This is a genomic window from Amycolatopsis acidicola (genome assembly GCF_007713735.2).
In the GTDB taxonomy this organism is placed as follows: domain Bacteria; phylum Actinomycetota; class Actinomycetes; order Mycobacteriales; family Pseudonocardiaceae; genus Amycolatopsis_E; species Amycolatopsis_E acidicola.
In genome coordinates, this window is record NZ_VMNW02000065.1 from 1 (window position 1) to 51,784 (window position 51,784).

Genomic DNA, 51,784 nt, shown 5'->3' on the forward strand with positions numbered 1-51,784 from the left:
TTCATCAGGAGGAGATCCCACAGCCAGGGACCGCCTCAGGTTCCCCTACCCGCACCGCCACGCAAACCACTCCCAAAACAGTTTCTACAGGTACTGGCCGGTGTTGGTGGCCGTGTCGATCACCCGGCCGGAGTCCTGGTTCTTGCCGGTGACGAGCGTGCGGATGTAGACGATCCGCTCGCCCTTCTTGCCGGAGATCCGGGCCCAGTCGTCCGGGTTGGTGGTGTTGGGCAGGTCCTCGTTCTCCGCGAACTCGTCGACGATCGCGTCCAGCAGGTGCTGCACACGCAGGCCGGGCTGCTTGGTCTCCAGCACCGACTTGATCGCCGACTTCTTGGCCCGGTCCACGATGTTCTGGATCATCGCGCCCGAGTTGAAGTCACGGAAGTAGAGGATCTCCTTGTCCCCGTTGGCGTAGGTGACCTCCAGGAACCGGTTTTCGTCGGACTCCTCGTACATCCGCTCGACGGTGTGCTGGATCATCGCGTCGATCGTCGCCTTGGTGTCCCCGCCGAACTCGGCGAGGTCGTCGGCGTGGATCGGCAGCCCGTCGGTGAGGTACTTGGAGAAGATGTCCTTCGCGCCCTCCGCGTCCGGCCGCTCGATCTTGATCTTCACGTCGAGCCTGCCGGGCCGCAGGATCGCCGGGTCGATCATGTCCTCGCGGTTGGATGCGCCGATCACGATGACGTTCTCCAGGCCCTCGACGCCGTCGATCTCGGCCAGCAGCTGCGGCACGATCGTGGTCTCCACGTCGGAGGACACGCCAGAGCCGCGGGTGCGGAAGATCGACTCCATCTCGTCGAAGAAGACGATCACGGGGGTGCCGCCGGAGGCCTTTTCCCGCGCCCGCTGGAAGATCAGCCGGATCGACCGCTCGGTCTCGCCGACGAACTTGTTCAGCAGCTCCGGGCCCTTGATGTTGAGGAAGTACGACTTCGCGTCGGCCGCGCCGCCGTCACCCCTGGCCTCGGCGACCTTCTTGGCCAGCGAGTTGGCCACCGCCTTGGCGATCAGGGTCTTGCCGCAACCGGGAGGACCGTAGAGCAGGACGCCCTTGGGCGGCCGGAGCTCGTACTCGCGGTAGAGGTCGGCGTGCAGGAACGGCAGCTCCACGGCGTCGCGGATCTGCTCGATCTGCCGGAACAGGCCGCCGATGTCCTCGTAGCGGACGTCCGGCACCTCCTCCAGGACCAGGTCCTCGACCTCGGCCTTCGGCACGCGCTCGTAGGCGTAGCCCGCCTTCGAGTCGACCAAAATCGAGTCGCCCGGTTTGAGCGACTGCGCGGCCAGCGGGTCCGACAGCCAGACCACGCGCTCCTCGTCGGCATGGCCGACCACGAGCGCCCGTGAGCTGCCGCCCTCGGTCTCGGGCGCGAGCACCTCGCGGAGCGCGCACACCTCACCAGTACGCTCGAAGTCGCCGCCCTCCACGACGGTCAGCGCCTCGTTGAGCCGCAGCGCCTGCCCCCGCTGCAGCGTCTCGATCTCCACCGCCGGGGAAACGGAAACGCGCATCTTGCGCCCGGCCGTGAACACGTCGACGGTGTTGTCCTCGTACGCCGCGACGAACACGCCGTAGCCGCTGGGCGGCTGCGCGAGCCGGTCGACCTCTTCGCGGAGGGCGAGCAGCTGCCCGCGGGCCTCGCGCAGGGTTTCGACCAGTTTGCTGTTCCGCTCGGTGAGCTGGGCGACCCGTTCCGAGGCTTCGGCGAGTCGTTGTTCCAGCACCCGGTTCTGGCGGGGGGAATCGGTCAGCTTCCTCCGCAGCAGTGCGACTTCCTCCTCGAGGAAACGCAGCTGCCGCGCCTGTTCGTCCGGCGTCGTTCCAGCTCCAGTCGTCTCTGAAGGGTCGGCTTCTTCATGCCGACCTCCGGGAAGGTCGTGTTGCATGTCGGCACCTCCTCGGAGTGCTTTTCATCCACGGTACCGGCGATCACCGACATGAAAAGCCCTATCCGCATCACAGGATCGGCGCGTCGCGCGGAATGCACGAACGGCCGGGATGCACAAGAGCCCGTCAAGGTGCCCGGCGAGAGGGCGGGGATACTACTCTCGGTAGCAGTCAGGCGACGTTCCGCAGGCGGCGGAACGGTGATCGATTCACCCATGTCACGGCCACCCAACCAAGGCTTTACAGAACCTTCATGAAAGGATTTCCCTGGCGGAAAGCCGTTCAAACCAAGGGAATCCGGCCTCGCGGCGTGTCGCGCGGCGCGGATCGTGAACCCGGCGCGGCCGCCGGGCGCGGACGGCACCACTACTCCGGTCGGTGTACCGCCGGTCCCTCCGGTAACGGCGACGCTACGATCCTCGCGTAACGAGAACTCGGCCTGGGTTTGAATTCAGCCTCGCAGTGAACCGGATCGCCCTCCGGCGCGTCGAAGGCTCCGCGTTCACTCCGACACGACGAAGGGGCACCCGCTCATGACTCAGCCGCCGGCCGGTCCGTTCAATCAGCCAGGTCCGTACGGCCAGCCCGCCCAGCCCGGCCCGTACGGCCCGCCCTCGGGTGGTTTCCCCGCGGGCGGGCCGCAGCCGCAGCCTGGTTTCCCCGGCGCGCCCCAGCCGCAGTTCGGGCAGCAGCCCCAGTTCGGCCAGGCGCCGCAGTTCGGGCAGCCGCAGCAGGCGCCGCAGGACCCGTGGGGCCAGGCCCCCGGCGCGTTCCAGTCCTTCCCCGGCGGCGCGCCAGCCGGGCCGCCCAAGAAAAAGAAGACCGGGCTGATCATCGGGATCGTGGCCGCGGTCGTGGTCGTCGTGGGCGGCGGCGTCACCGCGCTGCTGCTGCTCACCGGCGGCGACGACACCAGCTCGCCCAAGGGCACCGCGCAGGCTGCGGTCGACACGCTCAACAACCGCGACGCCAAGGGATACGCGGCGCTGGTGTGCACCGCGCCGAAGCAGTCCGACGTGGACGAACTCGCGAAAACGTGGCAAGCGGCGACGGAGCTGCACGCCGCGGTGTCCGGTGATGCGAAGATCACCGGGACGACAGCGGAGGTGCCGGTCACCGTCACGTTCAACGGGCAGACGAAGACCAATGACATCCCGTTGAAGCAGCAAGGCGACAAATGGTGCATCGACGAGGACTGACGAGCACCCGGATCAGCAGCCCAGCACGAGGGGGTAACCACCGATGACTTATCCGCCGCAGCCGCCAGGCCAGCCGGACCCGTGGGGCCAGGGTGGCCAGGGTCAGGGCGGTCCGGGGCAACCCGGGCCGTACGGTCCCGGCCAGCCCGGGCAGCCGGGCCCCTACGGCCAGCAGCCCGGAGGCGGGTACCCGCCGAGCGGGCCGCAGCCGCAGCCCGGCTACGGCGGGCCCACCCAGCAGTTCGGCGCGCCCGGCGGCGGCTACCCGGGTTTCCCCGGCGGCCCCGGCGGTGAGCCGCCGAAGAAGCGCACCGGGCTGATCATCGGCGTGATCGTCGCGGTGGTCATCCTCGTCGGCGGTGGCGTGACCGCGCTGATCCTGCTGACCGGCAAGGACGACAACAACCAGGCTTCGCCGCCGCCCGCCCCGGCCAGCAGCAGCAGCAAGGCGCCGAGCAGCAGCAAGAAGTCCAGCAGCCCGACGAGCTCCAAGAGCGCCAGCTCGGGCACGCCCGCCGTCGGCGGCAAGGACACCCCGGAGGCCACCGCGCAGGCGGTGGCGGACGCGTACGGCAAGGCCGACCAGCAGGCACTGCAGGACACGGTGTGCCTGAGCACCGGCCAGACCGCGCCGCAGATCCCGGCCGGCATCACCGTGACGATCACCGGTTCGGCGCAGCAGGTCGACGAAGAGACCGCGCTCGTCCCGGCCACGGCGAAGGGCCCCGGCGGCACCAAGGACTTCGAGATCGGCCTCAAGAACGAGGGCGGCGTCTGGTGCTACGCGGGTGACAAGACCAGCTGACCCTGGCGCGTACAGGAAGCCCCGGCCCGCGAGAGCCGGGGCTTTCTGCTTTCAGGAAGCGCTTACCGGAAAGCGCTAACCGCGGGTGGGCCGCCGCTGCGGGCGCGGCGGCGTGACGCCGTCGGCGAGGCGGCGGGTGGTGAGCAGGAACGCGGTGTGCGCGATCATCCGGTGCTCCGGGCGTACCGCGAGCCCGACGACGTGCCACGGCCGCACCAGGCTCTCCCACGCCTCGGGCTCGGTCCAGCACTTCTGCTCGCGCAGCGCCTCGGTGACCTTCGACAGCTGCGTCACGGTCGCCACGTAGATCACCAGCACGCCGCCGGGCACGAGGTTCTCGTAGACCGTCTCCAGCATGTCCCACGGTGCCAGCATGTCCAGCACCACGCGGTCCACCTCGCCGGTGTGCGTGGCGAGGTCGGCCACGTGCAGGTCCCAGTTCGGCGGGCGCTCCCCGAAGAACTTCTCGACGTTCTTCACCGCGTGCTCGGCGTGGTCGTCGCGCACCTCGTAGGACGTGACGGTGCCCTCCGGGCCGACCGCCCGCAGCAGCGAGCACGTCAGCGCCCCGGATCCGGCGCCGGCCTCCAGCACGCGCGCGCCGGGGAAGATGTCGCCCCACATCACGATCTGCGCCGCGTCCTTGGGGTAGATCACCTGCGCGCCGCGCGGCATGGACAGCACGTAGTCCGGCAGCAGCGGCCGCAGGGCCAGGTACGAGGTGCCGCCCCCGGACGAGATCACCGAGCCCTCGGGCTTCCCGATCAGTTCGTCGTGCTTCAGCGCGCCGCGGTGGGTGTGGTACTCCTCCCCTTCGGCGAGCACCAGCGTGTAGTGCCGCCCCTTCGGGTCGGTCAACTGCACCCGGTCGCCGGGAACGAACGGCCCGCTAGCCGACACTGAACCTCCATCATCGTGACTCCAAGCAGCGTCCGATCCTGTCAGATCACGCCTGGAGCGGTTCAGTGGGGACGGCGGCCGAGCGCGGCGCGCAGGTCTTCCCTGCGGAGCACGCCCGCGGGCCTGCCCTCGTCGTCGACCACCAGGAACTGCCAGGCCGGGGTCTCGCGGACCCGTTCGGCGACGTCCTCTCCGGACTCCGAAGACAGCAGCACCGTCTCCGCACGGATCGGCTCCGCCGCCAGTTCCGCGGGCGCCTGCGGCGAGGACGCGGCCAGGCGCTGCGCCTCCGTCTCGTCGAGCAAACCCGCGGCGACGCCGTCGGCCCGCACCAGCACGACGCCACGCCCGGCCGAGGCCGCCAGCGCATCGGACACCGGACTCTCCGCCGGGAGCTGCAGCACCGGGCGGACGATGTCGGCGATCTCCAGGCCGTCGGGCCAGCTGCGGTTGGTTTCCGCCGCCAGCTCGCCGCCCGCGCCCATCGCGACGAACCACGCCGTGACGACGCAGACCCCGAGCCGCAGCCAGCGGTCCTCACTGCCGGAGACCATCCCGAAGATCGCCCACAGCAGCAGCCCGGCGGCGACGAGCCCGCCGCCGAACACGGCGGCCTTGGTGCCGCGCGCCCTCGTGCCGGTGAGCGCCCACACCCCGGCGCGCAGCATCCGCCCGCCGTCGAGCGGGAGCCCCGGCAGCAGGTTGAACACGCCGACCGCGAGGTTGGCCACCGCGCATTCGGCGACCAGCAGCCACACCGCCCCGCCGCCCGGCACAGCGAGAAGCAGCAGTGCGCACAACGCGGCCAGCAGCACCGACACGATCGGCCCTGCCGCCGCGACGAGACCTTCCTGGCGCGGCTCGCGGGGCGTTCTGGCCACTTCGGACAGTCCACCCAGGAGGAACAGCCGCAGCCGCCGCACCGGGATGCCCAGCCGCAGCGCGACCACGCAGTGACCGAGCTCGTGCGCCAGCACGGAAAGCCCGAGCAGGATCGCGAACGTGGCCGACAGCGTCCACGCCGTGCCCGCTCCCGCGTCCGGCAGCAGCCTGCCCACCAGCGGCTCGTACAGCACGACGACCACCAGCGAGCCGATCCACCACGACGGCGCCAGCAGCACCGGCACGTCCTGGACGCGGAACAGCAGCAGCCCGCCGTCGGCGGCGGTGAAGAACCGCCTCGGCTGGCGCTGGCTGGTCGCGGACATGGACAAAGAGTAGAACGCCGGATGTGGGGCTTCCGTGACGGACGCGCTCACGCGTGGTGATCGTCTCCCGCGTGCCCCGGCCGGAACTGTCGGTGTGCTGCCCTAGTGTGCTGGGCATGGCACAGACCGCCACCGAACCGCAGACCGGTGACTCCCCCGCGGAGCCCGCCGGCGAGCGGCCCGTGCGCCGGCCGGCGCTGTCCCCGTCCCGAGCGAGCGATTTCAAGCAATGTCCCCTGCTCTACCGCTTCCGCGCGGTGGACAGGCTGCCCGAGCCCCCGACCAAGGCCCAGCTGCGCGGCACGCTGGTCCATTCGGTACTGGAGCGGCTGTTCGCGCTCCCCCAGCCCGAGCGGCAGCCGGAGCGCGCCAAGGAGCTGGTGGAGCCCGCGTGGTCGGAGCTGTCCGCGGAACGTCCGGAGTGGACGGAGCTGTTCGCGGGCGAGGACCAGGCGAAGGTCGCCGACTGGCTCGGCAGCGCGGAAAAGCTGCTGGACAGCTACTTCTCCTTGGAAGACCCGCGCCGGCTCGAGCCGGAGGCCTGCGAGCTGCACGTGGAGACCGAGCTGGACTCCGGGGTCCGGCTGCGCGGCTACGTCGACCGGCTCGACGTGGCCCCGACCGGGGAGATCCGGGTGGTCGACTACAAGACCGGCGCCGCGCCGCGCGAAATCGGCGAGGCGAAGGCGATGTTCCAGATGAAGTTCTACGCGGTCGTGCTGTGGCGGCTGCGGGGCGTGGTGCCCCGCCAGCTGAAACTCATGTACCTCACCGACGGGCAGTCCCTGGCCTACACGCCGGACGAGCCGGAGCTGCGCCGTTTCGAGCGCACGCTGGAGGCGATCTGGCAGGCCATCCTCAAGGCAGGCAAGACGGGGGACTTCCGGCCCAACCCGAGCAAGCTGTGCGGGTGGTGCTCGCACCAGGCCCGCTGCCCGTCGTTCGGCGGCACGCCGCCCGAGTACCCCGGCTGGCCGGAACCGGACCCAGGAGAGGAGAGCCCGCTCGACAGGGCGGACTGACATGGCTGAAAACGCTTTCTACCTGCCCCGCGGCGAGGGCCGCTACCTGCCGACGGCGCACACCGCCGGCCCGTGGACCCCGGACGCGCAGCATTTCGGGCCGCCTTCCTCGCTGCTCGTACGCGCGCTCGAAGGGCTGCCACGCGCCTGGGACGGCGATATCGCGCGGGTCACCGTCGAGATCCTCGGCCCGGCCCCGCTCTCGGAGTTGTCCGTACGGGCGCGGGTCGAGCGTGCCGGGCGTTCGGTCGAGCAGCTCGTGGCCGAGCTCGCCGCCGGGGAGCGCACCGTGGCGCGCGCGTCGGCGTGGCGCGTGATCGCGACGGACACCACGGAGGTGGCCAATCTCGATCCGGAGGAATGGCCGCCGCCGGAGCACTGCCCGCCCTCGGAGTGGCCCGCCGACTGGCACGGCGGCTACCTCGACGCGATGGAATGGCGCACCGTCGCGGGCGATGTCCTCACGCCGGGCCCGGCCGCGGTATGGGCGAAGCAGCGGGTCCAGCTGGTCGACGGCGAGGAGCCGAGCCCGCTGCAGCGGCTGTTCGCGGTGGCCGACTCGGGCAACGGGATCTCGAACATGCTCGACGCGCGGAGCTGGTGGTTCATCAACAGCGAGCTGACGGTGCACCTGCAGCGCGCGCCCGCCGGCGAGTGGGTCGGGCTCGACGCCGTCACCACGATCGGGCCCCGCGGCGTGGGCACCGCGGAGAGCACGCTTCGTGATCTCGGCGGCCCGGTGGCCTCGGGGGCGCAGGCCCTGATGGTGCGAACCCGCTGACACGCGCCCCGGCCTCCCCCGGCTCGGTCCCGAGATCCATTACTGTGCAGTTCGTTACCGATCCGACCACAGCCACGGCGGAAACGGAGTGCTATCAGTGAGTCGGCTGCGGACCGTATCCGCCTGCTTTCGGCCGGATCAGTAACCTGGCCCGCAACGACGATCCTGGGAGCTCTCGAGTGCAGATCACCTCGGTGGTCAACCAGAAAGGCGGCGTGGGCAAGACCGCGCTGTCCGTGGGCGCCGCCGCGGCCCTCGCCGAACGCGGGCGCCGGGTGCTGCTCATCGACCTGGACCCGCAGGGCCACGCGACGACCGAAATGCTCGGTCTGCCCGAGGCCACGGCGCAGGCGCCGAGCCTGGCCAAGGCGCTGACCAAGGTGTGGAAGGGCCCGGTCGAGGACCTGGTCGTCCCGCATCCGCGCAGCAACATCGGGCCGGGCGGGGCGTTCGACGTCATCCCCACCTCGCCCGGGATGTTCGACCTCATCCGCAGGCTGGACGCGTTCCGGGTGCCGGGCTGGCAGCTGGCCAGGGTGATCCAGTTCGCCAACTACGACCACGTGCTGATCGACTGCCCGCCCGCGCTGGACGTGCTGACGAACAACGCGCTCGCGGCGACGCACGGGATCCTCGTGCCGGTCCAGCCGGATCGCACCAGCATCCGCGCGCTGCGCCTGCTCAACGACCAGATCGTGTACGTGCAGCAGGCCGTGAACCGGGAGCCGATCCCCTATTTCGGCGTGGTGCCCGGGCTGTACCGGCGGCCGATGTCCACCTACGCGGCCGCGGCGCTGACCGAACTGGAGGGCTTCGGCTATCCGCTGCTCTCGCACGTGCCGCTCGGCGTGGTGATGAACGAGGCCGCCGCGCACGGCGTCCCGGTCACCACCTTCGCCCCGGAAACCACGCAGGCGGTGGCGTTCCGGCAGATCGCGGAGGTGCTCGACCACCACTTCGTGACGCGCCCCAACCCGTCCCCGGTTCCCATCGCGGACGAGTTCGTGTTCGAGGACTTCATCAAGGAAGTCTCGAAAACCCGCAGCACCAACGACAACGGCGCCCGCAAGAAGCTCTACGACCTGCTGCCCAAGAAGCCGCAGGGCTGACGCGCCCGGTCACAGTTCCAGCGACGGGGTGCCCAGCACGGTGGCGAGCGCCAGGCGCTCGGCGTCCTCGGTGCCGGGTTCGGCGGTGTAGACGGTGATGCGCAGGTCGTCGAGCGCGGCGAACAGCGTGTCGCAGTCCAGGGTGATCATGCCGGCGGCCGGGTGGGCGATGGTCTTGCGCCGGGAGGGGTCGGTCAGCGGCAGCGGGCTTTCCGCCTCCCAGAGCCCGGCGAGCCGCGGGCCGCGCGAGGCGAGTTCGGCGATCAACCGCCGCAGGGCACGGTCGGCCGGGTAGCGCGAAGCTGTCAGGCGCAGGTCCGCCACGAGCCGGGCCTCGTGCTCGGCCTGCTCCTGCTCGGTGTGCACGACGCGCGACGGCAGGCGGGCGACGTTGCGCCACACGGCGTTGCGGTCGAGCCCGCGCCAGGTGGTCGTCTCCCCCATGAGCGCGTCTTAGGGCGCGTTGGCCAATGTCTGGCGCAAGCTGCTGAACGTGCCGGAAGCCCGGTGGGCCGACCCCATCGAACTCGCCCGCCCGGCCACCGGCCGCGGCGCGCCCAAGGCTTTCCAGGCGATCACCCGCGCCTTGGGCCGGATCCCCGGAGTCTCGACGCCGCGATGTTCGGGACCGCTGGCGGGCGGCGTTGACCGGGTAAGCGGGTGAGGGCCCGCCGCGGGGGACGCGGCGGGCCCGGCGCCGTCAAAGTCGGCAGGAGCGGATGTCGGAGGCCAGGATCGCCTTGGCGCCGGCGTCGGCCAGCTCGTCCATGATCCGGTTGACCTCCTTGCGCGGCACCATCGCGCGCACCGCCACCCAGTCCTCGTCGGCCAGCGGGGCCACCGTCGGCGACTCCAGGCCGGGCGTGATCGCGATCGCGCGCTCCAGCAGCTCACGCGGGCAGTCGTAGTCGAGCATCATGTACTGCTGCGCGAACACGACACCGCGCAGGCGAGCGGTGAGCTGGGACTGCCGCTTCGAGGCCTCGATGCCGCCGCGCTGCACGAGCACCGCTTCGGACACGCAGATCGGGTCCCCGAACGGCACCAGGTTGTGCTGGCGCAGTGAGCGCCCCGTCTCCACCACGTCGGCGATCGCGTCGGCGACGCCGAGCTGCACGGAGATCTCCACCGCGCCGTCCAGCCGGATCACCCGCGCCTCCACCCCGTGCTTGCGCAGGTCCTCGCGCACGAGATTCGGGAAGGACGTGGCCACCCGGCGGCCGGCGAGATCGGCGGGCTTCCAGTCGGCGCCTGCGGGCCCGGCGTAGCGGAACGTGGACGCGCCGAACCCGAGCGCGAGTGTCTCCTCCACGTCGGCGCCGGAGTCGATCGCCAGGTCCCGGCCGGTGATGCCGAGGTCGAGCTCGCCGTTGCCGACGTAGATCGGGATGTCCTTGGGGCGCAGGAAGAAGAACTCGACCTCGTTGGCGTGGTCGAGCACGGTCAGGTCGCGGTCATGTCGGCGGCGGTAGCCCGCTTCGCCGAGCATCTCCGACGCCGGCTCCGCCAGCGCGCCCTTGTTCGGCACCGCAACCCGCAGCATGCCCTTCAACTCCCTAGAGATAACGATAGACGTCCGAGGTGGTGAGCCCGCGGCCGAGCATCAGCACCTGGACCCGGTACAACAGCTGTGAGATCTCCTCGGCCAGCCGCTCGTCCGATTCGTGCTCGGCGGCGATCCACACCTCGCCCGCCTCCTCGAGCACCTTCTTTCCCTGCGCGTGCACGCCGTCGTCCAGCGCGGTGACGGTGCCCGACCCGGCGGGACGGGTCCGCGCGCGCTCGGTCAGCTCGGCGAACAGCTCATCGAAGGTCTTCACGGTCTGTAGATCCTTCCATCCGCGCGGGCAAAGGTTGACACCGGGGCCGAACTCCACTTGCCTTGAATTGCCACGCACGAAACCGACGAGAATGGAAAGAAGTGAGATGGCCAGCCACGATTTCCCCGCCGGAAAACTCCCCGAAACCTCGCTGGAGATCAGGCTTCCCCAGCGTTCCGACCAGGTCGACCAGGACGCCGAACATTGCTCCGTTCTGGTGAACGGGGTGTGGCAGGACATCCGTTTTCACGACTACGCGCGCATTTACCGCATTCCGGGGCTGTACGAGCAACTGTTCCATGACGTCCTCGACTGCCAGTCACCCGACGTGATCGGGAAGGTGCTCAAGGAGGAGCTGCAGACCGGTGGTTACGAGCCGGAAAGCCTGCGGGTGCTCGATCTCGGCGCGGGCAACGGGCTCGTCGGCGAGCAACTGCGGCGGGTCGGCCCGGCGCACCTCGTCGGCGTGGACATCATCCCCGAGGCGCGCGAAGCCGCGCTGCGGGACCGCCCCGACGTCTACGACGCCTACCACGTGGCGGACTTGACGAACCTCCCGGCGGATCTGCTCGGTGAGCTGACCCGTGCCCGCTTCAACACGCTGTGCTGCGTCGCCGCGCTGGGCTACGCCGACATCCCGCCCGCCGCCTTCAGCGCCGCGTTCAACCTGATCTCCGACCGCGGCTGGATCGCCTTCAACATCAAGGATCGTTTCCTTTCGGACGAGGACACCTCCGGCTTCGCCACCTTCATCCGGCGGCTGCGGGACGAAGGAGTGCTCGAATTGCTGAGCTCCTCCCGTTATCGGCATCGCCGGAATGTCAACGGCGAACCGCTTTACTACGTGGCGCTGGTCGGCCGGAAACACCGCGACATCCCGGCGGAATTCCTCGATTAATCCACCCGCGAATTCGCTCACGCGCGCCCGGACGCGAAGAGCGCGCGCAGCGCGGGTGCGTCGAGGCCGGTCAGTGACGTGCGGAACACCCGCCGCTCACCGGCCTCGACGGGCACGTCGTTCGGCACCACCAGCACTACGCATCCGGCGGCGACGGCGGATGCGGTGCCCGGCTGGGAGTCCTCCACCGCCACGCAGCGGGCCGGGTCCGCGCCGAGCAGCCGCGCCGCGCGCAGGTACGGCTCGGGGTGGGGCTTGTTGTGCCCGTCCACCTCGTCCCCGCACACCGTGATGTCGAAGAACTCCCGCCCGATGGTGTTCAGCGCGAGCTCGGTCAGGGCGCGCTCGGTGGACGTGACCAGGGCGGAGGGAAGGCCGGCCGCGCGGACGGCGGCCAGCGCTTCGCGGGCGCCGGGACGCCACGGGAGCGCGTCGTCGAACAGGTCCGCTGTCCGGTCGCGGATCCACGCACCGGTCTCCGCGACGCGTCCGGGCGTCACGGCATAGCCGGTGACTTCGAGCAGGTAACGGGCAGTGGCATCCATGTTGGAACCGACGAGGGTGAGGCGCTGCTCCTCGCTGAGCGTGCCGCCGAGCCAGTCCGCCGCCTCGTAGAGCGCGACGTCCCAGAGCTTCTCCGAGTCGACCAGGGTGCCGTCCATGTCCCACAGCACGGCTGCCGGGGTGTCCTCAATGGACGGTCCAGTCAAGTTCTCCTCCTGAGTTTTATAAGCGGCGGAGCCGCTTGCGGTGGGCCGTGCGCTGGCACCGCCGCGGGTTCTGAGGTGGTTCCTGGCGAGGACAGCGCCGAAGTGGTGAATTGGCATTCATGATGAGGCGATCCCACAGCCAGGGGCCGCCTCAGGTTCCGCTACCCGCACCGCCTCGCAAACCACTTATCAAAGACTCCTACGTGTTGAAGTACTTCGCCTCGGGGTGGTGGCAGACGATGGCGTCGGTGGACTGTTCGGGGTGGAGCTGGAACTCCTCCGAGAGCTTCACGCCGATCCGCTCCGGTTCGAGCAGGTCGATGATCTTCGTGCGGTCCTCGAGGTTCGGGCAGGCGCCGTAGCCGAGCGAGAACCGCGCGCCCCGGTAGCCGAGCTTGAAGTACTCCTCGATCGCCGCCGGGTCCTCGTCCGCCACCGCCGCGCCGGAGCTGAAGTGCAGCTCCATCCGGATGCGGCGGTGCCAGTACTCGGCCAGCGCTTCGGTGAGCTGCACGCCGAGCCCGTGCACTTCGAGATAGTCGCGGTAGGCGTCGGCGGCGAACAGCTCGTTGGCGTAGTCGGCGATCGGCTGCCCCATCGTGACCAGGGTCAGCGGCAGCACGTCGACCTCGCCGGACTCGCGCGGGCGGTAGAAGTCGGCCAGGCACAGGTGCCTGTCGCGCTTCTGGCGCGGGAAGGTGAACCGGCAGCGCTCGGGCGCGTCCGGCTTCGGCTCGGTGAGCACCACGAGGTCGTCCCCCTCGGCGACGGCGGGGAAGTAGCCGTACACGAGCGCGGCGTGGGCCAGGATTCCGTCCGTGGCCAGCTTTTCCAGCCAGTACCGCAGCCGCGGCCTGCCTTCGGTCTCGACGAGTTCGTCGTACGACGGCCCTTGTCCGCCCTTCGCCCCGCGCAGTCCCCACTGGCCGAGGAAGGTGGCGCGCTCGTCGAGATAGCCGGAGTAGTCGGCCACCGCGATGCCCTTGACCACCCGGGTTCCCCAGAACGGCGGCGTGGGCAGCGGCACATCGGTGGCCACGTCCGAGCGCGCCGGCAGCTCGACCGGCTCAGCGGCGGCCTTGCGGGCTTCGGCGATACGCAGGGACCGTTCGCGCCGGGCCTTGCGCTCGGCCTTCTTCGCCTCGGCTTCGGGATCCACGGCCGGGGCTTCGCCGCGCCGGACGGCCATGATCGTGTCCATCAGGCGCAGGCCCTCGAAGGCGTCGCGGGCGTAGTGGACGTCGCCGTGGTAAATCTCCGTCAGGTCGTTTTCCACATACGAACGCGTGAGCGCCGCGCCGCCGAGCAGCACCGGCCACCGCTCCGCGACCCCGCGGGAGTTCATCTCCTCGAGGTTGTCCTTCATGATCACCGTGGACTTGACCAGCAGCCCGGACATCCCGATGGCGTCCGCCCGTTGCTCCCGCGCGGCCTCGAGGATCGTGGTGATCGGCTGCTTGATGCCGAGGTTCACCACCTCGTACCCGTTGTTGGACAGGATGATGTCCACCAGGTTCTTGCCGATGTCGTGCACGTCGCCCTTGACCGTGGCGAGCACGATCCGGCCCTTGCCGCCGGAGTCGTCCTTCTCCATGTGCGGTTCGAGGTGCGCCACCGCCGCCTTCATCACCTCGGCGGACTGCAGCACGAACGGCAGCTGCATCTGCCCGGAGCCGAACAGCTCGCCGACGGTCTTCATCCCGGACAGCAGGGTGTCGTTGATGATCTCCAGCGGCGGCTTCTCCCCCATCGCCTCGTCGAGGTCGGCCTCCAGGCCGGTACGCTCGCCGTCGACGATCCGCCGCTCCAGCCGTTCGAACAGCGGCAGCGCGGCCAGCTCCTGGGCCCGCGACTCCCGCGAGGACGCCGCCGAGACGCCCTCGAACAGTTCCATCAGCTTCTGCAGCGGGTCGTAGCCCTCGCGGCGCCGGTCGTAGACCAGATCGAGGGCGACTTCCCTTTGCTCGTCCGGAATCCGCGCCATCGGCAGGATCTTCGAGGCGTGCACGATCGCGGTGGACAGCCCGGCCTCGACGCATTCGTGCAGGAACACGGAGTTCAGCACCTGGCGGGCGGCGGCGTTGAGCCCGAACGACACGTTCGACACGCCCAGGGTGGTCTGGACCTCCGGGTAGCGGCGCCGGAGCTCGCGGATCGCCTCGATGGTCTCGATCGCGTCCCGGCGGACCTCCTCCTGGCCGGTGGAAATCGGGAAGGTCAGGCAGTCCACGATGATGTCGGAGACGCGCATCCCCCAGTTCGTGGTCAGGTCCTCGATCAGCCGGGTGGCGACGCGGACCTTCCACTCCGCGGTGCGGGCCTGGCCTTCTTCGTCGATGCACAGCGCGACGACGGCGGCGCCGTGCTCGCGGACGAGGCGCATCACCTTCTGGAACCGCGAATCCGGGCCCGCGCCGTCCTCGTAGTTGACCGAGTTGATCGCGCACCGGCCGCCGAGCCGTTCCAGCCCGGCCTGGATCACCGCGGGCTCGGTGGAGTCGAGCATGATCGGCAGGGTCGACGCGGTCGCCAGCCTGCTCGCCAGCTCCGTCATGTCGGCGGCGCCGTCGCGGCCCACGTAGTCCACGCACAGGTCGAGCAGGTGGGCGCCGTCGCGGGTCTGCTCGCGGGCGATCTCCACGCAGTCCTCGTACCGGCCTTCGAGCATCGCCTCGCGGAACTTCTTGGAGCCGTTGGCGTTGGTCCGCTCGCCGATCATCAGCACGGACGCGTCCTGCTCGAACGGAACCGCTTGGTACAGCGAGGAAACCCCGGGCTCGGGCCGCGGGCGGCGTTCGGCGCGCTCTGCTCCGCGGACGGCTTCGGCCACCTGCCGGATGTGCTCGCCGGTGGTGCCGCAGCAGCCGCCGACGAGGCCGACGCCGAACTCCCGCACGAACCCCGACAGCGCCTCGGCCAGCGCCTCCGGGCTCAGCGGGTACACCGCTCCGTCCGGGCCCAGCTCCGGCAGGCCCGCGTTGGGCATCACCGACAGCGGGACGCGCGCGGACTTCGACAGCGTGCGCAGGTGCTCGCTCATCTCGGCGGGCCCGGTCGCGCAGTTCAGCCCGATGACGTCGATGCCCAGCGGCTCCAGCGCGGCCAGCGCCGCGGCGACCTCGGTGCCCAGCAGCATCGTGCCGGTGGTCTCCACGGTGATCGACGCGATCACCGGGACCAGGCGGCCCTCGGCCGCCATCGCGCGGTGCGCGGCGACGATCGAAGCCTTGGTCTGCAGGATGTCCTGGGTGGTCTCGACGAGCACCGCGTCGACGCCGCCGGCCAGCAGCCCGCGCACTTGCTCGTAGTAGGCGTCGCGCAGTTTCGCGTACGGAGCGTGGCCGAGCGTCGGCAGCTTCGTGCCGGGGCCGACCGAGCCCAGCACGAAGCGCTCGCCGAACTCGTCGGCCGTTTCGCGGGCCAGCCGCGCGCCGGCTTCGGCCAGTTCGAAGATCCGGTCCGCGATGTCGTATTCGGCCAGGTTGGCGAAGTTCGCCCCGAACGTGTTCGTCTCGACCGCGTCGGCCCCGGCCTCCAGGTAGCCGCGGTGGATGCCGCGCACGACGTCCGGGCGAGTGACATTGAGAATCTCGTTGCAGCCGTCGAGCCCGGCGAAGTCGTCCAAGGTCAGGTCGTGGGCCTGCAGCGCCGTGCCCATCGCGCCGTCGGCCACGACGACGCGGGCGGCCAGGGCGTCCAGCAGTGGCGACGAGAGGCGTTCCGGCATGTCGTCCAGGCTACGGTCTCGGGGGAGGCCGGTGGGTCGTAGGCTGGTGCGGTGAGTGACCCAGCCGACGCGATCCAGCGACCCAAGCACGCCGACGAAGACGCCGACCAGCCGACACGCCCGGTGCTGGTCTGTGCCTTCGAAGGCTGGAACGACGCCGGGGACGCGGCCAGTACGGCGCTCGAGCACCTCCAGCTGAGCTGGGACGCCAAGCCACTGGCGGAACTGAGCCCCGACGACTACTACGACTTCCAGGTCAGCAGGCCCACCGTGCGGATGGTGGACGGCGTGACCCGGCGGGTCGAGTGGCCGACGACCACGCTGTCCATCTGCCGCCCGCCCGGGTACGACCGCGACGTCGTGCTGGTGCAGGGCCCGGAGCCGAACATGCGCTGGCGCGCGTTCTGCCAGGAGCTGCTCGAGCACATCGAGCAGTTCGACGTCGCCACCGTGGTCACGCTCGGCGCCCTGCTGGCCGACACCGCGCACACCCGTCCCGTCCCGGTCACCGGCACGGCGTACGACGCCGAGGCGGCCGAGCAGTTCGGCCTCGAGCGCAGCCGGTACCAGGGCCCGACCGGGATCGTCGGGATCTTCCAGGACTTCTGCGTGCAGGCCGGGATCCCAGCGATCTCCATCTGGGCCGCGGTGCCGCACTACGTGTCGCACCCGCCGTCGCCGAAGGCCACGCTCGCGCTCCTCCACAAACTGGAGGACGTGCTCGACGTCGAGGTGCCCCTCGGCGCGCTGCCCGAGCAGGCCGAGGAATGGCAGCGCACGGTCACCGAGATGGCCGAGGAGGACGAGGAGATCGCCGACTACGTGCGCACCCTCGAAGAGCGCGGGGACGCCGAAGTGGAGATGTCGGTCGACGAGTCCAGCGGGGACAAGATCGCCGCCGAGTTCGAGCGGTACCTGCGGCGCCGTCGCCCGGGCCAGGAAGGGCCGGGTTCCGCCGCCAAATGATCTCGCGGGCCGCGCTGTATCTGGGCGGCCTGCTCGGGCCCTTCGGGGCCGGCGTGGTCTCGTCGATGCTGCCCGAGCTCGGCGCGAGCTTCGGCGTTTCGGAGTCCACGGCGGCCACCTCGCTGACCGCGTACCTGCTGCCGTTCGCCCTGACCATGCTGGTGTCCGGGACGCTCGGCGAGCGGTGGGGCCCGGCGCGCACCATCCGCTTCGCCTACGCCGGGTACGTGCTGGTGGCGCTGCTCGCCGTCGTCGCGCCGTGGTTCTGGTTGTTCCAGCTCAGCCGCGGTATGCAGGGTGTATGCAATGCGTTCACGACCCCGCTGCTGATGACGAAGCTCGCGGCGATCACGCCGAAGGAGCGGCTGGGCCGCGCGCTGGGCACCTACGGCGCGATGCAGTCGATCGGGCAGACTTCGGCGCCGCTCGTCGGCGGGCTGGCCGCGGAGGGTTCGTGGCAGTGGGCGTTCGCCGGGATCGCCGCGGTCGCCGCCGTGCTGACGGCGAGCCCGCTGCCTGCTGACGAAGCGCGGCAGGATCGGGTGCGGCTGCGCGACGCGTGGCGGCCGGCCGTGCTGTGGACCGGGTCGATGATCTTCCTGGCGTGGGCGGCGCTGGCCGGTTTGCCGTTCCTGGTGGCGTTCCGGCTGGACGACCTGTTCGGGCTGAGCCCCGGGATGCGGGGCCTGGCGCTGACGGCGTTCGGTGCGCCGGGTTCGTCGCCGCGCGCCTCGCCGGCGGAGTGGCCGACAGGTTCGGCTCGCGCCTGGCGATCGGGGCCGGGCTGGCCGCCGGAGCGTGCGCGATCGCCGCGATCGGGCTGTTCGCCACGCTGCCGGTGGTGGTCGGTGCGTGGGCGGTGGCCGGGGTGTGCGGCCAGCTCGTACTGGTGGGGGTGAACGCGCTGGTGCTCGCCGACGGCGGTGGCGGCGCGATCTCGGTGGTCACGGCGCTCCGGTTCCTCGGGATGTCCGCCTCGCCGACGGCTTTCACCGGCTTGTACCGGCACGATCCGGTGCTCGGGTTCGTGGTGCCCGCCGCCGTGCTGGCCGCGACCGTGCCGCTGGCGGCGGTGCGGTCAAAGAATCTTCCGTAGCGGCACCGGCCCGCGGGCGCGCTTGCGCCATTCGCGCGGGTAGCCGAGCGAGACCTCCTCGAAGCGCACCCCGTCGGCGTGTGTCGTGCGCGGGATGTGCAGATGCCCGAAGACCGCCACCTCGGCGCGGTAGCGCACGTGCCAGTCCGCTGTCTTCGTTGTGCCGCACCACATCGCGAACTCCGGCCAGTACAGCGGCGCGGTCGGATGGCGGTGCAGCGGCCAGTGCGACATCAGGATCGTGCCGTGGTCTTCGGGGATCCGGGCCAGTCGCTGCTCGGTGTACTCGATCCGCTGGGCGCACCAGTCCTGGCGGGAGGGGTACGGGTCTGGTTGCAGGAAGTACTCATCCGTGCAGACGACACCCGCTTCGCGCGCCTGGTCGAGGGCTTCTTCGAGGGACACGTTCTCGGCCTGCGGGGTGCGCCAGCTGTAGTCGTAGAGCAGGAACATCGGCGCGATCGTGAGCGGGCGGGCGGCGTGCTCCCACACCGGGTACTCGTCCTCCGGGGTCAGCACGTCCAGCTCGCGGCAGCGCTCGACGAGGTGCAGGTAGCGCTGCTCGCCGCGCGGGTCGTTCTCCTCGCGGCCGGTGCTCCACAGCTCGTGGTTGCCGGGCACCCACACCACGCGGGCGAAGCGTTCGCGCAGGGTGGCCAGCGTTTCCACCACCTTCGCGATCTTCTCGGCGACGTCGCCCGCGACGAGCAGCCAGTCGTCCGGGGAGCCTGGCCGGACCTCGTCGAGGAGCGGCGCGTTGCCCTGGTGGGTCACGTGGAGGTCACTGGTGGCGTAGAGGCTGGGCACCTCTCAACCGTAACCATCCGCCTCCGCAGCCCGAGCAAGGCGACCGTTCCGGCAGTCACATGGAGCGCCGCCTGCACGTCGAGGAGCATGGCGACGCCGTGCCCGGCGAGCGCCCCGGCGGCCAGCATCCCGGCCGCCTGACAGGCCGCCATCCCCGCGCCCAACGCCGCCGACACTCCCCCGGCTCGCGGGGATTCCCGCTGTATCACCGAAAACAGCCCGGATGCCAGCACGACCGCGGGCGCGCCCACCACAACGAACAGTCCGATGTAGACACCGAACGCCGTGGTGACGTAGGCCGAGTTCCAGATCAGCGCCGACGTCAGGCCCAGCGCCACCGACCCCCAGCCGAGCAGCCGGGCCGGCGCCACGTTCCGGGCGACGGTGGCCACGGCGAAGCCCGCCGCGAACCCGCCGACAGCCTGGACTCCCCGCAGCAGGCCGACTCCGGCGTCCCCTCCCCCGAGCGGCCCGGTCACGAAGACGACGAACAGCACCAGGAACATCCCTTGCGCCACCGAAATCAGCGCGGCGACGCCCGCCGTCACGCGAAGCCGCGGGCTGCGCGCCACGTCAGCGATCCCGTCGAGCCAGCGCACGGGACCTCCGGACGGGGCGGCCGCGTCGAACCGCGGCAGCAGCAGCGCGGCGGCGGTGAGCAGGAACGCGAGGTAGATCCCGACGACCCAGCCGAGACCGGCGAAGCCCAGCACCACCCCGCCCAGCGAACTGCCGCCGAGCCGGGCCACGCTGCTGTTCATGCCCATCAACCCGTTGGCCGCGGTCACGCGCTCCGGGCCGACGAGCGCGGGCACCAGCGCGTTGCGGGCGGGCTCGAACACCGACGCCAGCGCCGACTGCGCGGCCATGAGGAGGTAGATCGCGGCGCCGCCTGCCCACAGCACGGGGACCGAGACCAGCGCCTGGGCGACGCACACCAGGCACAGCACCAGGCGGCGGTCGTAGCGGTCGGCGACCAGCCCGGCGAGCGGGCTCGCGAGGACCATCGGCAGCACCCCGGCGACCATCGTGAGCGCGGTCGACCCGACCGAGCCGGTCGCCTGGTATATGAACACCGGGAGCGCGACCTGGAGCATCCATTCGGCACTTTCGGCGAACAGCCCCGCCACCCACAACCTGGCGAGACCCGGCTCCCGCAACGGGGAGCTCATCAGCTCGGGCTCCCGTCCGCGTCGATCCGGGGGAAGGCCCGCCAATCCGCATGCACGACCCTCGCGTCCGCGGGGGCGTTCTCGCGGATGTTGCCGACGTACGGCCGGACGAGGGCGTCGATCGCGGAGTTCAGCTCCTCCAGTTCGGCCGGGGTGAGGCGCAGGGCGTAGGTGTTCATGCCGACGGCACCGCGCCATTCCGGTTCGAGGGTGTCGGCGCTGTCGAGGAACCGCTGCGCGAGGGTTTCGGCTTCACGCAGCCAGGTTCCGGCGAGCGCGAGGCGTTCGGAGCTGCCGTCGAGCTCCCCGAAGTCGAGCCCCACGGGATTCGCCCGCCACGGCCGCTCCCGCCCGTCCGTGCCCTCCACTCGCTCGACCAGCCCCCACTGCGCGAGCTGCCGCAGGTGCCAGCTGCAGTTCGACGCCGTCGAATCCACCGCCGCGGCGCATTCGCTGGCGGTCCGCGGGCCGACGGACATCAGGTACCCCAGCAGGGCCGAACGCAGCGGATGGGCGAGCGCCCGCATCAGCTCCGCGTCCCGGACCCGCCTGCGCGGCGGCAGCTCGGCCATGACTCCCCCCAACTCTGAAAGAAGTCTTTCGAAAGACTTCTTTCAGAGTTGCGCCCGGCTCACCGGCTGTCAAGACCTTCGCGAATCACACCGCCGCGGGAAGCGCTTTCTCGCGCCGGACCCACGGCAGGTACCCCACCACCAACGCGATCGCGCAGCCCGCGGCCGTGTCGGCGAGCCGGTAGCCGATCGTCTCCCACGTCGTGGCCTGACCGAAGTCCAGCAGCAGCACCACGAGCGGCGTCATACACAGTGCATACAACGTGTATGACCGGTCACGGAGGAACGGTCGCAAGCCCGCGAGCGCCCCCACCGTGCCCACCAGCCACCACGACGACGGGACCCACCACACGGTCAGCGAGCCGACGAGCACACCCGCCGCCGTGCCCAGCGCGCGCTCCCCCGCCCGGCGCAACGCGCCGTCCAACTGCCGGCGCGCCACGATCGCGACGGTGACGGCGATCCAGTAGCCCTTCGGCTGATGCCACAACTGGCCGAGCGCCCCCGCGACCGCGAGGCACAGTGTCAGCCGCGCCGAGTACTGCCAGGTTTTCCAGCGCCGCAAGGACTTCCACCACAGCCGGAACCGCGGCACCGGCAGCGGCTCGGTGCTCGCGACGAGCACCAGTGTCACGACCACAGCCCACGCCGTCCATCGACAGTCCCGTCGTGATGACCAGAAAAGTAAGCGAACGCGTAGCGATTTCGAGCGACGCCCGGCTGAACCCGGTCAGCCCCGAGACCACCGCCGCCGCCGTGACCACACCGGCAACCGAGCGCACCGGAAAGCAGGTCTCCGGTCAGCGGCACCCCCCAGCGCGGCGCGAGTATTTTAGTACGCACACCTTAGTAATAGCAGGATGCGCGCCACCCCAGAAGGTGGCCGACTCCGAGTTCTACAGTTCGATACCCAGCAGAGCGTCGACGGCCGTGCGGACGAGCCCCGGCGCGTCGGCGTCGGTTCCGTTGCCGCGCAAGGCTTCCTCGGCCCAGCCGTCGATCGCGGCGAGTGCCCTCGGGGTGTCCAGGTCGTCGGCGAGGTGATCACGCAGCCGCCCGATGACGTCCTCCGCGGGCGGCGCCGTGGTCAGCGCGACGGCTTCCCGCCAGCGGGCCAGGCGGTGCTCCGCCGCCGTCAGCAGGTCCTGCGTCCACGCGCGGTCTTCGCGGTAGTGCCCCGCGAACAGCGCGAGCCGGATCGCGCCGGCGTCCACGCCGTCGGCCCGCAGCCGCGACACGAACACCAGGTTCCCCCGCGACTTCGACATCTTCTCGCCGTCGAGGCCGATCATCCCGGCGTGCACGTAGTGCCGCGCGAAGGGATGCGAGTCGGCGAGCGCCTCGGCGTGCGCCGCGCTGTACTCGTGGTGCGGGAAGATCAGGTCCGAGCCGCCGCCCTGCACGTCGAAGCCCAGGCCGAGCCGGTTCACCGCGATCGCGCTGCACTCGATGTGCCAGCCGGGGCGGCCCGCGCCCAGCTCCGACTCCCAGGACGGCTCACCGGGCCGTGCCATCCGCCACAACAGTGCGTCCAGCGGGTCGCGCTTGCCCGCGCGGTCCGGGTCGCCGCCGCGCTCGGCGAAGAACTTCGCCATGGTGTCCGCGTCGTAGTTCGACTCGTAGCCGAACCGGCCGGTGGCCGCGCGGTCGAAGTAGATGTCCGGGTACTCCGCGTCGTCCGCACGGTACGCGGCGCCGGAGGCCAGCAGCTTCGCGATCACCTCGACGATCTCCGGGACCGCCTCCACGGCCCCGACGAACTCACGCGGCGGGACCACCCGCAGCGCCTCCATGTCCTCGCGGAACAGCGCCGTCTCGCGCAGCCCCAGCACGATCCAGTCGTCCTGGTCCCGCTGCGCGCGCTCCAGCAGCGGCTCGTCGATGTCGGTGACGTTCTGCACGTAGTGCACGTCGTGCCCGTTGTCGCGCCAGAGCCGGTTCACCAGGTCGAAGGCGAGGTACGTGGCGGCGTGCCCGAGGTGCGTGGCGTCGTACGGGGTGATGCCGCAGACGTACATCCGCGCCGTCTCACCTGGTGCCGTGGGGCGCACCTGCCCGGCCGAGGTGTCGTACAACCGGAGCGGACGCGGGGTTCCCGGGACTCGGGGCAGGGTGACGGATGACCAGGTCTGCATGACCCAACCCTAAGTCCCGCTTCGCCCCGCCCTCCCGGCCGGTGGGAATCCGCAGCTCAACCGCTGATCGTCAGCGCCTTCAGCTGAGCCTGCGTGCCGTAGAAGGTGTCCTGGTTGCCCGGCAGCCGCCCGGTGACCCCGGACTGCCAGAACGTCGCGTTCCAGCCGCCGGGCACCTCGCCCATGCTGGTGTTGAAGCGGGCCAGCCAGAGCACGTGGTCGCCAGAGAACGCCGTGCTGTTCCCGGTGCACCGCTTCCACCACAGCGTGGTGGTGTAGATGATCGGCGTGTGCCCGGTGCGAGCCTTGAGCGTGGTGCTGAAGTCGCGGATCCAGTTGACCATGTCCTGCGGCGAGAGGTTGTAGCACGGCGGCGCGCCCTGGGTGTCCTCCATGTCCAGTGCCGGCGGCAGCGTCATGCCGTCGGAGAACCAGCGCCCGTCGTGGTCGTGCAGGTACGCCGCCTGCGCGGCGCCGGTCGACTTGTCCGGGCGGGCGTAGTGGTAGGAACCGCGGATCATCCCGGCGGCCTTGACCGCGCGGAACTGGGCGAGGTAGTTCGGGTTCGCGTAGCCGACGCCGGCGGTGTCCTTGACGAACGCGAATGTGGCGCCCGCCGCCTTCGCCGCGTTCAGGTCGGGCACTCCCTGGGACTCGCTGATGTCGAACCCGGCCAGGCTCGCCGCCTCGGTGGCCCCGGCGACCGCGGGCATCACCGCTGCTCCGACGGCCAGGGCGACGACGACGGCTACGCGCTGCACAATCCGAATCACGCTCGGAACGCTAAATCAGCCTCGCCGGGACAGCCGCCCGACGTGCGTGTTACCGACCGATCGGGTGATCATTTTCCGAGCGAAGCCGACCAGGTGGCCTCGAGCCCGGCGATCAGCTCCTCCGAAGTCGGGGCACCTTCGGGGTCGAGCAGCCACTGCACGGAAAGCCCGTCGCAGATCGCGATCACGAAGCTGGCCACGGCCTGGCAGCGCCGGTCTTCGGGCGCGATGCCGCCGTCGAGGGACTCCGCGACGAGGGTCGCCACCTTCTGCCGGCAGCGGCGGTACTGCTCGGCGAACTGCTCCCGCAACGAGACCGTGCGCTCCGCCTGCGCGAGAGCCTCCACATAGGACAGCAGGAGGTTCCGGGTGGTGGGCAGGTTGTCGAGCATCGCCGCCCACGCACGGCGGCCGCGTTCGATCGGCGTTGCTCTCGGGTCGGCCATCGCGATCCGGGCCAGGGTGTCGGTCCACTCCTCGAACACCTCGCCGATCGCGGCGTTGAGCAGCCCGGCCTTGGACCCGAAGTGGTAGCCGATGGAATGCAGGTTCGTGCCCGAGGCCGCGACGAGATCCCGCGCCGTGATGTGCGCGTACCCCTTGTCCTCCAGCAGGCGGCGCGCGGCGGCGAGCAGCTCTTCCCGATGACCCACCCGGTGAGGCTAGCAACTGGACAGTGGACTTATACGCGCGTATAACTCGTCTTCAGTTGCCAATCCGACCACAGCCACGGCGGAATCGAGGCCAGGTGGGCCACCGCAGGTTTGTGTCCGCCTTCTTCTGGCCGGATTGCCAACAGGACGCGTCCACCTCACGGCCGAGGAGGCTCCGGGATGACGACCGCCGACGCGCTGCCCCGCGCGAGCACCACCGCCCCGCTGCCGCCGGGCCCACGGCTGCCCGGGCCGGTGCAAAGCCTGCTGTTCGGCAATTTCCGGCAGACGCTCATGCCGCTGCTGCGGCGGCGCTACGGCGACGTGATCAAGCTGTACCTCTACCCCGAGCGGAACGTGGTGCAGCTGGCGAACCTCGAGCACATCAAGACGGTGTTCAGCGGGCCCGTCACCACTTTCCACGCCGGCGAGGGCAACGTGGTGCTCAAGCCGATCATGGGCGAGCACTCGGTGCTGCTCACCGACGAGGACGTGCACCTGCGCGCCCGGAAGCTGCTCATGCCCGCCTTCCACGGCTCGGCGCTGCGCGGCTACCGCGACATGATCACCGAACTGGCCGAGCGCGAGGTCGCCCGCTGGCCCGCCGGGCGGGTGTTCAGCTCGCACGCCCGGATGCAGGCGCTGACGCTGGAGATCATCCTGCGCGTCGTGTTCGGCGTCGCCGAGGGGCCGCGGCTGGACGAGCTGCGCCGCCTGCTGACCAGCGCCGTCGACATCGGGGTGTTCGACATCCTGGGCTGGCACAACGAAAAGCTGCGCCAGTACGGGCCGTGGAAGCGCGCGGCGCGCACGCAGGAACGCATCGACGTGCTGATCTACGCCGAGATCGCCGAACGGCGGGCGGCGCCGGATCTCGGCGAACGCACCGACGTGCTGTCCCGGCTGCTCACGGTGCCCGCCGAGGACGACCACCTCACCGACGCCGAACTGCGCGACCAGCTCGTCACCCTGCTGCTGGCCGGGCACGAGACCACGGCGACCACGCTCGCCTGGTGCTTCCACGAGCTGGCCCGCGACCCGGCACACCACGCCGCCGCGCTGGCGGCCGCCGACGACGGCGACGAGAAGTACCTGGAGGCCATCGCGAAGGAGGCCATGCGCCTGCATCCGGTGATCTCCGAGGTGGCGCGGCGGCTGACCGAAGACATCGAACTGGGCGGGTACCGCATCCCGGCCGGCTACACGGTGATGCCGTCGATCGGCATGGTGCACGGGGATCCCGCGCACCATGCCGCGCCCCAGGTCTTCCGGCCGGAACGGTTCCTGGAGGACGGCGGCCCGGCGACCGGCACGTGGTTCCCCTTCGGCGGCGGGGCGCGGCGCTGCCTGGGCGCGGGATTTTCCTTACTGGAAGCCACGATCGTGCTGCAGGCGGTGCTCTCGCGCTACCACCTCGCGCCCGAACGCCGCCGCCCGGAACGCGCACGGCCCCGGCACATCACGATGGTGCCCGGCCGGGGCGCGCGTATCTCCGTGCGCCCGCGCTAGGGCTGTTTTCACACCCTATGGAGCGAGCATCGCTTCGAGGATGCGTTGCAGCTCAACGCGATCCCGCGGGGTGACCCTCGCCAGCCTGCGGTCGTACTCCGCCGCGAGGGCCGCGAGCGCCCGATCGCGTGCTTGCGCGCCCTCCGCGGTCAGCACGAGCCGATGACGCCGCAAATCCGCCTCGTCGATCTCACGGCGGATAAAGCCCTTGGCGACGAGGTTGCGGACGTAGACCGTCACGCTCGCCTTGGGCAGCAGCAGCGCGGTCGCGATCTCCGCCGGGTACGGCGATGCCTCCACCTCGGCCAGGACGAAGAACTCCTTCGTCTCCAGCCCGAGCTCGGCCAGCTCCCGCGCGCAGGCATCCAGCACGACGCCCAGCAGCCGCTGGTTCAGCCTCCACAGCCGCGCCCCGTCGACTGACACCCGAGCCTCCGTCCGAGGTGGTACCGTTTCGTATTAGTTCCGAACTGTACCAGTTGCCGTTCCGCACCGGCCCCCTAGGACCTCACGAAGGAAGCCACGCATGCTTCAGCACCTCACGATCCCGCGCGGTCCCCTCGAACTCGCCGCCGATCTCCACCTGCCTGACGACGCCGACGCACCGTTGCGCGCGGTGGTGGTCTCCACTCCGGGCAGCAGCGTGAAGGAGCAGATCGGCGCCAACTACGCCTCCCGTCTCGCGGCCCGCGGCATCGCGGCGCTCGTCTTCGATCCCGCCCATCAGGGCCAGAGCGGGGGCGAGCCCCGCGACCTCGAAGACCCCTACCGCCGAGGCGAGGACATCTCCTACGCCATCGACCTGCTCACCACGATCCCCGGCATCGACCCGCGGCGCATCGGCGTCCTCGGCATCTGCGCCGGCGGGGGTTACGCCGTGCACACCGCCCGCACGGACCACCGCATCAAGGCGGTCGGCACGGTCGTCCCCGGCGACATGGGCACCTCGTTCCGCGGCTTCCAGCCCGACGGCCCGGTCGCGGCACTCGACGCCCTCGCGGACGCCCGTATCGAAGAGGCCCGCTCCGGCGTGATGACGAGGGTGAACTGGCTGCCCGACACCCTCGAAGACGCCAAAGCGGCGGGCCTGACCGACATCGACACCACTCAGGCCATCACTTACTACCGCACCGAGCGCGGCGGTAACGCACACTCGACGAACCGGCGCCTCTCGCGCAGCGACTCCCTCCTGCTGGGCTACGACGCGTTCCACTTGGCCGATCAGCTCATGACCCAGCCACTGCAGGTCATCCTCGCCGGACGCCTCGGCAACACCGGCTCCTACGACGCCGGCATGCGGCTGTGGAAGCTGGCCCCCAACCCCGTCGACCTCATGGTGATCGACGGCGCCGGCCACTACGAGATGTACGACGAACCCGAATACGTCGACGCCGCCGTCGAACGACTCACGGACTTCTATACGAACAACCTGTGACCGCCGCGGTCACGGCACTAGCGGCGCCTCGTCCGGAGGTAGTCACCGACGACGGCCGCGCCGAGGCCGTCGAGGTCGGGGGCGATCACCCGGCCGCCGGAGCGCCGCGCGATCTGGTCCACGAACAGTTCCAGGCGCGGGTCGTCCCCGAGCCGGAACACCGTGACCGACGCGCCCAGCTTCGCCAGTCTGTCCACTTCGGACATCGTCTTGTAGAGCGTCCTGGGCTGGGGCGGGTAGTCGAAGACAGCCTCGCCGTCCGGCTCCAGGTGCGCGGTCGGCTCACCGTCGGTCACCATCAGCACCACGGGCTGCGCGTCCGGATGCCGCCGCAGGTGCCTGCCCGCGAGCAGCAGCGCGTGGTGGGCGTTCGTGCCCTGCTCCCACACGCCTTCCAGGCCGACCAGTTCCTCCAGCTCCACCGTCGCCGCGTGCCGCCCGAACGAGATCAGCTGCAGCGCGTCGTTGCGGAACCGGGTCGAGATCAGCTGGTGCAGTGCCAAAGCGGTGCGCTTCATCGGCAGCCAGCGACCCTCCTGCACCATCGACCAGGACGTGTCCACCAGCAGCGCCACGGCCGCGCGCGACCGGTGCTCGGTCTCCACGACCTCCACATCGGACACATCGAGCCGCACCCGGCCGCCGCCCGTGGAAGCCGTCCGCAGCACCGCGTTGCGCACCGTGCGGGACACCTCCCACGGCTGCATGTCCCCGAACTGCCACGGCCGGCTCGAACCCGTCGGCTCCCCGGCCGCGCCGGCCGACTCCTGCTCGCGCTCGCCCGTCTTGCCGCGCAAGGAGTTCACCACGTCGGCGAGCACCGTCTCGCCCAACCGCCGCAAAGCCTTGGGCGACAAGCGAAGCGAGCCATCCGGCGCGCGCTCGAACAGGCCCTGCCTGCGCAGTTCGCGCTCCAGCTCGGACAACCGGCGCGCGTCCACCCCGGCATCCGGGCCGAGCTGACGCTCCAGCGCGTCCATGTCGATGTCTTCCAGGCGGGCGCCCGGATAGGACTGGGCGAGCTGCTCGGCCAGCGCGTCGAGCTCGCCGAGATCCTGCATCGCCTGCGCGCCTTCGCCGAGCCCGAGCGGGTTCTTGCCACGGAACCGGCCGGACGACGTCCAGTCCTCCCCCGGCCGCAGCGACTTCAGCTGAGCATCCAAATTGGACAGTTGCTGCGCTATCCGCGGGTCACCGAACGCCTGCTGCGCGAGCCCGGCCAGCTCTGCCCGCTGCTCGTCGGTCATCGAGTTCATCATCCGCTGCGCGGCGGCCGCGCGGGCGGCGAGCGCGTCGATCAGCTCTTCGACGTTCCGCGGGTTCTCGGGGAAGAACTCCCCGTGCCGCCGCATGAACTCCTCGAACCGCTCGTCGATGTCGTCGAAGCCCCGCGCGTGCGCGTCGAGGAGCGCGTTGAGGTCCGAGAGCATCTGGTTGATGCGCTCGACGTCCTCCGGGCTCGTGTTCTGCAGGGCCTGCTTCATGCCCTCGAACCGCGACTCCAGCATCTCGCGGCCGAGCAGGTCCTGGATCTTCTCGTAGTTCTCGCGGCCTTGCTCGGACCGCCACTGGTAGTCCGCCAGCTCCTGCACCTGCGCCGCGGTGCCCGGCGGCAGCGCGTCGAGCTCCGCCTCCTGCAGGCGCGCGTCGTCGGACGGGTCCGGGAAGAGCGCCCGCCGCTCGGCGTCCAGCGCCTCGTTCAACAGCCGCTGGACCTCTTGCAGCGTGCCGTCGAGGTTGTTGCGGCGCTGGATTTCCGAACGGCGCTGCCACACGCGGCGGGTCAGCTCGTCCAGGCCCGACGTGTCGCGGGTGCCGCGCCGGAGCAGCTCCTCCAGCGCCGAGCGCGGCGAGGAACCGCCCATGACGTCCTCGCCGATCTCGTCGAGCGCGTCACGCAGGTCGATCGGCGGCGCCAGCGGATCCGGCCCGTCGTGCCAGGGGCCGTACGAGTAGCCCTCGGGGACGGCAGTCACGGCCCGTACACCGTTGTCGCGTCGTCGGAATCCTTGGCCAGCTGCCGGGCCAGGTACAGCGACTCCAGCGCCAGCTCGACCGCCGCGGCGATCCGGCCCGGCGGGTCCTCCGAGGACACCCCGGCACGGACCGCGACCTCGTGCAGCACCGGCAACTCCGGCAGTGCGGAGAGCACGTCGGAACCGGGCACCTTCTCGCCCGTGGCGACGAGATGCCCATCCGCGACGGCCTCGACCAGCGGGCGCAGGTTCAGCCCGCCGAAGCGGTCCCGCGCCGTCTCGGCCACCGCGCGGCGCAGCAGGTGCACCAGGTGCTCGTGCTCGCGGCCTTCCTCGCCGGGCTCGAACTCGATCTTGCCGCGCAGTACGGCGGGCACCGCGTCGAGGTCGACCGGGCGCGCCACCGCGGGCTCTTCGCCGGTGAGCGCCGAACGGCGCAGCGCGGCCGCCGCGACCGTCTCCGCCGCCGCCACCGCGAACCGGGCCGAAACGCCCGAACGCTGGTCGATCACGGTGGACTCGCGCAGGTTCCGGACGAACCGGGCCAGCACCTCCAGCAGCGGCTCGCCGACCTCGGCGACGAGGTGCGCCTCCTGGCGGACGACGTCGACCTCGGCGGCCACGTCGAGCGGGTAGTGGGTGCGGATCTCCGCGCCGAAGCGGTCCTTGAGCGGGGTGATGATCCGGCCGCGGTTCGTGTAGTCCTCGGGGTTCGCGGTGGCGACCATGAGCACGTCCAGCGGCAGCCGCAGGGTGTACCCGCGGACCTGGATGTCGCGCTCCTCCATCACGTTCAGCAGCGCGACCTGGATGCGCTCGGCCAGGTCGGGCAGCTCGTTGATAGCGACGATGCCGCGATGCGCCCGCGGCACGAGCCCGAAGTGGATGGTCTCCGGGTCACCGAGGCTGCGGCCCTCGGCCACCTTCACCGGGTCGACGTCGCCGATCAGGTCACCGACGCTCGTGTCCGGCGTGGCGAGCTTCTCGGTGTAGCGCTCACTGCGGTGTTTCCAGGTGACCGGCAGCTCATCGCCGAGCTCGGCCGCGCGCCGGATGGAGGCGGGGGTGATCGGCTCCAGCGGGTGCTCGAACAGCTCGCTGCCCTCGATGACCGGGGTCCACTCGTCGAGCAGCCCGGCCAGCGTGCGCAGCAGCCTCGTCTTGCCCTGGCCGCGCTCGCCGAGCAGCACCACGTCGTGCCCCGCCAGCAGGGCGCGCTCGAACTGCGGCAGCACCGTGCGCGAGAACCCGACGATGCCCGGCCACGGGTCCCGGCCGGACCGCAGCGCGGCGAGCAGGTTGTCGTGGATTTCGGCTTTGATCCCGCGCGGCTGGTAGCCCGCCGCGCGCAGCTCCCCCGCGGTGCGGGGAAGGTGTTCGGGTACGGGGTTCACCCTTACGACGCTACTGATCCGCGAGCCGATCGTCGACGTGGAGTAGCTCCAGGTTGACCCGGCGTTGGTACGCCGTCCGGAGGACTGCCGTACGCTGGATCGCCGTGTGCTGTCCCAGTGCGACCCTGACGGTGTGGACCTCGGCCTGGCTTTCCGGTGCCGCGGCGCCGGACGACGTGCTCGATGCCCTGCTGGCGTGGGGTGAGGCCCATGAAGTCGTCACCGGCGACGCGGAGTCCGCGGTGGCGCTGGACCTCCCGCTGGCCGGTGACTTCCCCGCGACCCCGGTGCAGCTGCTGGCTTCGCTACGGGCGAACGGAGTCGGCGCGGCCCAGCTGCTGCTGCCCGTGCCGGGCGACGTGCGCGGGCTCGGCGGCGGTGGCCCGTTCGCCGAGGCGGCGTTGAAGGCGGGCGAGGCGATGCTGCTACCGGACGCGGGGTTCGGCCTTGTGCCGCAACCGATCGCGGAGGGCCTCGTCCGGTGGACTGTGTACAAAGTGGACACTTCGGCGACGCCGGAGTACGTCGGCCTGGCCGACGCTGAGCACGGCCTGACGGATGCGATCCGCGATTCCGCGGGAGCGCTGAAGGCATTGGACGTGGCGAAGGACCGGCCCGGGGTGCGGGCGGAACTTTCGGCCTGGCTGCGGGCGCGGCCGCGCGCGGACTGGCCCGCCGGGATGCCGGGGCGCGCGCTGCGGGTGTTGCAGCGGGCGGAGGAGATCGGCGCGATCCTGGCGCTGGCGGCGAGCGACGAACCAGGTGGCGCGGTGTCCGCTTCGGCGGCCCTGCTGCGCGCGGATGCCTTGCGGCCACTGGGAAACGCGGTGCGGGTCGCCCGGTACGCCGCGGTGAACGAGGCGGTGCGGATCTTCAGCGACCAGGCGGAACGGCCTCAGTAGCCCGGAGCGGTGCGCTCGCCGCCCGGGGCGGGCGAGTTGGCGGCTCGGGTGGGCAAGTTTGCCGCCCGGGGCGGCGAGCTGGCCGCTCGGGGCGGCATGTTGGCCCCTCCCGCAGGTTGGCCTCTCCGGCAGGCGAGTTTGCCGCTCGGGGCGGCGAGTTTGCCGCTCGGGCGGGCGAGTTTGCCGCTCGGGCGGGCGAGTTTGCCGCTCGGGCGGGCGAGTTGGCCGCTCGGGGCGGCAAGTTTGCCGCTCGGGCGGGCGAGTTTGCCGCCCGGGGCGGCGAGTTGGCCCCTCCCGCAGGTTGGCCTCTCCGGAAGGCGAGTTGGCCGTCCGGGGCGGCGAGTTTGTCGCTCGCGCGCGAGTTCGCGGCTCCCGCAGGCGGCCAACTCGCCGCCCTGGACGGCAAACCCGCGCGCGGGAGGGGCCAACATGCCCGCGGCGGCGGCCAACTCGCCTCGGGCATGTTCGCCTTCCCCGCACGCAAGTTCGCCCCCAACCCGCCAAGTTGGCCGCTCGCGCAGGCAGGTTCGCTACCGTGCCGGGCGCCGGGCGGGCTCGCAGCAACCCGGCGCGCAGACGGCGCCGTTCACGGTGCAGCCGGCCGCCGGGAACTCCGACAGCTTCCGCGCCGGCGCGCCGGACACGTGCTCCCGCACCAACTCCACCACCAGCTCGGCGAATCGCGGGTCGCTGTTCGGGGTCGCGGCGCGGGCGAAGCCCATGCCCAGTTCCGCCGCGCGCTCGGCCGCTTCGTTGTCCAGGTCCCAGATCACCTCGAGATGATCCGACACGAACCCCACCGGGCACACCACCACGGCGCGCTCCCCGCGTTCGTGCAGGACATCGATGTGGTCGACGATGTCCGGCTCCAGCCAAGGAATCCGAGGCGGCCCGGACCGGGACTGCCACACCACGTCGTACTCCGGAACACCCGCCTCGAGCGCGACGAGCCGGGCGGCTTCGGCGATCTGGCGCGAATACCGGTACCCGCCCTCGGAAGGCGGCCCCGCGGCGGCATCGGCGCTCACCGGCACCGAGTGCGCCGTGAACACCGTGCGCGCGCCCTCAAGACCGCTGTGCGCCGCGCGCACCGCGTCGGCGAAGGAAGACACGAACAGCGGGTGGTCGAAGAACTGCCGCAGCTTCACCAGTTCCGGCGCGTTCTCCCCCACCGCCGCGCGGGCGCGCTCGATGTCCTCGTCGTACTGACGGCACGCGGAATACCCGCCATACGCGCTCGTCGGGAACACCAGCGCGCGCCGCACACCGTCCGCGGCCATGCGGGCCACCGTGTCCTCGACCATCGGCCGCCAGTTGCGGTTGCCGAAGTACACCGGCAACTCCAGGCCCTGGGCCGCCAGCTCCTTCTCCACCGCGCCGATCGCCTCGCGGTTGAGCCGGTTGATCGGCGACACGCCCCCGAAGTGCTGGTAGTGCTCGGCGACCTCGGCCAGCCGCTCGGGCGGCACCCCGCGCCCGCGCGTCACGTTCTCCAGGAACGGCATGACCTCGTCCGGCCCCTCGGGCCCGCCGAAGGACAACCACAGCACCGCGTCGTAACTCACGGTCCTCATCTTGCCGTTATGGCCGCCGCCACGCCCGGCCGGGGACACCCCGGGAAAAACACCGCCGTCACGCCGCCGGAACGGCGTGACGGCGGCCGGGCTCACAGGCCGAGCGCGTGCACCCCGCCGTCGACCCAGATCATCGAGCCCGTGGTCGCGGGCAGCCAATCGGACAGCACCGCGCAGATCGATTTCGCCACCGCCGTGGGATCTTCGGCGGCCCAGCCGAGCGGGGCGCGGTCGCCCCAGCCGCCTTCCAGCTCCCCGAACCCGGGGATGGACTTGGCGGCCATCGTCTTCACCGGCCCCGCGGAGACCAGGTTGACCCGGATGCCCTCCGGGCCGAGCTCCCGCGCCAGGTACCGGTTGACCGACTCCAGCGCCGCCTTCGCCACGCCCATCCAGTTGTACGCGGGCCACGCGACGCGGGCGTCGAAGTCCAGGCCGACGATCGACGAGCCGCGCGAGAGCAGCGGCAGGCACGCCACCGCCAGCGACTTGAACGAATACGCCGACACCTGCACCGCCACCGACACGTCCTCCTTCGGCGCGTCCAGGAAGGGCGCGCCGAGGCAGGACTGCGGGGCGAACGCGATCGCGTGCAGCACGCCGTCGAGCCCGTCCACGTGCTCGCGGACCCGGTCGGCCAGCGTGTCCAGGTGCTCCTGGTTCTGCACGTCCAGTTCGATCACCGGGGCGGGCTCGGGCAGCCGCTTGGCGATCCGCTCCACCAGCGACAGCCGGCCGAACCCGGTGAGCACCACCTTCGCGCCCTGTTCCTGCGCGGCCCTTGCCGCGTGGAACGCGATCGACGCGTCGGTGATCACGCCGGTGATCAGCAGCCGCTTACCTTCGAGCAGTCCGGGCAAAACGAGTCCTTTCGCCAAGGGTTCAACGGGAAAACTAGTGGCCCATGCCGAGGCCGCCGTCGACGGGCAGCACCGCGCCGTTGACGTAGCCCGCCTGGTCCGACGCCAGGAAGCCGACCGCCGCGGCGATGTCGGCGGGGTCGCCGTAGCGGCCGGCCGGGATCTGGGCGAGGGTGGCCGCTCGCTGGTCCTCGGTCAGCGCGTTGGTCATGTCGGTGACCACGAACCCCGGCGCGACCACGTTGGCCGTGATGTTGCGCGAACCGAGCTCGCGCGCGAGCGAGCGGGCGAAGCCGACGAGCCCGGCCTTGCTGGCCGCGTAGTTGGTCTGCCCCGCGCTGCCGGAGAGCCCGACCACCGAGGAGATGAAGACGAACCGGCCCCATTTGGCGCGCAGCATCCCGCGCGAGGCGCGCTTGGCGACGCGGTAGGCGCCGGTCAGGTTCGCGTCCACGACCTTGGCGAACTGCTCCTCGCTCATCCGCATCAGCAGCGTGTCGTCGTTCATGCCCGCGTTGGACACCAGCACCTCGACCGGCCCCTGGTGCTCCTCGACCTGCTTGAACGCGGCGTCGATGGCCTCGGAGTCGGTGACGTCGGCCTGGACGCCGAACAGCCCCTCGGGCGCCCCGGAGCCCCGGTGCGTGACGGCCACGCTGTGCCCCTGCTCGGCCAGGCCCCGCGCGATCGCCAGCCCGATGCCGCGATTGCCTCCGGTGACCAGTACGGACCGTCCCACGTGCCTGCTCCTCCTGCTCGTCCAGCATGGCTTTCGCGCTGAGGTTAACCGCTGGCCGGAGCCTTGTCCGCACCCGCCACCGCTACCCGGCGGTAGGGCCGGTGACCTCCCGGGAGCCGGATCACACCCCCGGCGCGCCGCTGGTGATCGACACTCCGCGCTATCGTCACGCTGATGGCCAAGACGATCGCGCGGCTGCCCATCCGGGTCCGCTACCACGAATGCGACCAGCAGGGCATCGTGTTCAACGCCCACTACCTCGCCTACTTCGACATGGCCTCGCTGGAGTTTTTCCGGGAAGTCTTCGGCTCGTACGAGAACCTGCGCGCCCGCGGCGTGGACACCGTGGTGGCCGAATCGAACCTGACCTACCGCGCGCCCAACCGCTACGACGACGACATCGTGGTGGAGGTCGGGGTGGAGCACCTCGGGCGGACGTCGCTGATCCTGGTGTTCACGATCGTGCGCGACGGTGAGGTCGTCACCGCCGGCACGAACCGCTACGTCTTCGTGGACGCCGAAAGCCTGGCCAAGGCCGCTCCCCCGGACGACGTGCGGGAGAAGCTGGCCGCGCTGCTCTAGGCCTCCTGCACGCCGGGTTTTCCGTCCTCCACGACGAAACTCGCGCGCGTGCCGACCGGCGCGCCGGTCGTGGTCACGTAGGGCACCACGCGGAAGTCGCTGCGCCAGCGCTGCCGGTCGACGTTCACCCGGACGTACCCGCGCTGGCTGTTGAAGAACTTCAGGTGCGGGTTGGCGGCGAGGAAGGTCTTACCGCCGTCGGTCATGTCCGCGCCGTCGCCGCCGCTGGTGATCGACGTGCCGACGAACTCGCTGCCGACCGTCGCCGAATCCGGGTCGCCGTAGTCGCGTTTGAGGTCCCAGGCGTAGTTCTGGTGCCGGTCGCCGGTGATCACCACGAGGTTGCGCACGCCGCGATCCTGCGCGGCGGCGAGCACGCGGTCGCGGTCGGCGACGTAGCCGTCCCACGGGTCGAGGAACACGTTCACGGCGGGCCCGGCGTCCTGGTCGGTCTGCCCCATCGGTGCCTGGTTCGCGAGGACCTGCCAGCGTGACCGCGAGGCGGAGAAGCCGTTGATCAGCCAGTCCCGCTGCTCGGCGCCGAGGATGGTGCGGCCGGGGTCGAACCGCTCCGTGCAGGTGGCCGAAGAGCCGTCGCCGCAGGGCTGGTCGTCGCGGAACTGACGGGTGTCGAGGACGGTGAAGTCGGCGAGCGTGCCGTAGGGCAGGCGGCGGTGCAGGCCCCAGTCCGGGCCGGACGGGATCTGCGCGTGCCGGTAGGGCAGGTGCTCGTAGTTGGCCTGGAACGCCTGCGCGCGGCGCTGCCGGAAGATCACCGGGTCCTGGTCGGGCTCGGTGTCCTCCTTGGAGTGATCGCCCGCCCAGTTGTCCTCGACCTCGTGGTCGTCGATGGTGTGGATCCACGGGAAGCGCGCGTGTGCCTGCTGCAGCGGGGTTTCGGCCTTGTAGAGCGCGTACTGCAGGCGGTAGCGGGCCAGGTCCATCGCCTCGGTGGTGAACTTCGGGTCGACCGTCACGCCGCGTTTGTTGGTGCCCACGCCGGATTCGTAGATGTAGTCGCCGAGGTGCACGACGAGGTCGAGGTCCTCCTCGGCCAGGTGCTCGTACGCGGTGAAGTAGCCGTCCTGCCAGGCCTGGCAGGAGGCGAAGGCGAAGTTGAGTTCGCGCGGCGAGGACCACGGCAGCGGGGCGGTGCGGGTACGGCCGACCGGCGAAAGCTCGCCACCGGCGCGGAACCGCTAGAAGTACTCGCGGTCGGGCAGCAGCCCGGAGATCTCGGGGTGCACCGAATGCGCCAGCTCCGGCGTGGCGACCACGCTGTCCCGGCGCACGACCGAGCGGAATCCCTCGTCCAGCGCGACTTCGTACTCCACGCGGACCGGCGTGGCGGGCATGCCGCCCTTGCCGTCGGCGGCGAACACCTCGGGCGCCAGCCGGGTCCACAGCACCACGCCGTCGTGCAGCGGATCGCCGGACGCGACGCCCAGGGTGAACGGGTACGTGCCCTTGACCGGGCTCGCGAACGCGCTCGCCGAGTTCCAGGCCCCGGTGCCGAGCAGGACCGCAGCGGCGCCCGCGCTCCCGAATCCGAGGAAGCGGCGGCGGGACAGGCCGTTCGGGGGCGCGACCATGCGAGAACCTCCTGTGGTGGGATGGTGTTCCCGGATGCTGTGCGCCCGAAGTGTCCACGGCCCGACTTAAGATCCACTTCCAGGTGAAGGGAAGAAGAGCAGCAGGATGTTCCGCGTTCTGTTCTACCGCCCCGAGATCCCGCCCAACACGGGCAACGCGATCCGGCTGTCCGCCAACACCGGGGTGGAGCTGCACCTGGTCGAGCCGCTGGGTTTCGCCTTCGAGGACAAGCATTTGCGCCGCGCCGGGCTCGATTACCACGACCTCGCGCACGTGCGGGTGCACCCCGATCTGGCCTCGGCGTGGGAGGCGTTGCTGCCCGCGAACGTGTACGCGTTCACCGCGCACGCGAAGCGCTGGTACACCGATGTCGCCTACCAGTCCGGTGATGTGCTGATGTTCGGCCCCGAGTCGGTCGGCCTGCCCCCGGAGGTGCTGGCGGCGCCGGAGATCACCGACAGCGTCAAGCTGCCGATGCGGCCGGGGTCGCGATCACTGAACCTCGCCAACACCACGTCCATCGCGATCTACGAGGCGTGGCGCCAGCACGGGTTCGCGTTCAGCGGCTGAGCTCGGCCGCGCGGGCGAGCCAGTCCGCGACCTCTTCGTCCACGTCCTCGGGCGCCTGCAAGGGAATCCGGGCCGTGAGCGCGTCGTCGCGCAGCACCTGCGGCGACTCGAGCCTGCCCGTGGTCTCGATCCCGTCGAGCCGCAGGCCGAGATCGACGCGGGTTTTGGTGGTGGCCTTGACGACGGCGAACTTGCGGCGCGGCGTGGACAGCGTGACGTAGGTCTTGCGGGCGCCGACCTCGACCTCGTCGAGCGCCGCGGCGAGCGCGACCACCTTGTCGTAAACCGGGCGCAGCGCGGGCCTGTCGGCGTACTGACCGTCGACGAGCGCGCTCGCGTCCGCGGTCAGGAAATCCGGGTACCCGAAGCGTTCCATCACCAGCAGCATCTGCGCGTACCCGGTGACGCCCTGGCCCGCGAGCCACTCACGCAGCTCGGCCTCAGTGCCGATGCCCGTCCCCGCGACGCGGCGATTCCACTCGTCGACGCCTTCGCCGGTGCGCCGCTCGAGCAGCTCCGCGGACCAGCTCCGCATCCGTTCCCACGCCGTGACCTCGACCATCGGCCCAGGCTAGAGCCTGCTCAGGGCAGGCGCTGGCCGATGAACAGCGAGCTGCCCGCGGCGACGATGAGACACAGCGTGCCGAGCACGAACCACGGCTTGCTCGCGTCCGCTTCCTTGAGCTCGTATCCGATCTGCTCGCCGAGGTCGTCGTAGACCTGCTTGAGCTGCTCGGCCGAGCCCGCCTGGTAGAAGTCCCCGCCGGACAGCCGCGCGACCTCCTGCAGGGAACCGTCGTCGACGTCCACCGGGACCTCGCGGCCGTCGATGGTGACGCTGCCGTGGTTGGTGCCGAAGGAGATCGTGGAGATCGGCACCTGCTGCTTCTTCGCCTCCTGCGCCGCGGTGAACGCGCCGCGCGGCGCGTAGAGGTCCTCGGGCACCGTCTGCTTGCCGTCACTCATCAGCACGATCCGCGCCGGCGGCGGCCCGTCGGCCCCGCCGACCATCGACGAGAACCCGTCGATCGACTGCAGCGCCGCGTAGATCCCCTCGCCGGTGGCGGTGGACTGGGCCAGTTTCAGCCCGTCGATCGCGGTGACCACGTTCTGCCGTTCCGTGGTGGGCGCGACGAGCACCGTCGCCGTGCCCGCGAAGGACACCAGCCCCAGGTTGATGCCCGGGGTGAGCGCCCTGGCGAAGGAGTTCGCCGCGTCCTGCGCCGCCTTGATCCGGGTGGGCTTGACGTCGGTGGCCTCCATCGACAGCGACACGTCGATCACCAGCATCACGGTGGCCCGGTTGCGCGGCACCTTCTGCTCGGCGGTGGGCCCGGCCAGGCCCACGGTGAGCAGGATGAGCGCGACGATCAGCAACGCCGCCGGCACGTGCCGCGGCCAGCCCTGCGCGCGCGGGGCGACCTTGTCCAGCAGCGCCAGGTTCGCGAAACGCAGGGTGCGCTTGCGGCGCGCCCGCTGCACCAGCACGTAGCCGGCCACGACGGCCGCCACCACGATGAACAGCAGGAACCACCACGGGGCACTGAACCCGCTCAGACTCACGCGGCTCCCCCAGACCAGCGGCGCTTACGGGCCACCACGAAGCGGACGGTGTCGGCGACCCAGTCGGAATCCGTGCGCAGCACCAGATGCGCGGCACCGGCCTGGCGCAGCGCGCGGGCGACCTGATCGCGATGGGCCTGCGCGGCGGCGGCGAACTCGCGGCGCAGCAAGGCCGAAGCGTGCACTTCGCGCTGTTTCCCCGTTTCCGGGTCGGCGAGGACGACGGTGCCGACCTCCGGCAGGTCGATGTCCCGCGGGTCGAGCACCTCGACCGCCATCAGCTCGTGCCGCGCGGACAGCGCCCGCAGCGGCCTCTGCCACTCGGTACCGCCGAGGAAGTCCGAGACCACCACGACGAGCCCGCGCCGCCGGGGCGGGCGCCGCAGCTGCTCGATGATGGCCGCCAGGTCACCCCGGGTGCCTTCGGCCGCGCGCGGCATCTGCGCGAACTTGCGCAGCAGGCTGCGGGCGTGCGCCCGGCCGCCGCGCGCGGGGATGCGGACCGTCTCCGCGCCGTTGGACAGGATGGCGCCCAGCCTGTTGCCGCCGCCCCCGGTGAGGTACGCGATCGCGGCGACCGCGCACAGCGCCAGATCCCGCTTTTCGCTCAGCGCCGTGCCGAAGTCGAGGCTCGCCGACAGGTCCGCGGCCACCCACGTCTCCAGTTCGCGATCGGCCACCGTCTCCCGGATGTGCGGGACGGTGGTGCGGGCGGTGACCGCCCAGTCCATCCGGCGGACGTCGTCACCGGGCTGGTACGGGCGAGCCTCCCCCGGCTCCGAACCGGGGCCCGGCACCAGGCCGAGATGGTTGCCCTGCAGCAGCCCGTCCAGCCGGCGCCGCACGTCCAGCTCCAGCTGGCGCAGGCCCGCTTCGAGCCGGTCGCCCCGCAGGATCGGCGGGGCCCACGGCGGCCGCTTCTCGTTCTTGTCAGTCACTTACCGCCCCGGTGCCCCCATCGAGACGGGCTGGCCGGGGCCGCCCTGCGGCCGGGCGGACACCTGCGGCAGCGGCACCGTCTGCAGGACCCGGTTGATGATGTGGTCCAGCGGGACCGCGTCGGCCAGCGCGTCGTAGGAGAGCACCAGCCGGTGCCGCAGCACGTCCGGCACCACGTCCACCACGTCCTGCGGGAGCACGTAATCCCGGCCGCGGACGAGCGCGAGGGCGCGCGCCGCGGCGATGATGCCGAGGCTCGCGCGGGGCGAGGCACCGTAGGAGACCCAGCCCGCGACGTCGGTGAGCCCGTGCTCGGCCGGGGTGCGGGTGGTCAGCACGAGCCGCACCACGTAGTCGACCAGCGCGTGGTGCACGAAGACGTTCGACGCCACCTGCTGCAGCCGGACCAGCTCGGCCGGGCTGAGCACCTCGTGCGGCTCCGGCGCGGCGACGCCCATCCGGTAGATGATCTCCCGCTCCTCCTCGGCCGTGGGGTAGTCCACGACGATCTTGAACAGGAACCGGTCGCGCTGGGCTTCGGGCAGCGGGTACACGCCCTCGTTCTCGATCGGGTTCTGGGTGGCCAGCACGAGGAACGGGTCGGGCATCGGGAAGGTCTTGCCCCCGATGGACACGTGCCGCTCGGCCATCACCTCGAGCATCGCCGACTGCACCTTGGCCGGTGCGCGGTTGATCTCGTCCGCGAGCACGAAGTTGGCCACCACCGGGCCCAGCTCGACGTCGAACTTCTCACTGCCCTGGCGGTAGATCCGGGTGCCGAGGATGTCCGCGGGGACGAGGTCGGGGGTGAACTGCACCCGCGAGAACGTGCCGCCCACGACGCGCGCCACCGTCTCCACCGCGAGGGTCTTCGCCACGCCGGGCACGCCCTCCAGCAGCAGGTGCCCCTTGGCCAGCAGGCCCACCAGCAGCCGCTCCACCAGCCTGTCCTGTCCGACGATCACCCGCTTGACCTCGAACACGGTGCGTTCCAGCAGCTGGCCGTCGCGGGCCGGGGTCGCGGCCTGCTGCCCGTTCGTGCCGTCGGCGGCGTAGCCGGGCTCGGTCACGGTTCCCTCCTCGTTCACGTTCGCGTCCTCCTGCGACCGTATCGGTAGTCAACCTCACGGCCGGTGTGAGGGCTGTGAGCTGTCCCGGTGGCGGCCGAGGTCATCCGGGGTGTCGATGTCCTCGCTCTCCCCGTGTCCGGCCGGGACGGTGCGGTACTCCAGCGCGCCGAACACTTGGCGCAGTGAGGAATTCGCCGTCCGCGCGGGCATGGCGGCGCGCAGCGGGCCGGCCCGCCATACGCCGATCAGCCATTGCTCGCGCCCGTCCGGATCGACGAGCAGCGCCCCTTCGGCGCCCTCGGCCGCGGCCGCCAGCCTGTCCACTGTGGAGGGGCGCACGGCCGCGAGATCCCCTGCCAGCACAGCCACCGTCCCCACTTCCGGTGGCAGCACGGCGAGCCCCGCGGCGAGCGCCGCCACGGGGCCGCCGCCCGGCGGCTCCTCCCGCGCCCAGCGCACGCCGGTGATCGCGGCCCGCTCGGGGCCGACCACGATGACCGGCGAGGCGCCCGCGAGCGCGTCGATCACCTTGCGCAGCAACGGTTTTCCGCCGATCTCGAGCATCGGTTTGTCCACTCCGGACAGCCGGCGGGCGGCGCCACCGGCCAGCACGATCCCGGCGAGCTCAGCCATCTCCCCAGGCTAAGGGGTGACGGGCGGGCACTACAGGTAGGGCCGCGTGATCATCTCCAGCCCGTGCCCCGACGGGTCGGGGAAGTAAACCCCGCGCCCGCCGTGCTCGGTGTTGGTCTCCCCCGGGCGCGTCCGCCGCGGGTCGGCCCAGTGTTCGATGCCCTCGTCGCGCAGGCGCGCGTAGGCCCGGTCGAACAACTCGTCGTCGACGAGGAAGGCGTAGTGCTGCGGCTGGATTTCCGCCGGTGGCTCGGCGAACTGCAGCAGCACGCCGTCGGCGAGCCGGATGTTGGCGAACGGGCCCCAGGACGGCGCCTCCGCCGCCTCCAGCAGCTCGCGGTAGAACCGCGCGGACGCGTGCTTGTCCGTGCTGGCGATGATGGTGTGGTTGAAGGTGGCTGACATGACTGCTCCTCGGCGTGGTGGTGAACCTGGTTTCTCGGCGGTGTTCGCACACCGCCGGGGGAGGTCCACGCGGCCGGGGCGTCAGTCGTCCACCGGGTCGCCTTTCCGTGCGAGGCTCGGCGCCATCCCGGTGATCATGGCTTCCAGGTTAGGCGGTCCGCGGCGCGGGCCGCAACGGAATTGCCGGGATCGGAAGATCCGCGCGGTGGCCGTTGCCGTGGCGAGCTCCCTCCCCTCGTCGTCCACCAGTTCGCCCGCGAGGAAACCGGTCGAGCCGGTGCGATGCACGACGCGGCCGCGCCCGTGGAGCACGCCGGGCCCGGCCGGGCGCAGGTAGTTCACCTTCAGCTCCAGCGTCGGTGCCGACTCCCCCGGGCCCAGCGTGGCGACGAGCGCCGCGCCGAGCGTGTCGTCCAGCATGGCAGCGAGGAAGCCGCCCTGGACTTTTCCCCACGGGTTCAGGAATTCCGGGCCCGCGGTGAACCGCACCGCGATCGTGCCCGCTTCGGGCTCGACCGACTCCAGCTCCCAGCCGAGCGTGCGCGCCGCGGGCGGAGGTGGGACGCGGCCCGCGAGGAAATCCCAGAACGGGCCTGTTCTCTGCTGCACGGGCCGGACTTTAACCGCGCACCCCGACAATTCCGCGGCGCCGAGTTGCCGTGATGCGGCCGGGAGTGCCAGTTTGGCGGACGTGATCACCAGAACCGCGCTGACCGGCGTCCGTGTCTTCGACGGCGAGCGCGTCACCGAAGCCCGCACGGTCGTCATCGACGGCGACGTACTCGGCACCGATGCCTCGGGAGCGCACGAGATCGACGCGTCCGGCGCGGTGCTGCTGCCCGGTCTCATCGACGCCCACGTCCACCTGCACGGCGCGGAAACGTTGCGCGCCTTGGCTTCCTGGGGTGTGACCACCGGGCTCGACATGGCGTGCTGGCCACCGGAGCGGGTCGCGCGCCGCGGTGCCCGGCGCGGCCGACTTCCGCACCCCGGGCGCGCCCGCGATCGGGCCGGGCGGGAACCACGCCCGGATGCCGGGGATGCCGCCCGAAGCGATTGTGACGACACCTGCCGAAGCGCGCGCTCACGTCGAGGCGCGCGTTGCCGAAGGCGTCGACTACATCAAGGGCGTAGCCGAAGCGCCGGGAGACGGCGGCCCGTCCGCCGAGACGCTGCAGGCCCTAGTCGCGGCCGCGCGCGAGCACAGGCTCAAGACGGTCGTGCACGCCGCGACCGTCGGCGCCTACATGCTGGCCGTGGATTCGGGCGCGGAGTTCGTGACGCACGTGCCGGTGAACGGGCCCATCCCGGACGAGACGATCGCGAAGATGCGCTCCGCGGGCCAGACCGCCATACCGACGCTCACGATGATGGAAGGCGTGCTGGCCCATCGTGGCGCGCCCGCCACCGTGGCGGTGGACAACGTCGCCGCGCTGCACCGCGCCGGGGTCGAGATCCTCGCCGGGACCGACGCCAACGCCCAGCCGGGCGCGCCGTTCCTCGTGCCACACGGGGAAAGCCTGCACCGGGAACTCGAACTACTCACCAAGGCCGGGCTCGGCGCCGTGGAGATCCTGCGCGCGGCGACCGTGCTGCCCGCCCGCGCGTTCGGCCTCACCGACCGGGGCGCGGTGGCACCCGGCCTGCGCGCCGATCTCGTCCTCGTCGACGGTGATCCTGCCGCCGATGTCACCGCCGCCCGCGCGATCCGGCAGGTCTGGTGCGCCGGACGGCCCGTCACGCCTGAAGGGGATTCATGAGCGAGACCACCGAAATCACGCAGCTCGTCCTGCGGGAGCGCCAAGGCAGGGACCGGGGCTGGTGGGACCAGATGCGCGCCTGCTTCGCCGAAGAGGCCACCGTCCGGCTCAGCTGGTTCCGCGGCAGCGGCCCGGATTTCGTGGCCGCCTCGGAGCGGATGTCCGCGCGCGGCGACACCGCCGTACACCGGCTTTCGCCGCCGGCGGTGCATCGGCGGGGCGAGCGGGCGCTGGTCGAACTGCCTTCGCTGATCGAGATGCGCACCTCGCTCGACGGCGTCGAGGTGGACCTCACTTCGGCGGCGCGGCTCAACTACCGCGTGGAGCGGCGCGGCGGGCGCTGGCTGGTGATGGCGCTCGACCCGGTGTACGAACGCGACACCCTCGCGCCCGTACATCCCGGTGTCACCCTCGACGTGGGCCCGGCGGACGTGGAGCAGTTCCGCGCGCCGTACCGGTTCCTTTCGTACGTGTTCTCGTGTCGAGGTTATCCGGTCGGCGACGACCTCTATGGAGACGACCGGCCGGGTGAAACCGCCCGCTTCTACGATGAAGCCCGCGTCTGGCTCAACGGCTGACCGATGAGTCGGCCCGGCCCGGGGAGTCTCTGTACTGTCAGCACGGCATCAGGAGGAACCCAGTGGGTCAGCTACTCAGAGTCCAGAACTTCACCGTCTCCCGTGACGGTTTCGGCGCCGGGGAGGACCAGAGCCTCGAGCGGCCGTTCGGCCACGCCGATCCCGGCGAGCTGTTCGTGTGGGCCGGGGCCACGGCGAGCTGGCCGATGCGCACCGAACCGGGCGGCAGCCGGGGGCTGGACGACTACATCACCCGCGACTACGACCGCAACATCGGCGCGGAGATCATGGGGCGCAACAAGTTCAGCCCGCTCCGCGGCCCGTGGGCCGACGAGAGCTGGACCGGCTGGTGGGGCGACGAGCCGCCGTTCCGGACGCCGGTATTCGTGCTGACGCACCACCCGCGCCCGTCGTTCAGCCTCGGTGAGACGACGTTCCACTTCGTCGACGGCGACCCCGCGTCGGTGCTCGAGCGGGCGAAGGAAGCCGCGCGGGGCAAGGATGTCCGGCTCGGTGGCGGCGCCACGACGATCCGCGAGTTCCTCGACGCCGACCTCGTCGACACCCTGCATGTGGCCGTGTCGCAGGTGGAGCTCGGGCACGGCGTGCGGTTGTGGAAGTCGCCCGACGAACTGCGTGACCGGTTCGAGGTCGACGTGGTGCCCAGCCGCAGTGGCGTCACGCACCACTTCTTCTGGCGGAAGTGACCGGGCGGGGCCGGTAGCTCCCCCTTGCTCTGAGCGGAGGTGCCCGGGCGGCGCGCGAGGACTCGAGCGCGCGCCGTCTGGGCCGGGTTCCGGCTAGCCGACGAGGCGGGTGGCGTACGGGAGGATGTCGCCGTAGCGGACCGCGGTCACCCGTACCACCATCCCGGATTCGGGTGCCTCGATCATCATCCCGTTGCCCAGGTACATGGTCACGTGGTGGATGCCGCTGCGCCCGTAGAACAGCAGGTCTCCGCGCCGCATCTGGGAAAGCGGCACCTGCCGCCCCGAGGTGTACTGGTAGCCGCTGTAGTGCGGGAGCGACACCGCGCCGCCGTAGGCGTAGACCATCAGGCCGGAACAGTCGAAGCCGATCTTGCGGTAGTCGCCGTAGGAGTCGGCCACCCCGCCGTCCCGGATGCCGCGCGTGGGCCCGCTGGCGTTGCCGCCGCCCCACGCGTACGGCATGCCCAGCTGCGACATCGCCCTGGCGATCGCCCGTTCGACGATCGACCCGGTCGCGCCGGTGGCCGGCTTGACGGAACCGCCGCCACCACCGTTGCTGCCGCCGGTGTTCTTGCTCGCGGCGAGCGCGGCCTGCTGGGCGCGCGCCTCGTCCTCACGCTGCTTCTGCGCGAGCCAGTCCTGGTAGCGCTGCCGCTGCCCCTGCAGACCCGAAACCTGTTGCTGCGCCTGGTAAAGCGCCTGCTCGACGCTGTCCCTGCTCGACTGCAGCTCGGCCGTGCGCGCGGCCTGGCCCTGCTGGGCCTGTTCCGCGGCTTCCTGCGCCGAATCGGCGTTGCGCTTCGCCTGCTCGGCCGCCGCCTGCTTCTGCTGCGCGACCTCCAGCGCCGCCCTGGCCGCCGCGTCCTTGTTGGACTTCTCGGTCTGCGCCTGCTGCATCATCTGAAGCGCGTTGAGCTGGCTGCCGCTGACCGAGGACAGCAGCTGCGCGCGGGCGAGCATGTCCTTCGGGCTGGTCGACCCCATGTACGCCGAGATGGAGCCCATCGTGCTGCCCTGCTGGAAGCTGCCCGCGATGAACGCGTCGAGCTGCTGGCGGGCGGCCTCGATCTGGCCCGCGGCGGCGTCGGACTCGCGGCGCGCGGCGTCCGCGTCAGCCTGGGCCTGGCTGGCGGCGTCCTCCGCGGTCTGCTGGTCGACCAGGGCCTTGTTGGCCTGTTCCATCTTCAGTTCGACGTCGGCCTGCAGGTCCGACAGCCGGGACTCGGCCTCGGCGAGCTGGTTGGTCAGCTGCCCGACCTGGCCCGCCTTCGCGTTGGCCTCGGCCTGGCTGGAGCTGATCTCGTTGTCACTGGGGTTGGGCGGCGGGGGCGGGACGGCGCTCGCGGTGCCGGCCGTACCGAAGACGCCCGCGAGGGCCAAAGCGACGACGGCCACCCACCTCGACGCCCGGTTTCGCCTGGTCACAGCTCCGCCTTCCCCTCAGACACGGGTGCCGCCCGAGACACTCCTGTCACAGGTGTACCAGATACACCACGTGACACTTGCATCACCAGAGCAACAATTCCCCGTTCGGGGGACCCTTTTCACCGTTTCCGGCGTCACACCCCTGAGATCCCGAGCCCGAGGAGCCCCCGCCATGCGCGCCGCCCGGCTGATCACCCTGCTCGCGACGACGACCGGACTGGCCGTCCTGCTCGCGGGCACGTTCCTGCCCTGGTTCCACTCCGGGAACGTGCAGCGGCACAGCTACCAGGCCGCGGGCCTCGCCGGCCGGCTTTCGCTGCTGCACAACGGGTTCGCCGCCGCGATGCTGCGCGGCTGGATCGCGGTCCCGCTGCTGGCGGCGCTCTGCGCGGGGCTGCTCGTGCTGGGTTTCCGCAGGACGGGTGCAACGTTGACCACGCTGTTCGCGATATCCGTGGGAACCATCGCGCTGCTCGCGCTCGTCCAAAGCGGCGGTGGGCTGGTCGGGATCACCGCGACCGGCCCCGCCACGACGCTGGCCGGAGCGGTCGTCGCGCTGGCCGGAGCACTCGGCGGACTGGTGGCCGGCCCGAGGCGCACCCGCAAGCCGGTGTATTCGAGAAGAGGGGGACGACCGTGAGCACTCCAGGCCCGCACGACCCGTGGTCCGACCGGCCCGAGGGCTGGCAGCAGGGACAGCAGCCAGGGCAGCAGCCCGCGGACCAGTGGCAGCGACCCCCGCAGCCCGGGGACGCATGGCAGCAACCCCAGCAGCCCACCGGTCAATGGCAGCAACCGCAGCAGCCCACCGGCCAATGGGCACAGCAGCAGTGGCAGCAGCAGCCGACGCCGCAGCAGTGGCAGCAGCCCACCGGGCAGTGGCCGCAGACCCAGCCCTACCACCCGCAGCCCGGGTACCCGCCGCGGCAGCCCCGGCGTCCGCGCCGGCGTGGGCTGATCATCGGTCTCGTCGCGGCGCTCGTCGTCGCGGTCGGCGGCGGCGCCACGTGGATCGCCCTGTCGCAGAGCAGCGGCGGTTCCGACACCCCCACCGAAGCGGCGCTCACGCTGGCCAGTTCGCTGGGCAACGCCGACGTGGTCGGGGTGCTGGGCAGCCTGGCCCCGGCCGAAGCGTCGATGTTCACCGATCCCGTGCAGGCGGTGACCGACGAGCTGAAGCGCCTCCAGGTGCTCGACGCCTCCGCGGACCCGAACAAGCTCAGCGGCCTGAAGATCAGCACCGCCAACCTGACGTTCGACGAGGCCGGCGCCGAGCAGGTCAACGACCACGTGACCATCACCAAGCTCACCGGCGGCACGATCACCGTCACCGGTGACCCGACCCAGCTCCCCCTGGCCAAGGGGTTCCTCGACGCCGTGCCGGGCGGGCTCGACAGCTCCGGCCCGGAGACCGAGACCATCGACATCGGCCAGGAAGTCCGCCAGAGCGGCGAGCCGATCCGCATCGCGACCGTGCAGGTCGACGGCGAGTGGTACCCGAGCCTGCTGTACACGATCGCCGACTACGCGCTGCAGGAGTCCGGCCAGAAGTGGCCGTCCACCTCGATCCCCGCGAACGGCGCCGGCTCGGTGAACGACGCGGTGAAGGAGACCGTGCAGGCGGTGCTCGACGCCGACGTACGGCGGGTGATCGAACTGCTGCCACCGGACGAGATGGCGGTGCTGCACGACGCGGGCCCCGCGATCGTCGACGCGCTGGGCTCCGACGCCGAGCCCAGTGGTGCCAAGGTGGTCGACCTGCAGACCGAAAGCTCCACTGTGGACGGTGGCACGCGGGCCACGCTCACCTCGCTCGTGGTGCAGGGCCCCGACGGCGAGACCTACTCGTTCAAGAAGAACGGCTCCTGCTACGAGGCCACCGTCGAGGGCGAGTCCCGGTCGCTGTGCGCGCAGGATCTCGCCGAGCAGCTGGCGGACGAGGCCGGGTCGTCGCTGCCCGGCTCCGTCGAGCAGGTGCTGGAGCACCTGTCCGCCGGGGTGCTGGCCCAGGGCGTCGGCGTGATCGTCACCGAATCCGGCGGGAAGTACTACGTGAGCCCGCTGCGCACGCTCGTCGAGCAGGGCGTCACGGTGCTGCGCGCGCTGCAGCCGGGTGACATCACCGCGCTCCTGCGCGCCGCCAGGTAGGTCACACCGCTCCCAGGGCGTGTCGTGCTTGCCCTCAAAAAAGGACAAGCGTACTGTTTGGGCTGGAGGGAGCCTGCGCCGTCCCCGCGTCTGCGGACCGCACGCGTGTGCGCCAGACTCGCCTTACACACCCGAAACTGACGACCGGGACACCGCGGCGAGCACACCGCGCGGCGGCGTCCACGCCCTGGAGATTTGACGTGACCGCACCTGCCAGCAAGGACAGCTTCGGCGCCCGCGACACCCTCGTGGTGGGCGACGCCTCCTACGAGGTGTTCCGCCTCGACAAGGTCGAGGGCGCCGGCCGCCTGCCCTACAGCCTGAAGATCCTGCTCGAGAACCTGCTGCGTACCGAGGACGGCGCGAACATCACGGCCGAGCACATCCGCGCGCTCGGCAACTGGGATGCGAACGCCGATCCGTCGATCGAGATCCAGTTCACCCCGGCCCGCGTGGTCATGCAGGACTTCACCGGCGTGCCGTGCGTGGTGGACCTCGCCACCATGCGCGAGGCGGTGACCGACCTGGGCGGCGACCCGGACAAGGTCAACCCGCTCGCCCCGGCCGAGCTGGTCATCGACCACTCGGTGATCATCGACGTGTTCGGCCGCGCGGACGCCTTCGAGCGCAACGTCGAGATCGAGTACGAGCGCAACCGCGAGCGCTACCAGTTCCTGCGCTGGGGCCAGGGCGCCTTCGACGAGTTCAAGGTCGTCCCGCCCGGCACCGGCATCGTGCACCAGGTCAACATCGAGTACCTGGCCCGCACCGTGATGTCCCGTGGCGGCCAGGCGTACCCGGACACCGTCGTGGGCACCGACTCGCACACCACCATGGTCAACGGCCTCGGCGTGCTGGGCTGGGGCGTCGGCGGCATCGAGGCCGAGGCCGCGATGCTCGGCCAGCCGGTGTCGATGCTCATCCCGCGGGTCGTCGGCTTCAAGCTGACCGGCGAGATCCCGGCGGGCGTGACCGCCACCGACGTCGTGCTGACGATCACCGAGATGCTGCGCCGCCACGGCGTGGTCGGCAAGTTCGTCGAGTTCTACGGCGAGAGCGTCGGCGCCGTGCCGCTGGCCAACCGCGCCACCATCGGCAACATGAGCCCCGAGTTCGGCTCCACCGCGGCGATCTTCCCGATCGACGAGGAGACCCTGCGGTACCTGAAGCTCACCGGCCGCTCCCCCGAGCAGCTCGCGCTCGTCGAGGCGTACGCCAAGGAGCAGGGCCTCTGGCACGACCCGTCGCACGAGGCCACGTACTCGGAGTACCTCGAGCTGGACCTCTCGACGGTCGTCCCGTCGATCGCCGGGCCGAAGCGCCCGCAGGACCGCATCGAGCTGACCGACGCGAAGTCCTCGTTCCGCAAGTCGGTGCACGACTACGTGGAGGAGCAGTACCCGGCTCCGCACACCAAGGTCGACGAGAAGGTCGAGGAGTCCTTCCCGGCCAGCGACTCCCCCGCGCTGTCGTTCGCGGACGAGGACGCGGCGCCGGTGCACTCCGCGGCGAACGGCGCCTCGGGCCGCCCGTCGAAGCCGGTCACCGTGAAGTCCGAGGAGCGCGGCGAGTTCGTGCTGGACCACGGCGCCGTCGTGATCGCCTCGATCACCTCCTGCACCAACACCTCCAACCCGTCGGTCATGCTGGGCGCCGCCCTGCTGGCCCGCAACGCGGTGGAGAAGGGCCTTTCGGTCAAGCCGTGGGTGAAGACCTCGATGGCCCCCGGCTCGCAGGTCGTCACCAACTACTACGACAAGGCCGGCCTCTGGCCGTACCTGGAGAAGCTGGGCTACCACCTGGTCGGCTACGGCTGCACCACCTGCATCGGCAACTCGGGCCCGCTGCCGGAGGAGATCTCCGCGGCGGTGCAGGAGAACGACCTCACCGTGGTCTCGGTGCTCTCGGGCAACCGGAACTTCGAGGGCCGGATCAACCCCGACGTCAAGATGAACTACCTGGCCTCGCCGCCGCTGGTCATCGCGTACGCGCTCGCCGGCACGATGGACTTCGACTTCGAAGAGCAGCCCCTCGGCCAGGACACCGACGGCAACAACGTGTTCCTGCGCGACATCTGGCCCTCCCCGCAGGAGATCCAGCAGACGATCGACCACGCGATCACGCAGGAGATGTTCACCAAGGACTACGCCGACGTGTTCGACGGCGGCGAGCGCTGGAAGTCGCTGCCCACCCCGGAGGGCCAGACCTTCGCCTGGGACGCGGAGTCCACCTACGTCCGGAAGCCCCCGTACTTCGAGGGCATGCGGGCCGAGCCGTCGCCGGTGGAGGACATCTCCGGCGCGCGCGTGCTGGCCAAGCTGGGTGACTCGGTGACCACCGACCACATCTCGCCCGCAGGCGCGATCAAGGCCGACAGCCCGGCCGGGCAGTACCTGACCGCGCACGGCATCGACCGCAAGGACTTCAACTCCTACGGCTCCCGGCGCGGGAACCACGAGGTGATGATCCGCGGCACCTTCGCCAACATCCGGCTGCGCAACCAGCTGCTGGACGACGTGCAGGGCGGCTACACCCGCGACTTCACCCAGGAAGGCGCCCCGCAGGCGTTCATCTACGACGCCGCGCAGAACTACGCGAAGGCCGGCATCCCGCTGGTCGTGCTGGGCGGCAAGGAGTACGGCTCGGGCTCGTCGCGTGACTGGGCGGCCAAGGGCACCTCGCTGCTGGGCGTGCGCGCGGTGATCACCGAGTCGTTCGAGCGCATCCACCGGTCGAACCTGATCGGCATGGGCGTGATCCCGCTGCAGTTCCCGGAGGGCGAGTCGGCCTCGTCGCTGGGCCTCGACGGCACGGAGACCTTCGACATCTCGGGCATCACCAAGCTGAACGAGGGCGAGACCCCGCGGACGGTGCACGTCACCGCGACCAAGGGCGACGGCTCGAAGGTGGAGTTCGACGCGGTCGTCCGCATCGACACCCCCGGTGAGGCGGACTACTACCGCAACGGCGGCATCCTGCAGTACGTGCTGCGCAAGATGACCAACGCCTGAGGCGTTCCGGACCGAAAGCGCCGCGGGCTCCCGCACGGGGGCCCGCGGCGCTTTTCGCGTGTTGGCCGCTGGCGTCGGCGAGTTGGCCGCTCCCGTTGGCGAGTTTGCCCCTCCCGTCGGCGTGTTGGCCACTCGCGCTGGCGAGTTCGCCGCTCCCGCAC

51 protein-coding genes and 1 pseudogene are annotated in these 51,784 nt (G+C 71.0%); 21 read left to right on the plus strand and 31 right to left on the minus strand.

All coding sequences use genetic code 11. The features are described 5' to 3' along the window. Positions 1 to 84: 84 nt before the first annotated feature. Positions 85 to 1,893, minus strand: a complete 1,809-nt coding sequence (gene arc / locus FPZ12_RS31770; protein ID WP_144762637.1) for a proteasome ATPase — start codon at positions 1,891 to 1,893, stop codon at positions 85 to 87. A 534-nt stretch (positions 1,894 to 2,427) separates the two neighbouring features. On the opposite strand from arc, the gene FPZ12_RS31775 reads away from it, so the two are divergent. Together FPZ12_RS31775 and FPZ12_RS31780 are read left to right on the plus strand one after the other, a co-directional pair. Next, positions 2,428 to 3,093, plus strand: a complete 666-nt coding sequence (locus FPZ12_RS31775) for an Rv0361 family membrane protein (protein ID WP_150980573.1) — start codon at positions 2,428 to 2,430, stop codon at positions 3,091 to 3,093. Positions 3,094 to 3,136: 43 nt separating this feature from the next. Then, complete coding sequence (locus tag FPZ12_RS31780; RefSeq protein WP_144749811.1) at positions 3,137 to 3,898, plus strand: hypothetical protein; 762 nt, start codon at positions 3,137 to 3,139, stop codon at positions 3,896 to 3,898. Positions 3,899 to 3,973: 75 nt separating this feature from the next. On the opposite strand, the gene FPZ12_RS31785 is transcribed toward FPZ12_RS31780, so the two are convergent. Then, complete coding sequence (locus FPZ12_RS31785) at positions 3,974 to 4,798, minus strand: tRNA (adenine-N1)-methyltransferase (protein ID WP_144749813.1); 825 nt, start codon at positions 4,796 to 4,798, stop codon at positions 3,974 to 3,976. A gap of 62 nt (positions 4,799 to 4,860) precedes the next feature. Next, positions 4,861 to 6,006 (minus strand): site-2 protease family protein, encoded by a 1,146-nt coding sequence (locus FPZ12_RS31790; RefSeq protein ID WP_144749815.1) that lies wholly within the window; start codon positions 6,004 to 6,006, stop codon positions 4,861 to 4,863. Between the two features lie 116 nt (positions 6,007 to 6,122). Here FPZ12_RS31790 and FPZ12_RS31795 point away from each other — a divergent pair, with 116 nt between their 5' ends. From FPZ12_RS31795 to FPZ12_RS31805, 3 genes are all read left to right on the plus strand, one after another. After that, complete coding sequence (locus FPZ12_RS31795) at positions 6,123 to 7,028, plus strand: RecB family exonuclease (RefSeq protein WP_144749816.1); 906 nt, start codon at positions 6,123 to 6,125, stop codon at positions 7,026 to 7,028. A gap of 1 nt (position 7,029) precedes the next feature. Continuing rightward, positions 7,030 to 7,809, plus strand: coding sequence for a thioesterase family protein (locus FPZ12_RS31800; RefSeq protein WP_144749818.1), 780 nt, complete (start codon positions 7,030 to 7,032; stop codon positions 7,807 to 7,809). Positions 7,810 to 7,988: 179 nt separating this feature from the next. Continuing rightward, positions 7,989 to 8,918, plus strand: a complete 930-nt coding sequence (locus FPZ12_RS31805; RefSeq protein WP_144749820.1) for a ParA family protein — start codon at positions 7,989 to 7,991, stop codon at positions 8,916 to 8,918. Between the two features lie 9 nt (positions 8,919 to 8,927). Here the strand turns inward: FPZ12_RS31805 and FPZ12_RS31810 are convergent, their stop codons facing one another. Further along, positions 8,928 to 9,362 (minus strand): MmyB family transcriptional regulator, encoded by a 435-nt coding sequence (locus tag FPZ12_RS31810; protein ID WP_208026092.1) that lies wholly within the window; start codon positions 9,360 to 9,362, stop codon positions 8,928 to 8,930. Positions 9,363 to 9,381: 19 nt separating this feature from the next. Here FPZ12_RS31810 and FPZ12_RS31815 point away from each other — a divergent pair, with 19 nt between their 5' ends. Then, on the plus strand, positions 9,382 to 9,582 hold the full coding sequence (locus tag FPZ12_RS31815) for a hypothetical protein (protein WP_243770129.1): 201 nt from the start codon (positions 9,382 to 9,384) through the stop codon (positions 9,580 to 9,582). 36 nt (positions 9,583 to 9,618) lie between these two features. Here the strand turns inward: FPZ12_RS31815 and hisG are convergent, their stop codons facing one another. Further along, positions 9,619 to 10,461, minus strand: coding sequence for an ATP phosphoribosyltransferase (gene hisG, locus FPZ12_RS31820; RefSeq protein ID WP_144749822.1), 843 nt, complete (start codon positions 10,459 to 10,461; stop codon positions 9,619 to 9,621). A gap of 13 nt (positions 10,462 to 10,474) precedes the next feature. Beyond that, complete coding sequence (locus FPZ12_RS31825) at positions 10,475 to 10,738, minus strand: phosphoribosyl-ATP diphosphatase (protein WP_144749825.1); 264 nt, start codon at positions 10,736 to 10,738, stop codon at positions 10,475 to 10,477. Positions 10,739 to 10,844: 106 nt separating this feature from the next. On the opposite strand from FPZ12_RS31825, the gene FPZ12_RS31830 reads away from it, so the two are divergent. Next, positions 10,845 to 11,636 carry a class I SAM-dependent DNA methyltransferase gene (locus FPZ12_RS31830; RefSeq protein WP_144749827.1) on the plus strand — a complete coding sequence of 264 codons (792 nt, stop codon included), beginning with the start codon at positions 10,845 to 10,847 and terminating at the stop codon, positions 11,634 to 11,636. Between the two features lie 17 nt (positions 11,637 to 11,653). Here FPZ12_RS31830 and FPZ12_RS31835 read toward each other — a convergent pair whose 3' ends face one another. Together FPZ12_RS31835 and metH are read right to left on the minus strand one after the other, a co-directional pair. Continuing rightward, entirely contained in the window at positions 11,654 to 12,346 is a 693-nt protein-coding gene (locus tag FPZ12_RS31835) for an HAD family hydrolase (RefSeq protein WP_279537842.1), read from the minus strand. A 199-nt stretch (positions 12,347 to 12,545) separates the two neighbouring features. Then, complete coding sequence (gene metH, locus FPZ12_RS31840; RefSeq protein ID WP_144749829.1) at positions 12,546 to 16,073, minus strand: methionine synthase; 3,528 nt, start codon at positions 16,071 to 16,073, stop codon at positions 12,546 to 12,548. 51 nt (positions 16,074 to 16,124) lie between these two features. Here metH and FPZ12_RS31845 point away from each other — a divergent pair, with 51 nt between their 5' ends. From FPZ12_RS31845 to FPZ12_RS46665, 3 genes are read left to right on the plus strand one after another with little or no spacing between them, the layout of a single operon-like run. Beyond that, a complete protein-coding gene (locus FPZ12_RS31845) occupies positions 16,125 to 17,039 on the plus strand; it encodes a PAC2 family protein (protein ID WP_208026093.1) in 915 nt (304 codons plus the stop codon). Then, positions 17,036 to 17,938 (plus strand): MFS transporter, encoded by a 903-nt coding sequence (locus FPZ12_RS31850; protein WP_243770130.1) that lies wholly within the window; start codon positions 17,036 to 17,038, stop codon positions 17,936 to 17,938. Before FPZ12_RS31845 ends, FPZ12_RS31850 begins: the two co-directional genes overlap by 4 nt. Beyond that, complete coding sequence (locus tag FPZ12_RS46665; protein ID WP_243770131.1) at positions 17,881 to 18,135, plus strand: hypothetical protein; 255 nt, start codon at positions 17,881 to 17,883, stop codon at positions 18,133 to 18,135. Before FPZ12_RS31850 ends, FPZ12_RS46665 begins: the two co-directional genes overlap by 58 nt. Here FPZ12_RS46665 and FPZ12_RS31855 read toward each other — a convergent pair. From FPZ12_RS31855 to FPZ12_RS31885, 7 genes are all read right to left on the minus strand, one after another. After that, entirely contained in the window at positions 18,118 to 18,942 is an 825-nt protein-coding gene (locus FPZ12_RS31855) for a metallophosphoesterase family protein (RefSeq protein ID WP_144749831.1), read from the minus strand. The genes FPZ12_RS46665 and FPZ12_RS31855 overlap by 18 nt on opposite strands. After that, positions 18,906 to 20,114 carry an MFS transporter gene (locus FPZ12_RS31860; RefSeq protein WP_144749833.1) on the minus strand — a complete coding sequence of 403 codons (1,209 nt, stop codon included), beginning with the start codon at positions 20,112 to 20,114 and terminating at the stop codon, positions 18,906 to 18,908. The genes FPZ12_RS31855 and FPZ12_RS31860 overlap by 37 nt, the downstream gene beginning before the upstream one ends. Then, positions 20,114 to 20,686: an ArsR/SmtB family transcription factor gene (locus FPZ12_RS31865; RefSeq protein WP_144749835.1), complete on the minus strand. Its 573-nt coding sequence runs from the start codon at positions 20,684 to 20,686 to the stop codon at positions 20,114 to 20,116. The genes FPZ12_RS31860 and FPZ12_RS31865 overlap by 1 nt, the downstream gene beginning before the upstream one ends. 85 nt (positions 20,687 to 20,771) lie before the next feature. Then, positions 20,772 to 21,320, minus strand: coding sequence for an FUSC family protein (locus FPZ12_RS31870; RefSeq protein WP_166462973.1), 549 nt, complete (start codon positions 21,318 to 21,320; stop codon positions 20,772 to 20,774). A gap of 262 nt (positions 21,321 to 21,582) precedes the next feature. Then, complete coding sequence (mshC, locus tag FPZ12_RS31875; protein WP_144749839.1) at positions 21,583 to 22,821, minus strand: cysteine--1-D-myo-inosityl 2-amino-2-deoxy-alpha-D-glucopyranoside ligase; 1,239 nt, start codon at positions 22,819 to 22,821, stop codon at positions 21,583 to 21,585. Between the two features lie 56 nt (positions 22,822 to 22,877). Beyond that, the gene (locus tag FPZ12_RS31880; RefSeq protein WP_243770132.1) at positions 22,878 to 23,594 is read right to left on the minus strand and encodes a GH25 family lysozyme; all 717 of its coding nucleotides are present in this window, start codon (positions 23,592 to 23,594) and stop codon (positions 22,878 to 22,880) included. A 68-nt stretch (positions 23,595 to 23,662) separates the two neighbouring features. After that, the gene (locus FPZ12_RS31885) at positions 23,663 to 24,247 is read right to left on the minus strand and encodes a TetR/AcrR family transcriptional regulator (protein WP_144749841.1); all 585 of its coding nucleotides are present in this window, start codon (positions 24,245 to 24,247) and stop codon (positions 23,663 to 23,665) included. 180 nt (positions 24,248 to 24,427) lie between these two features. Here FPZ12_RS31885 and FPZ12_RS31890 point away from each other — a divergent pair, with 180 nt between their 5' ends. After that, a complete protein-coding gene (locus FPZ12_RS31890) occupies positions 24,428 to 25,756 on the plus strand; it encodes a cytochrome P450 (protein WP_144749843.1) in 1,329 nt (442 codons plus the stop codon). Positions 25,757 to 25,771: 15 nt separating this feature from the next. On the opposite strand, the gene FPZ12_RS31895 is transcribed toward FPZ12_RS31890, so the two are convergent. Beyond that, positions 25,772 to 26,182 carry a MarR family winged helix-turn-helix transcriptional regulator gene (locus FPZ12_RS31895; RefSeq protein ID WP_144749845.1) on the minus strand — a complete coding sequence of 137 codons (411 nt, stop codon included), beginning with the start codon at positions 26,180 to 26,182 and terminating at the stop codon, positions 25,772 to 25,774. Positions 26,183 to 26,282: 100 nt separating this feature from the next. On the opposite strand from FPZ12_RS31895, the gene FPZ12_RS31900 reads away from it, so the two are divergent. After that, positions 26,283 to 27,191 (plus strand): alpha/beta hydrolase, encoded by a 909-nt coding sequence (locus FPZ12_RS31900; RefSeq protein WP_144749847.1) that lies wholly within the window; start codon positions 26,283 to 26,285, stop codon positions 27,189 to 27,191. A gap of 17 nt (positions 27,192 to 27,208) precedes the next feature. Here FPZ12_RS31900 and FPZ12_RS31905 read toward each other — a convergent pair whose 3' ends face one another. Next, on the minus strand, positions 27,209 to 29,167 hold the full coding sequence (locus FPZ12_RS31905) for a vWA domain-containing protein (protein ID WP_144749849.1): 1,959 nt from the start codon (positions 29,165 to 29,167) through the stop codon (positions 27,209 to 27,211). Beyond that, positions 29,164 to 30,561: a sigma 54-interacting transcriptional regulator gene (locus FPZ12_RS31910; protein ID WP_144749851.1), complete on the minus strand. Its 1,398-nt coding sequence runs from the start codon at positions 30,559 to 30,561 to the stop codon at positions 29,164 to 29,166. The genes FPZ12_RS31905 and FPZ12_RS31910 overlap by 4 nt, the downstream gene beginning before the upstream one ends. A gap of 104 nt (positions 30,562 to 30,665) precedes the next feature. Here FPZ12_RS31910 and FPZ12_RS31915 point away from each other — a divergent pair, with 104 nt between their 5' ends. Beyond that, positions 30,666 to 31,463 carry a hypothetical protein gene (locus tag FPZ12_RS31915; protein WP_166462974.1) on the plus strand — a complete coding sequence of 266 codons (798 nt, stop codon included), beginning with the start codon at positions 30,666 to 30,668 and terminating at the stop codon, positions 31,461 to 31,463. A gap of 530 nt (positions 31,464 to 31,993) precedes the next feature. Here the strand turns inward: FPZ12_RS31915 and FPZ12_RS31920 are convergent. The 3 genes from FPZ12_RS31920 to fabG form a co-directional block, all read right to left on the minus strand. Further along, on the minus strand, positions 31,994 to 33,028 hold the full coding sequence (locus FPZ12_RS31920; RefSeq protein WP_144749890.1) for a ferrochelatase: 1,035 nt from the start codon (positions 33,026 to 33,028) through the stop codon (positions 31,994 to 31,996). 101 nt (positions 33,029 to 33,129) lie between these two features. Next, complete coding sequence (gene fabI, locus FPZ12_RS31925; RefSeq protein WP_144749853.1) at positions 33,130 to 33,897, minus strand: enoyl-ACP reductase FabI; 768 nt, start codon at positions 33,895 to 33,897, stop codon at positions 33,130 to 33,132. 34 nt (positions 33,898 to 33,931) lie between these two features. Next, on the minus strand, positions 33,932 to 34,636 hold the full coding sequence (gene fabG / locus FPZ12_RS31930; protein WP_144749855.1) for a beta-ketoacyl-ACP reductase: 705 nt from the start codon (positions 34,634 to 34,636) through the stop codon (positions 33,932 to 33,934). A gap of 174 nt (positions 34,637 to 34,810) precedes the next feature. On the opposite strand from fabG, the gene FPZ12_RS31935 reads away from it, so the two are divergent. Then, positions 34,811 to 35,218, plus strand: coding sequence for an acyl-CoA thioesterase (locus tag FPZ12_RS31935; protein WP_144749857.1), 408 nt, complete (start codon positions 34,811 to 34,813; stop codon positions 35,216 to 35,218). Here the strand turns inward: FPZ12_RS31935 and FPZ12_RS31940 are convergent. After that, a pseudogene (locus FPZ12_RS31940) lies at positions 35,215 to 36,810 on the minus strand (alkaline phosphatase D family protein). The gene FPZ12_RS31935 and the pseudogene FPZ12_RS31940 overlap by 4 nt on opposite strands. Before the next feature lie 106 nt (positions 36,811 to 36,916). Between FPZ12_RS31940 and FPZ12_RS31945 the strand changes: the two are divergent. Then, positions 36,917 to 37,381: a tRNA (cytidine(34)-2'-O)-methyltransferase gene (locus tag FPZ12_RS31945; protein WP_144749859.1), complete on the plus strand. Its 465-nt coding sequence runs from the start codon at positions 36,917 to 36,919 to the stop codon at positions 37,379 to 37,381. On the opposite strand, the gene FPZ12_RS31950 is transcribed toward FPZ12_RS31945, so the two are convergent. The 8 genes from FPZ12_RS31950 to FPZ12_RS46670 all read right to left on the minus strand — a co-directional run bounded on the left by FPZ12_RS31950 (position 37,371) and on the right by FPZ12_RS46670 (position 42,862). After that, positions 37,371 to 37,943 (minus strand): DUF5655 domain-containing protein, encoded by a 573-nt coding sequence (locus FPZ12_RS31950; protein ID WP_144749861.1) that lies wholly within the window; start codon positions 37,941 to 37,943, stop codon positions 37,371 to 37,373. The genes FPZ12_RS31945 and FPZ12_RS31950 overlap by 11 nt on opposite strands. 20 nt (positions 37,944 to 37,963) lie before the next feature. After that, positions 37,964 to 38,944 carry a VWA domain-containing protein gene (locus tag FPZ12_RS31955; protein ID WP_144749863.1) on the minus strand — a complete coding sequence of 327 codons (981 nt, stop codon included), beginning with the start codon at positions 38,942 to 38,944 and terminating at the stop codon, positions 37,964 to 37,966. Next, positions 38,941 to 39,882, minus strand: a complete 942-nt coding sequence (locus FPZ12_RS31960; protein WP_144749865.1) for a DUF58 domain-containing protein — start codon at positions 39,880 to 39,882, stop codon at positions 38,941 to 38,943. The genes FPZ12_RS31955 and FPZ12_RS31960 overlap by 4 nt, the downstream gene beginning before the upstream one ends. Further along, entirely contained in the window at positions 39,883 to 40,953 is a 1,071-nt protein-coding gene (locus FPZ12_RS31965; protein WP_144749867.1) for an AAA family ATPase, read from the minus strand. A gap of 54 nt (positions 40,954 to 41,007) precedes the next feature. Continuing rightward, positions 41,008 to 41,586 (minus strand): molybdenum cofactor guanylyltransferase, encoded by a 579-nt coding sequence (gene mobA / locus FPZ12_RS31970; protein ID WP_144749869.1) that lies wholly within the window; start codon positions 41,584 to 41,586, stop codon positions 41,008 to 41,010. A 30-nt stretch (positions 41,587 to 41,616) separates the two neighbouring features. Next, positions 41,617 to 41,991, minus strand: a complete 375-nt coding sequence (locus FPZ12_RS31975) for a VOC family protein (protein WP_144749871.1) — start codon at positions 41,989 to 41,991, stop codon at positions 41,617 to 41,619. 81 nt (positions 41,992 to 42,072) lie between these two features. Beyond that, on the minus strand, positions 42,073 to 42,600 hold the full coding sequence (locus tag FPZ12_RS31980; protein ID WP_243770133.1) for a PaaI family thioesterase: 528 nt from the start codon (positions 42,598 to 42,600) through the stop codon (positions 42,073 to 42,075). A gap of 10 nt (positions 42,601 to 42,610) precedes the next feature. Beyond that, a complete protein-coding gene (locus tag FPZ12_RS46670; RefSeq protein WP_243770134.1) occupies positions 42,611 to 42,862 on the minus strand; it encodes a hypothetical protein in 252 nt (83 codons plus the stop codon). A 91-nt stretch (positions 42,863 to 42,953) separates the two neighbouring features. Between FPZ12_RS46670 and FPZ12_RS31985 the strand changes: the two genes are divergently transcribed. From FPZ12_RS31985 to FPZ12_RS31995, 3 genes are all read left to right on the plus strand, one after another. Next, a complete protein-coding gene (locus tag FPZ12_RS31985; RefSeq protein WP_243770135.1) occupies positions 42,954 to 43,751 on the plus strand; it encodes an amidohydrolase family protein in 798 nt (265 codons plus the stop codon). After that, positions 43,748 to 44,329, plus strand: a complete 582-nt coding sequence (locus FPZ12_RS31990; protein ID WP_144749875.1) for a nuclear transport factor 2 family protein — start codon at positions 43,748 to 43,750, stop codon at positions 44,327 to 44,329. The genes FPZ12_RS31985 and FPZ12_RS31990 overlap by 4 nt, the downstream gene beginning before the upstream one ends. A gap of 62 nt (positions 44,330 to 44,391) precedes the next feature. After that, entirely contained in the window at positions 44,392 to 45,036 is a 645-nt protein-coding gene (locus FPZ12_RS31995) for a dihydrofolate reductase family protein (protein ID WP_144749877.1), read from the plus strand. 93 nt (positions 45,037 to 45,129) lie between these two features. On the opposite strand, the gene FPZ12_RS32000 is transcribed toward FPZ12_RS31995, so the two are convergent. Then, complete coding sequence (locus FPZ12_RS32000; protein WP_144749879.1) at positions 45,130 to 46,464, minus strand: C40 family peptidase; 1,335 nt, start codon at positions 46,462 to 46,464, stop codon at positions 45,130 to 45,132. Positions 46,465 to 46,636: 172 nt separating this feature from the next. Here FPZ12_RS32000 and FPZ12_RS32005 point away from each other — a divergent pair, with 172 nt between their 5' ends. From FPZ12_RS32005 to acnA, 3 genes are all read left to right on the plus strand, one after another. Then, positions 46,637 to 47,104 (plus strand): hypothetical protein, encoded by a 468-nt coding sequence (locus FPZ12_RS32005; RefSeq protein WP_208026094.1) that lies wholly within the window; start codon positions 46,637 to 46,639, stop codon positions 47,102 to 47,104. Beyond that, positions 47,101 to 48,612 carry a flagellar basal body protein FliL gene (locus tag FPZ12_RS32010; protein WP_243770136.1) on the plus strand — a complete coding sequence of 504 codons (1,512 nt, stop codon included), beginning with the start codon at positions 47,101 to 47,103 and terminating at the stop codon, positions 48,610 to 48,612. The genes FPZ12_RS32005 and FPZ12_RS32010 overlap by 4 nt, the downstream gene beginning before the upstream one ends. Positions 48,613 to 48,812: 200 nt before the next feature. After that, the gene (gene acnA, locus FPZ12_RS32015; protein ID WP_144749881.1) at positions 48,813 to 51,623 is read left to right on the plus strand and encodes an aconitate hydratase AcnA; all 2,811 of its coding nucleotides are present in this window, start codon (positions 48,813 to 48,815) and stop codon (positions 51,621 to 51,623) included. The last annotated feature ends 161 nt before the right edge of the window (positions 51,624 to 51,784 follow it).

Excerpts from the sequence above, each read along its gene's own strand:
- FPZ12_RS31900 (WP_144749847.1), top strand. The coding sequence starts at position 26,283 with ATGCTTCAGCACCTCACGATCCCGCGCGGTCCCCTCGAACTCGCCGCC.
- FPZ12_RS31950 (WP_144749861.1), bottom strand. The coding sequence starts at position 37,943 with ATGGTCGAGGTCACGGCGTGGGAACGGATGCGGAGCTGGTCCGCGGAG.
- mshC (WP_144749839.1), bottom strand. The coding sequence starts at position 22,821 with ATGCAGACCTGGTCATCCGTCACCCTGCCCCGAGTCCCGGGAACCCCG.
- FPZ12_RS31795 (WP_144749816.1), top strand. The coding sequence starts at position 6,123 with ATGGCACAGACCGCCACCGAACCGCAGACCGGTGACTCCCCCGCGGAG.
- FPZ12_RS31850 (WP_243770130.1), top strand. The coding sequence starts at position 17,036 with ATGATCTCGCGGGCCGCGCTGTATCTGGGCGGCCTGCTCGGGCCCTTC.
- FPZ12_RS31865 (WP_144749835.1), bottom strand. The coding sequence starts at position 20,686 with ATGGCCGAGCTGCCGCCGCGCAGGCGGGTCCGGGACGCGGAGCTGATG.
- FPZ12_RS31990 (WP_144749875.1), top strand. The coding sequence starts at position 43,748 with ATGAGCGAGACCACCGAAATCACGCAGCTCGTCCTGCGGGAGCGCCAA.
- arc (WP_144762637.1), bottom strand. The coding sequence starts at position 1,893 with ATGCAACACGACCTTCCCGGAGGTCGGCATGAAGAAGCCGACCCTTCA.
- FPZ12_RS31780 (WP_144749811.1), top strand. The coding sequence starts at position 3,137 with ATGACTTATCCGCCGCAGCCGCCAGGCCAGCCGGACCCGTGGGGCCAG.
- FPZ12_RS32005 (WP_208026094.1), top strand. The coding sequence starts at position 46,637 with ATGCGCGCCGCCCGGCTGATCACCCTGCTCGCGACGACGACCGGACTG.
- FPZ12_RS31975 (WP_144749871.1), bottom strand. The coding sequence starts at position 41,991 with ATGTCAGCCACCTTCAACCACACCATCATCGCCAGCACGGACAAGCAC.
- FPZ12_RS31775 (WP_150980573.1), top strand. The coding sequence starts at position 2,428 with ATGACTCAGCCGCCGGCCGGTCCGTTCAATCAGCCAGGTCCGTACGGC.
- FPZ12_RS31890 (WP_144749843.1), top strand. The coding sequence starts at position 24,428 with ATGACGACCGCCGACGCGCTGCCCCGCGCGAGCACCACCGCCCCGCTG.
- mobA (WP_144749869.1), bottom strand. The coding sequence starts at position 41,586 with ATGGCTGAGCTCGCCGGGATCGTGCTGGCCGGTGGCGCCGCCCGCCGG.
- FPZ12_RS31945 (WP_144749859.1), top strand. The coding sequence starts at position 36,917 with ATGTTCCGCGTTCTGTTCTACCGCCCCGAGATCCCGCCCAACACGGGC.
- FPZ12_RS31790 (WP_144749815.1), bottom strand. The coding sequence starts at position 6,006 with ATGTCCGCGACCAGCCAGCGCCAGCCGAGGCGGTTCTTCACCGCCGCC.
- hisG (WP_144749822.1), bottom strand. The coding sequence starts at position 10,461 with ATGCTGCGGGTTGCGGTGCCGAACAAGGGCGCGCTGGCGGAGCCGGCG.
- FPZ12_RS31810 (WP_208026092.1), bottom strand. The coding sequence starts at position 9,362 with ATGGGGGAGACGACCACCTGGCGCGGGCTCGACCGCAACGCCGTGTGG.
- metH (WP_144749829.1), bottom strand. The coding sequence starts at position 16,073 with ATGCCGGAACGCCTCTCGTCGCCACTGCTGGACGCCCTGGCCGCCCGC.
- FPZ12_RS31860 (WP_144749833.1), bottom strand. The coding sequence starts at position 20,114 with ATGAGCTCCCCGTTGCGGGAGCCGGGTCTCGCCAGGTTGTGGGTGGCG.
- FPZ12_RS31830 (WP_144749827.1), top strand. The coding sequence starts at position 10,845 with ATGGCCAGCCACGATTTCCCCGCCGGAAAACTCCCCGAAACCTCGCTG.
- FPZ12_RS31935 (WP_144749857.1), top strand. The coding sequence starts at position 34,811 with ATGGCCAAGACGATCGCGCGGCTGCCCATCCGGGTCCGCTACCACGAA.
- FPZ12_RS31800 (WP_144749818.1), top strand. The coding sequence starts at position 7,030 with ATGGCTGAAAACGCTTTCTACCTGCCCCGCGGCGAGGGCCGCTACCTG.